Source organism: Aeromonas sp. FDAARGOS 1403, from assembly GCF_019047325.1.
GTDB lineage: Bacteria > Pseudomonadota > Gammaproteobacteria > Enterobacterales > Aeromonadaceae > Aeromonas > Aeromonas dhakensis.
The window spans coordinates 1002501-1050000 of sequence record NZ_CP077249.1; the positions used below are offsets into that span (position 1 = coordinate 1002501).

Here is a 47500-nt window from a genome sequence, read left to right on the forward strand (position 1 = left end):
AACTTCGGGAGAAGGTACGCTCTTGTTGGTGAAGTCCCTTGCGGATGGAGCTGACGGGAGTCGCAGTGACCAGATGGCTGGGACTGTTTATCAAAAACACAGCACTCTGCAAACACGAAAGTGGACGTATAGGGTGTGACACCTGCCCGGTGCCGGAAGGTTAATTGATGGGGTTAGCGCAAGCGAAGCTCTTGATCGAAGCCCCGGTAAACGGCGGCCGTAACTATAACGGTCCTAAGGTAGCGAAATTCCTTGTCGGGTAAGTTCCGACCTGCACGAATGGTGTAACCATGGCCATGCTGTCTCCACCCGAGACTCAGTGAAATCGAATTCGCCGTGAAGATGCGGTGTACCCGCGGCTAGACGGAAAGACCCCGTGAACCTTTACTACAGCTTGGCACTGAACATTGAACCTACATGTGTAGGATAGGTGGGAGGCTTTGAAGGCGTGACGCCAGTTGCGCTGGAGCCGTCCTTGAAATACCACCCTTGTATGTTTGATGTTCTAACGCAGGGCCCTGAATCGGGCTCGCGGACAGTGCCTGGTGGGTAGTTTGACTGGGGCGGTCTCCTCCCAAAGAGTAACGGAGGAGCACGAAGGTTGGCTAATCCTGGTCGGACATCAGGAGGTTAGTGCAATGGCATAAGCCAGCTTAACTGCGAGACGGACAGGTCGAGCAGGTACGAAAGTAGGTCATAGTGATCCGGTGGTTCTGAATGGAAGGGCCATCGCTCAACGGATAAAAGGTACTCCGGGGATAACAGGCTGATACCGCCCAAGAGTTCATATCGACGGCGGTGTTTGGCACCTCGATGTCGGCTCATCACATCCTGGGGCTGAAGTCGGTCCCAAGGGTATGGCTGTTCGCCATTTAAAGTGGTACGCGAGCTGGGTTCAGAACGTCGTGAGACAGTTCGGTCCCTATCTGCCGTGGGCGTTGGATGATTGAAGGGAGTTGCTCCTAGTACGAGAGGACCGGAGTGAACGAACCTCTGGTGTTCGGGTTGTCACGCCAGTGGCACTGCCCGGTAGCTAAGTTCGGAATCGATAACCGCTGAAAGCATCTAAGCGGGAAGCGAGCCCTGAGATGAGTCATCCCTGACCCCTTGAGGGTCCTAAAGGGCCGTTGGAGACCACAACGTTGATAGGTGGGGTGTGTAAGCGCGGCGACGTGTTGAGCTAACCCATACTAATTACCCGTGAGGCTTAACCATACAACACCCAAGAAGTGTTCGAAGACTTGTAGCAGATACCGAGAACGAAGAATTAAATCAGCTTTTTCAGATTGAAGAATTTGCCTGGCGGCAATAGCGCAGTGGAACCACCTGACCCCATGCCGAACTCAGAAGTGAAACGCTGTAGCGCCGATGGTAGTGTGGCATTCGCCATGCGAGAGTAGGACACTGCCAGGCACCCAATTGAAGAAGCCCGCTCATTTGAGCGGGCTTTTTTATTGCCTGAAATTCAGCCATTTCTGCACAGTTTCCCGTGCTATTCCCCCTCTGCTCGCTCCGCACAGGGCAGCTCCATGTTGACTACCCCATCTTCCAGCTGGATATCGATCTTGAAGCCAAGCCGTTTGGCCAGGTTGATCATGCCGCGGTTGCTGGGCATGGTCATGCCCGACAGCTGGCCAATGCCGCGCTCCCTGGCATAACGCACAATCTTCTCCATCATCAGTTTGCCAAGCCCCAACCCTTTCAGGTCGGACCGTACCAGAATGGCAAACTCGGCATCGCTCAGGTCCGGCGTCGAAATGGCGCGAACCACCCCTAAAATCTGATCTTTTCGTTCCCCATCCTGTCCCACGGCGACAAAGGCCATCTCCCGGTCGTAATCGATCTGGGTCATGCGGGCCAGCTCTTCGTGCCCCAGCTCCCCCACATCGGCGAAGAAGCGTTTGTACCTGTCTTCATCCGATACCTTGAGGACAAATTGCTTGTGGGCAGGCTCATCCTCCGGTCGGATGGGGCGCAGCAGCACATGGCTCTGATCCTTGAGCCAGGCCCCCTCTTCCAGCTCGGTGGGATAGGGACGGATAGCCAGCCTGCAGCTGCCTTCTTCATGGGGTTGCAGGGTCAGGCTGGCGTCCAGCACCACCATCTCGGCGCCGCAGGCCTGCAGCGGGTGCAGATCCAGCTGCTGGATCTCGGGGAAGGCGAGCAGCAGCTCCGACAGCTGGCACAGCACCTGGCCGAGGGCATCGATATCGAGTCGTTCCGGACTGGCTTGTTCGCGGATCTTGCGACTCTTGAGCGCCCCTATGATCTGGTAGCGTGCCAGCGCCTGGTTGAGTGGCGGCAGGGCAGCCATCATCTCCTGCGGCTCGGCACCTGATTCCCCGAGCAGGATGACGGGGCCGAACACCGGGTCTTGTTGCAGCCGGATCCGCAGCTCCAGGCCACCGCTGCGCCGTGCCATCCGCTGTACCAGCAGGCCTTCGATGCGGGCACCGGGGTCGTGTTGCCTGACTCGATCCAGAATGGCGTCCGCTGCCTGGGCGACTTCGGCCGAGGTGCGCAGGTTGAGCATGACGCCGTGTACGGCCGACTTGTGGAGTATGTCTGGCGAGCGCAGCTTGACCGCGACTGGATAGCCGATCTGCTCCGCGGTCAGGGTGGCCTCGATGGCATCGGAGACGATCCAGGTCGGCAGGGTGGAGAGCCCAGCTGCCTGCAAAATGGGGTGTGCCAGATGGGTGTCGAGGGTGAGCTGTTTGCGTTCCAGCGCCTGCCGGATCAGCAGTTGGCACTGGTCAACGTCGAGCCTGTCACCCTGCAGCGATGCAGGGGTTTCCATCAGTTGCTTCTGGTTACGGCGATACTCCACCATGTGCATGAAGGCGGCGACCGCGCTCTCCGGGGTGCGGTAGGTGGGGAATCCTGCCTCGCTGAACAGCCTGCGCCCCTCCTGGGCTGAATATTCCCCCGCCCAGTTGGTCAGGATATTGAAGCGTCTGGCCCTGGGATGCTGCTTGACGTAGTCGATCAGGCTGCGGGCCAGTGCGGCACCGCGGGCGGTGAGCGAAGGGGCATGGATGAGCAGGATGGCGTCAGCCTCGTCCCCTTGCAGCAGGTCGTCGAGAGCCTGCTGATAGTCATTGATGTCGGCATCGCTGCCGATGTCGCGGGGCGGCATCGCCAGCTTGCCGCCACGCTCCAGCAACTTGTCGATCGCCATGTTGGCCAGGCCACGGCCGTTGGAGATGATGGCGAGCCGCTCCCCCTTGAGGGTCAGGGAGTGACTCAGGGTCTCGACGGCGGCAAACAGTTCGTGGGTATCCCGTACCCGCAGCATGCCGGCGCGACGGATGGCGGCGTCATAGACGTTGTCGAGCCCGTTGTCCGGTTCATGGCGGCCACTCTTGAGCACCAGGATGGGCTTGTTGCGCGCGGCGGCACGGGCGGCCGAGAGAAAATGGCGGGCATCCTGCAGCTTGTCCATGTAGAGCAGGATGGCGCGGGTCACGCTGTCGCGGGAGAGCTGATCCAGCAGCTGGCCGAAGTTGATATCGCAGTGATCGCCAAGGGAGATGAAGGCCGAGAAGCCGAGCTCATGCTGTTTGGCCCAATCCAGAATGGTGGTGCTGACGGCGGCCGACTGGGAGAGAAAGGCGACCTGACCGGGCTTGGCGGCAATCGGTGAGAAGCTGGCATTGATGCCCTGACCCGGCAACAACATCCCCATGCTGTTGGGGCCGAGCAGGCGGATGTCGTATTGCCGGCTCAGTCGCTGCAGTTGTTCGCGCTCAGGTGGGGTGAAATCGGCCGCCAGTATGATGGCGGCACCCGCTCCTAGCTTGCCGAGCGCCTCGATGAGGGTCAGTACCCGTTCCCGCCGGGTACAGACGATGGCGAGGTCAGGGGCAAGGGGGAGGTTGTCGATGTCGGGATAGGCCAGCACGCCGGCAATGGCTTTGCTGTGCGGGCTGACCGGCAGGATGGGGCCCTTGAACTGGCCGGCGAGCAGGTGCCTTATGACTACGTGACCGGCCTTCTGCGGGTCGGTCGAGGCGCCGATGACGGCGATTGACTGGGGTTTGAAGAGCCGATCCAGGCCGCTTGGTTTCATGGGCACTCCCGTGGGTGGCGGATGGTGCCAGTGTAATATGCATTCAGCGCCGGTTCTGTGACCGGCTGCGGATCACTGCTTGGTGAGGGCGTTGGCGCGGAGGTAAAACCTCAGTTCACCCTGGATCTGGCGTACCGCTGCCAGGTGGTGCTCCTGCAGATAGATGTCCTGTTCCTGATCCAGCAAGGTTGAGGGTACCCCCAGGCTTTGCAGGTACTCGTCGAACAGCAGCGAGCTGTTGATTTCGATCAGATTGGACATCATGGCAGGACTCCCTCTTCCACTCAGGTTGAACGTTCAGTCTAGTCTCTGATCTGCCCCTTGCCGTAGCTACTGTCATATTTGACATCGAGTCGCTCACATATCCGTGCTGCCACGCGCCCGGCGGTAGAGGAGGAGAGGTTATAGTGAGGAAGTGACAAGGGGAGGAGTGCAATGATCAGGAGCTGGCTGTGGTGCGTCATTCTGCTGGCTGGCAGTGTGCAGGCGGCCGAGACCCCCATCAGGGCCTGGAATCTGCTGCTTGATCACCCCAATCCCGCCGTGGCTGGTCTGTTGCGACTCTCCCTCGATCTGACCGTGCCTGAATATGGTCCCTATCGGCTGATTGCCAGCCCGCCGATGGAGCAGGGTCGGGCGGTCAAGGAGTTGCAGGGGGGCGAACTGGTGCAGGTCGGGGTGTTTGCGCCCGATGAGGAGCGCGTGCGCACCCTGCTGGCCATTCATGTTCCGTTGGCAAAAGGGTTGCTGGGCTGGCGGGTGTGCCTCGTTCGGCAGGGGGACGAGGGGCGGTTCGCCAACATACGATCGCTGATCGACTGGCAGCAGGCCGGGCTTCGCATCGGCCAGCACAGATCCTGGCCTGATACTCGTCTGCTCAAGGAGAACGGCCTCGACGTGGTGGTGGGCGGCCTCTATGAGGCCCTGTTCAACATGCTGCGCAAGCGGCGCTTCGACTGCTTTCTGCGCTCGGTCATCGAGATCGAGGATGAGCTCACACAGCATCCTGATCTGGCCATCGAACCCCACCTGGTGTTTCGCTATCCGCTGGCGCTGTTGTTTTTCGTCTCACCCAGGTATCCGGAGCTGGCCAAGCGCATCGAGCTGGGGCTGCAGCGGGCCCGCCAGTCCGGTGACTATGAGCGGATATTCGAGGCGGGTTTTGGCAGCACCATCCGGCGGCTGCAGCTCGATCGGCGGGTGATGCTGGAGCTGAGCAATCCGGATCTGCCGGCCGGCAGCCGCGCCATGATGCAGGATCCCTCGCTCATCTATGCACCTGTGTTGCCCGCCTTGTCAGCGCAGTGATCCCTGTCCCCGCGCCGTATCCCAGAAGGCGCGGATCAGCGGCTCCTCCAGCCGCTTCTTGAGCACCGCGATGCCGACATCGAATGGTTTGAGCGCCGGCTTGGGCTCGACGATGCGTACCTTCTCACCCATGGGGCTGTGGTCGATCACCGCCGCCGGCACCAGCCCCACGCCGAAGCCGAGCGCCACCATGGCGACAATCCCCTCGTTGCCCGCCACCTCCGCATAGATGTTGGGGGCGATCCCCTTGTTGCGCAGCCACTGATCGCAGCGTTTGCGGGCCAGCCCCTGCTCCGAGAGGATAAGCGGCAGCCGCTCCCAGTCAGGTTCGCCCTGGGAGAACCACTGGTTCTGCTGCGGTGCGGTGCGAGGAGCGATGAACACCAGCGGTACCTGCTGCAGGCTGGCAAACTCCAGCTTGGATGAGAGGGCATCGGGGCGGGCGGCGATGGCGAGATCAGCCTCGTCGGCCAGGATCTTGTCTACCGCCAGCGCCGGGTCGCCGGTCTCCAGCTTGATCTCCAGCTGGGGATAGCGGCGGCGAAAGCGCTCCAGCACCTCGGGCAGCAGAAAGTAGCTGGCGGTGACCGAGCAGAACACCCGTAGTCGGCCCTGCAGCGGCTCATCGCTGCGTTTGAGCTCCTGCTTGAGCTGGCGCCACTCCTGCAGCAGCTCTCCACCAAACTCACGCAGCTTCTCGCCGGCCGGGGTGAGCCGTACCGAGCGGTTGTCCCGCTCGAACAGCACACAGCCGGTCTCCTGCTCCAGCCGCTGGATGGCGCGGCTGAGGGTGGAGGGACTGACCGCCATGGCGTCGGCGCTCTTGCCGAAGTGGAGGGAGTCGGCGAGGTGGAGAAACAGTTCGAGATTGCGAAGGTCCATCTTTCAGCTCCTGACGCTGGATGCCTGCCCGATATCCAGCGGTGGGTGGTTAGCCCCGCCATGTGATCATGAAGGGTTAACGTTTCAATTATTGCAACGTACTGTTTCGAATATATCAGTTCAGGCAATAAGTGTCCCGCGCTATAGTGGTTTCGACAACGCCGCCATCCGGCATGGAATCAATCGAACGGAGCAATCACCATGGCTAACTATTTCAACACCTTGAACCTGCGTCAGCAGTTGGCCCAGCTGGGCAAGTGTCGTTTCATGCAGCGCGAAGAGTTCGCGGACGGCTGCAACGTGCTGAAGGGCAAGAAGGTGGTGATTGTGGGCTGTGGTGCCCAGGGCCTGAACCAGGGCCTGAACATGCGTGACTCCGGGCTGGATATCTCCTACGCCCTGCGCAAGGCCGCCATCACCGAGAAGCGCGCCTCCTGGCAGAAGGCCACCGACAACGGCTTCGCGGTCGGCACCTATGAAGAGCTGATCCCGACCGCCGATCTGGTGCTGAACCTGACCCCGGACAAGCAGCACTCCGACGTCGTCAAAACCGTGATGCCGCTGATGAAGCAGGGCGCCGCACTGGGCTACTCCCACGGCTTCAACGTGGTGGAAGAGGGTCAGCAGATCCGCTCCGACATCACGGTCGTGATGGTGGCGCCCAAGTGCCCGGGTACCGAAGTGCGTGAAGAGTACAAACGCGGCTTCGGCGTACCGACCCTGATCGCCGTTCACCCGGAGAACGATCCCAAGGGTGAAGGCATGGCCATCGCCAAGGCGTGGGCCTCCGCCACCGGCGGCGACCGTGCCGGCGTGCTGGAGTCCTCCTTCGTGGCGGAAGTGAAATCCGACCTGATGGGCGAGCAGACCATTCTCTGCGGCATGCTGCAGGCCGGTTCCCTGCTCTGCTACGACAAGCTGGTTGCCGAAGGCACAGACCCGGCCTACGCCGGTAAGCTGATCCAGTTCGGCTGGGAGACCATCACCGAAGCCCTGAAGCAGGGTGGCATCAGCCTGATGATGGACCGCCTGTCCAACCCGGCCAAGCTGCGTGCCTTCGAGCTCTCCGAGCAGCTCAAGACCCTGATGCGCCCGCTGTTCGAGAAGCACATGGACGACATCATCGCCGGTGAATTCTCCCGCGGCATGATGGCCGACTGGGCCGAAGATGATGCCAAGCTGTTCGGCTGGCGTGAAGAGACCGGCAAGTCCGCTTTCGAAAACGCCCCGGCGTTTGCAGGCAAGATTGCCGAGCAGGAGTACTTCGACAATGGCGTGGTGATGGTGGCCATGGTCAAGGCGGGTGTCGAGCTGGCGTTTGAGACCATGGTGGCTTCCGGTATCTACGAGGAGTCTGCCTACTACGAATCCCTGCACGAGCTGCCGCTGATCGCCAACACAGTTGCCCGCAAGCGCCTGTACGAGATGAACGTGGTCATCTCCGACACCGCCGAGTACGGCAACTACCTGTTCGCCAACGCTGCCGTGCCCTTGCTGCGCGAGCACTTCATGCCGACCCTGAAAGCGGGTGATCTGGGTGCCAGCAAGGCGGAAGGGCAGAGCGTCGACAACCTGGCGCTGCTGGCGGCCAACGAGGCGACCCGCAACCACCCCATCGAAGCGATCGGCCAGGTACTGCGCGGTTACATGAAGGACATGAAGCGTATCGCCGTCGGCGGTTAAGCCAGCATCGGGCAGGATGATAAGGAGGCGGGGGTGACGATCCCCGTCGCCGGTCGGGCTGGACACCCGACCGGCCAGCCAGCAAACCAGCCCGACAGCCATAAAAAAGCCCCGCTCATCGAGCGGGGCTTTTGCATTCAGAAAGGCCGGCTAAATCAGGCTTTCCACGCTTTCCAGGTGTTGATCAGGCCGTTGGTGGAGCAGTCGTGGCTGGTGACAGCCTCGGCAGTGTTGAGCTCCGGCAGGATCTTGTTGGCCAGCTGTTTGCCCAGCTCCACGCCCCACTGGTCGAAGCTGAAGATGTTCCAGATTGCGCCCTGTACGAAGATCTTGTGCTCGTACATGGCGATCAGAGCACCCAGGGTTTTCGGGGTCAGGCTCTTGAACAGGATGGAGTTGGTCGGGCGGTTGCCTTCGAACACCTTGAACGGCACCAGATCCTTGACCTGCTCCAGCGTCTTGCCGGCGGCCAGAAACTCGGCTTCGACCTGTTCCTTGCTCTTGCCGAAGGCCAGTGCCTCGGTCTGGGCGAAGAAGTTGGCCAGCAGTTTCGGGTGGTGGTCGCCGATCGGGTTGTGGCTGATGGCCGGTGCCAGGAAGTCACAGGGGATCAGCTTGGTGCCCTGATGGATCAGCTGGTAGAAGGCGTGCTGGCCGTTGGTGCCCGGCTCACCCCAGATGATGGGGCCGGTCTGGTAGTCAACCGGATTGCCGTTGCGATCCACGTACTTGCCGTTGGACTCCATGTTGCCCTGCTGGAAGTAGGCCGGGAAGCGGTGCATGTACTGATCGTACGGCAGAATGGCTTCGGATTCGGCACCATGGAAGTTGTTGTACCACAGGCCGATCAGTGCCAGCAGCACCGGCACGTTCTGTTCATAGGAGGCAGTGGCGAAGTGCATGTCCATCTCGAAGGCGCCTTGCAGCAGGGCTTCGAAGTTCTCGAAACCGACGGACAGGGCGATGGGCATGCCGATGGCTGACCAGGAGGAGTAGCGGCCGCCAACCCAGTCCCAGAACTCGAACATGTTGTTGGTGTCGATACCGAACTCGGCCACGGCCTTGCCGTTGGTGGAGAGCGCAGCGAAGTGCTTGGCAACGTGGGCCTTGTCACCGGCGATCTTGATGAACCAGTCGCGGGCGGTCAGGGCGTTGGTCATGGTCTCCTGAGTGGTGAAGGTCTTGGAGGCCACCAGGAACAGGGTGGTTTCCGCATCAATCTCTTTGAGAGTCTCGGCGATGTGGGTGCCATCGACGTTGGAGACGAAGTGCATCTGCAGGTGGTTTTTGTAGGGACGCAGTGCCTCGGTGATCATCACCGGGCCCAGATCCGAGCCACCGATGCCGATGTTGACCACGTGCTGGATCGCCTTGCCGGTGTAGCCTTTCCATTCGCCGCTGATGATCTTCTCGCAGAAGCCCTTCATCTTGGCCAGTACGGCGTTCACTTCCGGCATCACATCCTTGCCGTCACACTCGATGGGGCGGTCGGAGCGGTTGCGCAGGGCCACGTGCAGTACGGAGCGGCCTTCGGTCATGTTGATCTTGTCGCCATTGAACATGGCATCGATCGCGCTGCGAAGATCGGTCTCTTTGGCCAGATCAATCAGCAACTTGAGGGTTTCTTCGGTGATCAGGTTCTTGGAGTAGTCGACCAGGATGTCGCCGCCGAAGGTGAGGGAGAATTTGTCGAAACGCTGGGGATCCTGGGCGAACAGATCCTTGAGCCGGGTCTCTTTGTTCGCTGCAAAGTGGGCTTCCAGTGCCTGCCAGGCCTGGGTCTGGGTTGGATTGATGTTTTTCATAGGATTATCAGTCTTCCAAGTTGTGTATGAACCTTGCAGGCAAGGCTCCCGCCAAACCTTATTATTTGAGCACTATACCGGGCCCATTATACCGAGCCCATGGTGCGGCCCGTGTAACAGAGCTTTACCAATTGTCTGCCATCGACCGAGTTTACAACCAAAACGCTGCGATTATGAGTCACTCATGGCTGCCGGATCTTGCGTTTGCGCATACTTGGTCGGGCTTGCCGCCGTTGAAAGGGCTTTCAGGGCGAGGCATTGCTGTGGACGGGGTGGCAACCTGGCATGGCAGCCAAAAGAGTATTCGATAGGCGCCTTTTCGCTCATTTCATGCGCAGGCGCAAATTGTCGGTGGCCCAAGATGGCTAGCATGGGTGTCGCATGGACGAGATCTCCCAGGGATGGCTACTGTCTGGAATGAGGAGATCGCTATGAAAGCTGTGTTGTCCCTGTTTGCCCTTAGCCTGATCGCCACCGGCCTCATCGGCCTGCTGACCCTGGTGCTGACCAGTGCAGCCCCTACCTTGCCGCTGCGGGTGCTGGCGGTGATCGGTGCCGTGCTGGGGGGATATGTGCTGGTGCAACCGCTGCTCAACCGGGTGGCTCGTCGGCTGGTGTAAGCCGACGCCCCCGGAATGCTGAAAACAAAGTCCGGCCCATTGTGGCCGGCTTTTTTATGGCCGTGTTCACCCCTGCCGCAGCCAGAGACGACAATGCCAGCCCGAAGGCTGGCATTGTGGGTGGCTGCAAAACCGCATTTACGCCTGCGGCTTTTGCATGTGCATGACCATCTGCGGGAAGGGGATCTCGATGCCTTCGGCATCGAAGGTGAGCTTCACCTTCTCGTGGAAGTCGAACCAGACTCCCCAGTAGTCGCCGGTCTTGACCCAGGGGCGCACGACTATGTTGACCGAGGAGTCGGCCAGCGCGGCGACGGCGATGGTGGTGGCCGGCTCCTTGAGGATGCGCGGCTCTTCGTTCACCAGCCGCTCCAGGATCTGCTTGGCCTTGCGGAGATCCGAGCCGTAGCCGATGCCGAAGGTCATGTCGACGCGGCGGGTATCCATGCGCGAGTAGTTAACGATAGTGCCGTTGAGGATGGCGGAGTTGGGCACCACCACCATCTTGTTGTCACCTGAGGTGAGGGTGGTGGTGAACAGCTGAACGGATTGCACCACGCCATTGGTGCCTGCCACCTCGATGAACTCGCCTGCCTTGATGGGGCGGAAGATGATCAGCAGGAAGCCGGCGGCGAAGTTGGAGAGCGAGCCCTGCAGCGCCAGACCGATGGCCAGACCGGCGGCACCGATAATGGCGACAAAGGAGGCGGTCTGCACCCCGACCCGGCCCAGCGCTGCGATCACCACGAATACCAGGATGGCGTACTTGAGGATGCTGCCGACGAAGTGGGTGACAGTGGTGTCCAGCTTGCGGGACTGCATCACCTTGACCACGGCGCCGCTGATGAGGTTGGCGGCGATGTAGCCGACCAGCAGGGTGAGCAGGGCGGCCGCGATGTTGACGGCATACTCGATCAGCAGGCCCTGGTTGTTGACCAGCCAGGTCTGCGCTTCGGTAATGATTTCGGGTTCCATAGGGTGTCCTGTCAGGCGATAAAAGGTTTATGACGCATGAATCTAACATTGGCATGCGACAGTCCGGGTCGCATCTGGTGCTCACCGCTTCTTTTGTGCCACAAAAAACAAGGGAGGCCAAGGCCTCCCTCTTTACTGCAACTCACCTGGTGCGGCGTTGCCGCGGCTGATTGAGAATGCATTGTCGCCGGGCGTACTGCTCAGCTCTGCAGCAGCTGGCTGCGGATAAACTGCCACTGATCTTCAAACCCGGCGGTGGGCTTGATTTTGAACTCGGAGCGGACGAACTGGCTGATCCGCCCTTCGGTGTAGGCCAGTAACAGGTTGGCCAGCATGGTCTCGTCGAGCTGGAAGCCCTGGCCTTCGCGCAGCCGTTTCTCCCGCAGCACCTGCTTGATCTGGGTCTCCAGCTTGTCGAACAGGATGCTGATGCGATCCCGCAGCCGGTCGTGCTCGCCCAGCAGGGCGTCGCCGTTGAGAATGCGGGTGATACCGGGATTGCGCTCGGCGAACACCAGCAGCAGCTGCAGTATGTGGTGGCAGCGGCTCATGGTGTCCTTCTCTTCGGCCATGATCAGGTTGACCCGTGACAGCAGGGAATCTTCGATAAAGTCGATCAGCCCCTCGAACATCCGCGCCTTGCTGGGAAAATGTCGATAGAGGGCAGCCTCGGAGACCCCCACCTCGGCCGCCAGACGGGCCGTGGTGATGCGCTGGCCTGGGCTGGTCTCCAGCATGTGGGCGAGCGCCTGCAGGATCTGATCGCGCCGACTCTGTTTCTGATTACTGCTTGCCATGGATTCCCCTAAAAAAAACAATGGCCTGATTCTGTTATTAGGCACCGCCGCTCGGGCCGGTGTGGTCTGTTATTGGCGACCAGAAGAACCAAAACCGCCTTCACCCCGTTCGCTCTGATTGAACTCATCGACCAGTTGGAAGCTGGCCTGAACCACCGGCATGATCACCAGCTGGGCGATGCGCTCGCCGGGCTGCATGGTGAACGCCTCTTTGCCGCGGTTCCATACCGAGACCATCAGCTGGCCCTGGTAGTCGGAATCGATGAGGCCGACCAGGTTGCCCAGCACGATGCCGTGTTTATGGCCGAGGCCGGAGCGGGGCAGGATGGTGGCGCACAGACCCGGATCCTGGATGTGAATGGCCAGCCCGGTCGGTACCAGGGTGGTATCACCCGGGGCCAGCGTCAGCGGGGCATCCAGCAGGGCGCGCAGATCCATGCCGGCGGAGCCCGGTGTGGCGTAGGCAGGCAGCGGATAGTCGGTGCCGATGCGGGCATCCAGAATCTTCAGTTCAATTTGTGTTGTCATAAATCGTTTTTATTGGAGTGGAGGTGGTCGATTGACTGGCTCAGCGCCGGTAATGGCGTGCAATCAGGGCAATCAGGTGACGAGCCAGCGTCAGCTTATCGGCCAGGGGCAGAGGGGCTTGACCCCCTTGCCAGAACACGGTGAGGGCGTTGTCATCGGCATTGAAGCCCTGGCCCGCACGGGATACGTCGTTGGCGGCGATCATGTCCAGCCGCTTACGCTGCAGTTTGTCGAGGGCGTATTGTTCCACATCCACGGTTTCTGCGGCAAATCCGACGGTGAAGGGTTTGTCTGACAAGGCCCCCACGGCGGCGATGATGTCGGGGTTTTTGACCAGGGTCAGCTGCATCTGGTCGTTGTCTCCGGTCTTCTTGATCTTCTGCTCGGCCACCTGGGCGGGGCGATAATCGGCGACGGCGGCGCAGCCGATGAAGAGGTCGCTCTCGCCGACCCGGCTCATGACCGCCTGGTGCATCTGCTCGGCGCTCTCGACGTCGACGCGGGTGACGCCGGCCGGGGTGGCCAGTGCCACTGGGCCGCTCACCAGTGTCACCTCGGCACCCGCTTCACGGGCGGCGCGGGCGATGGCATAGCCCATCTTGCCTGAGCTGTGGTTGCTGATGTAGCGCACCGGATCGAGCGCTTCACGGGTCGGCCCGGCGGTCAGCAGCAGTCTGACGCCGGCCAGCAGCGGCTCGGCGGCGAGCTGCTGACAGCAACGCTCTACCAGCTCGAGGGGGTCCAGCATCCGGCCCGGGCCCACGTCACCGCATGCCTGGCTGCCGGAATCCGGCCCCCACAGCAGGATGCCGCGACTGGCGAGGGTCTTGAGGTTGGCCTGAGTGGCGGCGTTGAGATACATCTGCTGGTTCATGGCCGGCGCCAGCGCCACCGGTGCCGGGGTGGCCAGGCAGAGGGTGGTGAGCAGCTCGTCGGCCATGCCGGCGGCCATGCGGGCCATCAGATTGGCGCTGGCGGGGGCGATCAGCACCAGATCGGCCCATTTGGCCAGCTCGATGTGGCCCATGCCCGCCTCGGCAGCGGGATCCAGCAGACTGTCGGCCACCGGGTGGCCGGAGACGGCCTGCAGGGTCAGCGGGGTGATGAACTCCTTGGCGGAGCGGGTCATCACCACCCGTACCTCGGCGCCCTGATCTTTCAGGCGGCGTACCAGCTCGGCACTCTTGTAGGCGGCGATCCCGCCGCTGACACCCAACAGGATGCGTTTATCGGCCAATCTCATCTGCTGTTTCTCTTCCGGCTCACTCTGACTGGTCGGCTAAGATACCACAGGCAGCAGTCGACGACAGAGGCTGACATGGGGGTCTTGTGGCCGGGCTCCCGTGATTTCTTTGCTATGTTTTCTCTCAATAGTACAAAGGAGAGACAAATGAGCATCAAGGAGTGGCCAGAGGATGAACGACCCCGTGAGAAGCTGCTGCGTCACGGCCCGGGCGGCTTGTCCGATGCCGAGCTGCTGGCGATCTTCCTGCGCACCGGGGTCAGTGGCTTGAGTGCAGTCGATCTCTCCCGCAACCTGTTGAATCAGTTCGGATCGCTGCGCAATCTGCTGGGGGCGGACCGGCGTGCCTTCTGCGAGGCGCATGGCCTGGGCCCAGCCAAATATGCTCAGCTGCAAGCGGTGCTGGAGATGGGTAAACGTCATCTGGCGCAGCAGCTGCAACGGGGGGATGCGCTCACCTCGCCCCAGCTGACCCGAGACTATCTGCAGGCCCAGCTGCGGGATCGGCCGCGGGAGGTGTTTGCCCTGCTGCTGCTCGACAATCAGCACAGAGTGATTCAATTCGTTGAACTTTTTTACGGCACCCTCGACTCGGCGAGCGTCTGGCCCAGAGAAATCGTGCAGATCGCACTCAAACATAATGCAGCCGCCGTGATTCTGGCGCATAATCACCCGTCCGGCGTCGCCGAGCCCAGTAGGGCCGACCGCCAGATCACGGATCGGATCACGGCCGCCCTGGCCCTGATCGATATCAGAGTGCTGGATCACTTGGTGATCGGTGATGGCATCACGGTTTCTTTCGCCGAGCGCGGTTGGTTATGACTGTGCTCTGGCGCCGTATTAGTTGATCTTTGATCACGGATGCTGTATAAAATGCCGCCTTCTGTTTGCCCCGCAATCGAAGGCCAGCGGGGCAGATATTTGCTCGAGCAATGAAGTAAGATTTGGAGAGACTGACATGTCTAGAGTATGCCAAGTAACCGGCAAGCGCCCGGCAGTTGGTAACAACCGTTCGCACGCTAACAACGCTACCAAGCGTCGTTTCCTGCCGAACCTGCACACTCACCGTTTCTGGGTTGAGAGTGAAAAACGCTTCGTAAGCCTGCGCGTATCCGCAAAAGGCATGCGTATCATCGACAAGCGTGGCGTTGAAGTGGTTCTGGCTGAACTGCGCGCCAGCGGTGTTAAGGTATAAGGAATTAGATCATGGCTAAAGGTATTCGCGAGAAGATTCGCCTGAACTCCAGCGCCGGTACTGGTCACTTCTATACCACTACCAAAAACAAGCGCACCATGCCCGAAAAAATGGAAATCAAAAAGTTTGATCCCGTTGTTCGTCAGCATGTGATCTACAAGGAAGGCAAAATCAAGTAATTACTTGATGCTGCATTCCCAAAAACCCGGCCCTGTGCCGGGTTTTTTTATGGCCGGAATTCAGTACACTGCCGGTTCGAAGGGAGGCTTGTCATGTTCAAATTGAGCCGCAGAGGCTGGAACAACGTGATCATCGTGGTGGTGTTGATCGTGATCACCCTGTTGCACCGGCTGGAGATCGCCCAGCAGGAAAACAGCGCCAAGCGGGCGCGCCCGCTGTTGCCGGAGAGCGCCGTGGTGCTCACCTGGCAGGGGCCGAGCTGGCAGATAGAGCGCATCGGGCAGGGCTGGCGCAGCGGGCCGGATCTGGGGCTCGACAGTACCCAGCTGGCGGCGCACATCGAGGCCTGGCAGGGCTGGCTGCTGCCACCCGGTGAAGCCGTGCGCGGCAATCCGGTTACCCTCAAAATCTGGGTCGCCGGCCAGAGCGACCCCATCGAGGTGGGGCTCTATCAGGATGACGGCAAGTTTGCCGCCCTGCTGCCCCCCTCGACCTGGCTCAGCCTGAGCCAGGAGCAGTACCGCAGCCTGCTGCGTCCCGCTCCCTAACCCATTTTTCAGCGTCAGCACGAGGATCCCATGCCTGAATTACCGGAAGTCGAAGTCAGCCGCCAGGGCATCTCGCCCTGGCTTACCGGCATCAAGGTCACCCGGGTGGTGGTGCGAGACGGCCGTCTGCGCTGGCCGGTGCCGGGAGAGATCCAAGAGCTGGTGGACCTCACCATCCACCGGGTCAGCCGCCGCGCCAAGTACTTGCTGCTGGAGACCGACTTCGGTACCGCCATCCTCCATCTGGGCATGTCGGGCAGCCTGCGGGTGCTGGACATCGGCACCCCGGCCGAGAAGCACGATCACGTGGATATCGAGCTCGAGAACGGCAAGCTGCTGCGGCTCAACGATCCGCGCCGCTTCGGTGCCCTGCTGTGGACCCGCGAGCCGGCCGAGGCACATGCGCTGCTGGCCAAGCTGGGGCCAGAGCCGCTCACCGACGCCTTCAATGCCGATTACCTGCGTGAGCGCGCCAAGGGGCGCAGCACCGCCATCAAGACCTTCCTGATGGACAACCATGTGGTGGTCGGGGTGGGCAACATCTACGCCAACGAGGCGCTCTATGCCGCCGGCATTCATCCCAAGCGGGCGGCGGGCAACATCAGCGCCGAGCGGCTGGGCACCCTGGTAGGGGAGATAAAGCGGGTGCTGGCCGAGGCGATTCGGCAGGGCGGCACCACCCTCAAGGATTTCACCAGTGCGGATGGCAAACCGGGTTATTTCGTGCAGCAGTTGCAGGTCTATGGGCGGGGCGGCCAGCCCTGCTTCCACTGCCACACCCTGCTCAGCGAAATCCGGCTGGGGCAGCGCACGACCGTGTTCTGCTCCCACTGCCAGCGCTGAATCGCGGTTTTTTCGGCCTGAAACGGCCAAGTTGTAAGAGAGTATTTCCAGTCTGTTGAATATTTGCTCGCCCGTCACTACTATCTCGACCGTTCAGGCGGTTTGAGACAATAAAATGACAGCTAAATCAATAGACTGGGACCATTTGTCCCAGCAGGGGCACTATTGTGCCCAAAAAATGGCGCGCTTCCTCTATCCCGATGACAGCGCCCGCAAGACCTTCAATCGCGCCAAGTTCGTGCTGCGCAGTCTGCTCTATCGGCAACAGCTGAGCCGGGTGTTCGAGCTGTTCCAGGCCGAACCGCTCAAGGCCCTGCCTGCCCATTATCCCGAGCTGCTCGACAAGCCGATGCGACCCTATCGCTTCGCCGGCTCCACCGCGACCGAGCGGGCCGAGATGCTGGAAAACCACTATCGGCTGATGCTGGCTCGCTACCCGGATCTGATCGACCCGCTCTATCTGGGGGATGGCATCGAGCTTGGCCGTTATCCCGAGAGCGGCTGCCGCATCGTGCTGCGCCACGACGGCACCTTCCGCCGCGAGGCGGAGCTGGCCCTCTCCATCGTCGACCCGCAGGGCAAGCGGCTCTACAGCTGCGCCTTCTCGCTGGCAGGCACCCCCAACCGGCTGGCGGTGGTGATCGGTTCGGTACAGGGCCCGGAGCCCTGCATCGAGCAGGCGCAGGACAAGGTGCGTGCGCTGACCAAGGAGGGCCACGGTGTGCGGCCCAAGTCGCTGGTGGTGATGCTGGTGATGCAGCTGGCCGAGGCGATGCAGGCCGAGCATATCTCGGCGGTGCGGATGAAGGCCCACATCTATCAGGCCCGGCGTTACAGCAAGAAGAAGAAAGCCTGCCTGCAGGCGGACTATGACGAGCTGTGGCAGGAGTTTGGCGCCACCGATCTGGACGCCAACTTCGTGCGGTTGCAGCCCGCCCAGCGCAAACCGCTGGAGGAGATCGCCTCCAAGAAGCGGGCCATGTACCGGCGCCGCTACGAGTGGCTCGATCAGCTGACCCTGGCAGGCCAGCAGCTGCTGGGCCCGCGTCTGGCGGGCTGAGCCGCACAGGCCCCCAGCAGCAAACAGGCTACCCTCGGGTAGCCTGTTTCGTTGTTACTTGGTCTGTTTGGCCTTGATGGCGGCTGCCACTATGGGGTCGACGAACTGGCGGATGTCGCCGCCGTGCAGGGCCACCTCCTTCACCAGGGTGGAGGAGATGAAGGAGTTCTCCTCGGCCGGGGTGAGGAACACGCTCTCCAGCTCCGGCATCAGGCGGCGATTCATGTTGGCCAGCTGAAACTCGTATTCGAAGTCGGAGACGGCGCGCAGACCGCGGATCAGCACGTTGGCCTGCTGCTCCTTGGCAAAGTCCACCAGCAGGCCGGAGAAGCCGACCACCTTGACGTTGGGCAGGTGGGCGGTCACCTGGCGGGCCAGCTGAACCCGCTCGTCCAGATCGAACAGCGGCCGCTTGCTCGGGCTGTTGGCCACCCCGACCACCACCTGGTCAAACAGTCTGGCGGCCCGGCCGATGAGATCGGTGTGGCCGTTGGTGACGGGATCGAAGGTGCCGGGATAGATTACCTTGTTGGTCATGCTGCTGATTCCTGCAACCGGGAAATTTGGTCGCATTATAGGGTCTGTTGGGGGATTGGCGCGACCGCCTTGGGGCGAGTTTTGGCGCCCCGATGGTGGCTTTGCCGCGTCAAATCAGCACCGACGGGCGTCTTCGCTTGAGAATAGCGATACATCAGGCAAGAATACCGCATCGCGCATCAAGCCTCCTTGCGTTGGTGACAGGGAGCAAAGGGATTTTTTATGAAACGTATTCTGGTAGTCCGCAATGACAAGATTGGTGACTTCATGCTGGCCTGGCCGAGTTTTGCCATGCTCAAGCGCTCCATGGAGTGTCATGTGACTGCCCTGGTTCCCGCCTACACGGCGCCGCTGGCCCGCCTCTGCCCCTGGATTGACGAGATCATCCTGGATCCGGGCTCACGGGCCGACAAGGAACAGCAACGTGCCTTGCAGGCACGCATCAAGGCGGCCGCCTTCGATGCCTCCATCTGCCTCTTCTCCAACTCCCGCAACGCCATGCTGGTGTGGAAGGCGCACATTCCCTACCGGCTGGCGCCGGCCACCAAGCTGGCCCAGGTGCTCTACAACCAGCGCCTGATCCAGCGCCGCTCCCGCTCCCAGAAGCCGGAGTACGAATACAACCTGGATCTGGTGCGCCGTTTCCTTGCCGACCAGCAGGTGAGCGCGGTGGAGCCGCAGGGCCCCTACCTCAGATTCGATGCGAAGAGCCTGCAACAGGTGCGCGAGCAGGTTGCCGCCCGCCTGCGGCTCGATGCCGGCCGCCCCTGGCTGATGGTGCATGCCGGCAGCGGCGGCTCGGCCAACAACCTCTCCATCGAGCAGTACGCCCGCCTCATCATCAAGCTCAACCAGGCCTGTCCCGAGCTGCAGTGCATCCTGACTGCGGGGCCGGGGGAGGAGAAGATCGCTGAACAGCTGGCGGCCGAGCTGCTGGCCCACGGTGGCAACGGCTGGATCTACCGCTCCGAGGAGGGGCTGCCCAAGTTCTGCCAGGTGATGGCCAACGCCGCCCTGTTCGTGGCAGGCAGCACAGGGCCGCTGCACATCGCCGCGGCGCTGGATGTGCCCACCATCGGCTTCTTCCCGGCGCACCGCTCGGCAACGCCGCTGCGCTGGCGTCCGCTCAACAGCGAGGGGCGCCACCTGGCGTTCAGCCCGCCGGAAGACAGCGATCACCCGGAAGACATGAGTCAGCTCGATCCCAAGACCATGGCGGCGGCGATCGCCCGCTGGGCGCCGCCGTTCTGGCGCAGCGAGCAGTGATCGCGGATAGCGCAAATGCAGACAGGGCCCTTCAAGGGCCCTGTCTCGTATGGGGGGCTCGCTGGCAGCCCCGTCTGCGGCGGCTTACTTGTCCGCCTGTTCCGGTGCCTGCGGCTGCTGGCGGATCCAGAGGTCGGCGTACTTCACGAAGGTGGAGTGGGCCGACAGGATGGCCAGCAAGAGCCCCTGCTTGCCGTCGAGGAAGCCGGCCTTGAGCAGGTACATCTTGAGGAAGCAACCCAGCGCGTGCACCAGCCCCTGGCCGAGGGAGCCCTTCTTGCCGCGGGCGGTGCGCTGATCGGCCCAGGCGCGGGCATAGCCGGCGGATTTGACCAGGTAGTGCTCCAGATCCCGATAGGTGAAGTGGAGCAGGTCGCCGTGCAGGTTGACGATCTTCATGTTGGCGCGCACCTCCACCTTCTCGTGCACCAGCACCTCGTTGTAGCTGGTGAGATCCTTGGGATAGAGGCGCAGCACCCGGTCCGGGTACCAGCCGCTGTGGCGGATGAAGCGGCCGAACACCCAGGAGAGGCGCGGGATCGAGTAGATGGTGTCGCTGGCCGGGTTGGCCATGACGGCGGCGATGGCGGCTTTCAGCTCGGGGGTGAGCCGCTCGTCCGCATCCAGCCACAGCACCCAGTCGGATTGCACGTGGGACTGGGCGAGCCGGCGCTGGCGGCCGAAGCCTGGCCACACCGGGTTGACGAAGAAGCGGGCGCCGAATTCGGCGGCGATGGCCGGGGTCTCGTCCTGGCTGCCGGAGTCCATGATGACGATCTCGTCGACCAGTCCGTCGAGGGAGGCGAGGCAGGGGCGCAGGTTTTCGGCTTCATTCTTGACGATAAGGACAGCCGCCAGAGTCGGTTTGTTCACGGATTAAAGGCTCTTGTTGGCGCCCGACTGGCGGGCCATGCTCAAATTGGCGCCCATTCTAGCCTAAAACGGCAGGCGGAGCATGGTTCCGGCGGCGGGATACGTGTCGGTTTCAAATGGGTTGTTTTTTGGCGCCAGGATGCATGGCAGCGGGATCTTCTGTTATTTCTCGGGCCATTCTTCGGGCATAATCTCGGCCAGCAACGATTAACCGCAGGGCGTGGCCCTGGAGAAGTGCGAGATGAAAATATTGGTGATCGGCCCCTCCTGGGTCGGCGACATGGTGATGTCCCAGAGCCTCTACAAGGCGATCAAGGCCAATCACCCCGACAGCGAGCTGCACGTGATGGCGCCCGCCTGGTGTGGTGCCCTGCTGGAGCGGATGCCGGAGGTGGACAAGGCCATCCCGATGCCGCTCGGTCACGGCGACTTCAAGCTGGGAGCCCGCCGCCGGCTCGGCAAGCAGCTGGCGGCCGAGAAGTACGATCAGGCCATCATCCAGCCCAACTCCATGAAGTCGGCGCTGATCCCCTGGTTTGCCCGCATCCCGGTGCGCACCGGCTGGAAAGGCGAGCACCGCTTCGGCCTGCTCAACGACATGCGCAGCAACAAGTCCGCCTTTCCGCTGATGGTGGAGGCCTACCTGGCACTGGCCTATCCCAAGGCGCAGATGAAGAGCCGGGCCGATATCCCGACCATCCCCCAGCCGGCCCTCAACGTTGATCTCGTCAACCAGGAGAAGGCGCTGGCGCGGCTCGGGCTGGATCGCGCCCGCCCGATGCTGGTGCTCTGCCCGGGGGCCGAGTTCGGCCCGGCCAAGCGCTGGCCGGAGGGCCACTACGCCGTGGTGGCACAAAAGCACCTCGACGAGGGCTGGCAGGTGTGGATCTTCGGCTCCGGCAAGGACGCGGCGGTGGCCAACACCATTCGCGACCGGATCAACCCGCTGTCGCGCCCCAACTGCCACGTGCTGGCGGGCAAGACCAGCCTGTACGAGGCGATCGACCTGATGGCGCTGGCCGGGCGGGTGATCGCCAACGACTCAGGCCTGATGCACGTCGCCGCTGCCCTCAACCGGCCGCTGATCGGGGTCTATGGCTCCACCTCGCCGCTCTACACGCCGCCGCTGGCGGACCGGGTCGAGATCGTCCACACCGACATCGAGTGCCGCCCCTGCTTCAAGCGCACCTGCAAGTTCGGTCACCTCAAGTGCCTGATCGAGCTGATGCCGGAGCAGGTCATTGAGGCCGGCCGCCGGCTGGAGTGCAGCGAGACGCCGGCCCCGCCGCTGGCGCCCGGCGAACCGCCCCGTTTTGTCGCCGAGCCGGGCAAGCGCGGGGAGCCGCACTAGCATGGGCTATCGGCTGCTCTACAACCTGCTGATCCACCTGGGGCTGCCGCTGGCATTGCTGGCGCTCTACAAGCCGAAGAGGGGCAAGCCCGGTTTTGGCAAGCGCTGGGCCGAGCACCTGGGGCTAACGCCCGCCACCGGGCAAGAGGCGCCGCTCTGGATCCATGCGGTGAGCGTGGGGGAGACGCTGGCCATCAGCCCCTTCATCCGCGCCCTCAAGGCCGAGCGGCCCTTCTTGCCGATCCTGCTCACCACCACCACCCGTACCGGCGCCGAGCAGGCCGCCAGGCTGGGGGATCTGGTGGAGCACCGCTACGCTCCGCTCGACTACCCCTGGGCGGTGGCGGCGTTTCTCAAGGCCGTCAAACCGCGCGCGCTCTGGGTGATGGAAACCGAACTGTGGCCGAACTGGCTGGCCGCCTGCGAGGTGCGCCACCTGCCGGTGACCATCATCAATGCCCGCCTCTCGGAGCGATCCTGCCGGCGTTACGCCCGTTTTCAGGGCGCCTTCGATGCCCTCAGCCGGCCGCTGACCCACCTGCTCTGCCAGCACCAGGACGACGCGGATCGCTTCCATCGCCTGGGGATAGACCGCAGCCGGCTGGCGGTGACCGGTTCCATCAAGTTCGACATCCAGCTCGATGAGCAGGTACAGGCCAAGGGCCGTGCCCTACGCCAGCTGCTGGGGGCGGAGCGGCCGGTCTGGATCGCTGCCAGCACCCATCAGGGAGAGGACGAGCAGGTGCTGGCTGCCTTCGACCGGGTGCTCGCGGCGCAGCCGTCGGCCCTGCTGATCCTGGTGCCGCGCCACCCCGAGCGGTTCGAGCGGGTGGCGGCGCTGTGCGCCCCCTACGGCTGCGTGCGGCGCACGGCGGGCAGTGCGGTGGGCGAGCGCGACAAGGTCTACCTGGGGGATACCATGGGCGAGCTGCCGCTGATGCTGGCGGCGGCCGATGTGGCCTTCGTCGGCGGCAGCCTGGTCAAGGTGGGCGGCCACAACCTGCTGGAGCCGGCGGCGCTCGGCAAACCCTGCCTGAGCGGCCCCGCCTACTTCAACTTCAGCGACATCACCCGCCAGCTGGTGGTCCAGGGTGGCGCCGCCGTGGTGGCCGATGCCGCCGAGCTGGGGGAGCAGGTGAGCAGTCTGCTGGCCGACGAGAGCCGGCGCCGGGAGATGGGCGAGCAGGCCCGCGCCGTGGTGCTGCGCAACCAGGGGGCGCTGGCACGTACCCTGTCTCACTGCCTCTCCAGCCTGGAGAACGACTGAATCGGGAGTGGTGGGCATAAAAAAACGGAGCGCATGGCGCTCCGTTTTGCATTTCAGAGACCGGCTCAGCGCATGATAAGGCCAAGCAGGATCCCCACCACGCCGAAATCGGCATCGCTGAAGGTGGTGTTGGCAAAGCCGAGATCCCCCAGCACCGGCAGCAGGAACACCGGCAGGAAGGTGATCAGCAGGCCGTTGGCGAAGGCCCCCAGCATGGCACCGCGACGGCCGCCGGTGGCGTTGCCGAACACCCCGGCCGCCGCGCCGACGAAGAAGTGTGGCACGACACCCGGAATGATGACGGTGAGCCCCAGCAGGTAGAGCAGCACCATACCCACCAGCCCGGCAGCAAAGCTCGACAGGAAGCCGATCAGCACCGCATTGGGGGCGTAGGGGAAGACGATGGGGCAGTCCAGCGCCGGCTTGGCGTTGGGCACCAGCTTGTCGGAGATCCCCTTGAAGGCCGGCACGATTTCGGCGATGACCATCCGTACCCCCTGCAGGATCACGTAGACCCCGGCGGCGAAGGTGATGGACTGCATCAGGGAGAACATGAACCAGTGCTTGCCCTTGGCGACTTCCGAGACGTAATCCGCACCGGCAAACAGAGAGGTGATGAGGAAGATGATGCCCATGGTGAAGGAGATGGCCACCGGGGTATCGCGCAGGAACAGCAGGCTCTTGGGCACCTGCACCTCTTCGCTGCTGTGGGCCTTGTTGCCGAACTTGGCGCCGATCCAGCCGGCCAGCACGTAGGAGCAGGTGGAGAAGTGGCCGAGTGCCACGTCATCGGAGCCGGTGATCTGCTTCATGTAGGGGTGGGCGAGGGCCGGGAACAGCACCATGGTCACGCCGACCACCAGGCTGCCCACCGCGATGAGCGGGATACCGCTCATGCCGCCGGCGGAGAGGATGGCCGCCACCATCATCGACATGAACAGGGTGTGGTGACCGGTCAGGAAGATGAATTTCCACGGGGTGAGCCGGGCGATCAGGATGTTCACCAGCATGGCGAAGAACATGATCATCGCCATCTCCTTGCCGAACGACTGCTGGGCGATGGAGACGATGGCCTCGTTGTTGGGGACGACCCCCTTGATGCCAAAAGCGTGCTGGAAGATGGTGGCGAAGTCGCCCAGCGAGTTCACCACTAGGGTGGCGCCGGCCCCCAGAATGACGAAGCCCATGATGGTCTTGACCGTGCCCTTGATGCACTCGGTCACCGGTTTCTTCTGGGCGATCAGGCCGATGAGGGCGATCAGGCCAACCAGCACGGCCGGCTCCGACAGCACGTCAAACATCAGAAAATTGAAAAATTCCATGGTCAGCTCCAAGCAGATGGAAGCGGCGGCTCACCGGCCGCCCAGACAGTCGCAAAGGGGTTAGAGTGCGCCCAGCTCGCGCAGGGCGATGGCGAGTTTTTCTTTCATGGCGGCCTTGTCGACCATGTTGTCCAGCGATACCAGCCGGCCGTCGACCCCCATGCTGATCAGCTGTTCGGCGATGTCGCGGGTGGCGACAAAGATCTCGGCGCTCTCGCTGCCGGCGGAAGCGAGATCCCGGTGATCCACCTCGGCCGTCACGGCCAGCTCCTTGAGAATGCTCTTGATGCTCATCTCCATCATCAGGCTGGTACCCAGGCCGTGTCCGCATACAACCAGAATCTTCATGTGCTCTTCCTCTATCGGGCGCAGGGCGCCACTCAATAACGCGCCAGGATGCGCAAGATGTCGTCTTTGCTGGTGGCCGCCATGATGGCCGCCACGTCTTCTTCATTCATGAACAGCTCGGCCAGCTGGGCGATGGTCTCCACGTGGGAGTTGCTGTCGCTGGCGGCCAGGGTGATCAGCAGCCGGACCGGGTCGTTGCCCTCGGAGCCGAAGTTGACTCCCTCCTTCAGCACGGTCAGCGCCAGTCCCAGCCGGTTGACGCCGTCTTCCGGGCGGGCGTGAGGCATGGCCAGGCCCGGGCCCAGCACGTAGTAGGGGCCGAGCTCCTCGTGGGAGCGGTAGAGCGCCGCCACATAGGATGGCTCGATGGTGCCGTTGGCCAGCAGGGGGGCGGTGGCCAGCTCGATGGCGTGACGCCAGTCGCGGGCGCCCGCTTCGATGGAAATGACCTCCTCGGTCAGCAATTGGGTCAGCATGGCAGTGTCCGGGCTGGATAAGATGGCGCCAATCTAGCGATCTTGCCAGCTGATAACTGTGAGCCTGATCGCGAAAGTTAGCGCTACCAGATAGCGCTAACATCGAACTGTGATAGCGCTATCATTTCTCTCACAGAAGGGATTCATCCTGCCCCTTGTCGGCCTCAAAGGGGGTAAAATCCGGTTTGAGCAAATAGTCAGTGCCCCACTTTTGCCTTAAAGTGAGTACCCGTATGCCGAGGAAGGGAAAGGATGTCAGAAGCGAAGAAACGCCGTAGCACGGGTCGGGTGACCCTCAACGATGTGGCCCAGCTGGCCGGCGTGGGGGCCATGACGGTGTCGCGCGCCCTGCGCACCCCCGAGCTGGTGTCCGACAAGATGCGCGAGCGCATCGAGGCGGCGGTGGATGAACTCGGCTATATCCCCAACCGGGCGGCGGGGGCGCTGGCATCCGCCACCTCCCAGACCATAGTGGTGATCGTGCCCAGCCTGACCGAGTGCGGCTGCGGCGAGGTGATTGCCGGGCTGCAGCAGAGCCTGCGCCGGGAGGGCTACCAGATCATGCTGGGGGATGCCCAGCACCTGAAACAGCAGGAGGAGAGCCTGCTGACCAGCTTTCTGCAGCACAATCCGGCGGCCGTGGTGCTGTTTGGCAGCGATCCCGGCGAGACCATCCGCCAGCGGCTGAAGGCGGCTCGCCTGCCGGTGGTGGAGGTGGGGGCCATGGCCCGCAGCCCCATCGACATGAACGTCGGGGTCTCCAACTTCGATGCGGGCTATCAGCTGACCCGCCACCTCATCGAGCGCGGCTACCGCAATATCGGTTTTCTCTGCGCCCGCCAGGAGCAGTGGATGCTGCAGCAGCGCATGCAGGGCTGGCAGAAGGCGCTGCTGGACAACTACCTCTCCCCCGACGCCATCATCAACACCTCGGAGCGACCCAGCTTCAGCACCGGGGCGGCCATGCTGGGGGAGTTCCTGCTGCGCTGGCCCGAGCTGGATGCGCTGGTTTGCGTCAACGACGAGCTGGCGGCCGGGGTGCTGTTCGAATGCCAGCGTCGCCACCTGAACGTGCCGGGCAAGCTCGCCATCGCCGGTTTCGACGATCTGGACGTGGCGCGCGCCTGCTACCCGGCCCTCACCTCGGTCCGCATCCCCTATCAGCGGATGGGGCAGGAGGCGGCCGATCTCATCTTGCGTCAGCTGGCCGGTGAACCCGTCATGGGCTCGGCGCTGACCCTCGACTTCCAGCTGCAGAAGCGGCAAAGCAGCTGATCCTTTTCACACTCATCAAAGAGGCAACCATGTTCAAGGCTCTGTTACTGGAAAACCAAGAAGGCAAGACGGTACCGACCCTCACCCGGCTGGGCGAGAGCCAGCTGCCGGAAGGCGAAGTACGGGTGGCGGTGAGTTACAGCTCCATCAACTACAAGGACGGGCTGGCCATCACCGGCAAGGGCAAGATAGTGCGCCAGTGGCCGCTGGTGCCCGGCATCGACTTCGCCGGTACCGTGCTCGAGTCTGCCGACGAGCGTTATCAGCCGGGCGACAAGGTAGTGTTGACCGGCTGGGGTGTGGGGGAAGGGCACTGGGGCGGCATGGCCGAACAGGCGCGGGTCAAGGCCGATTGGCTGGTGCCGCTGCCGGCCGGGCTGGATGAGCGCCAGGCCATGTGCATCGGCACCGCAGGCCTGACCGCCATGCTCTGCGTGCTGGCGCTGGAAGAGGCGGGAGTGACCCCGCAGAGCGGCGAGATCCTGGTGACCGGCGCCGCCGGCGGGGTGGGCTCCACTGCCGTCGCACTGCTGGCCGCGCTGGGTTATCAGGTGGCGGCGCTGACCGGTCGTCCCGAGGAGCAGGGCGAGATGCTGACCGCGCTCGGTGCCAGCCGCATCGTGCCGCGCAGCGAGCTGCTGGAGCCTGCCAAGCCGCTCGAGAAGCAGCTGTGGGCCGGGGCGATCGACAGTGTCGGCAGTCAGGTGCTGGCCAAGCTGCTGGCCCAGATGAACTACGGCGGCGCCGTAGCGGCCTGCGGTCTGGCGGGCGGTTTCGATCTGCCCACCAGCGTGATGCCTTTCATCCTGCGCAACGTGCGGTTGCAAGGTGTCGACTCGGTGATGTGCCCACTGGCACGTCGCCAGCTGGCCTGGCTGCGACTGGCCCGGGATCTGCCCGCCAGCTTCTTCGCGCAGGCGGTGACCGAGATCGGACTGGAGCAGGTGGTGGAGGCCGCCGAGGCCATCACCCAGGGCAAGATTGCTGGCCGCACCCTGGTCAAACTTTGAACTCCCGCTGACTGGCGAGCCCCATTTTTCTGGATAGACTTTGAGTGCGGGTGCACTATCCAAGGAGAATGAGCATGGGTGGACACAAGCCGGATTACGACCTCGACGACGAGTGGGAACCGGAATCCTGGGAGGACGAGCTGGATGAATGGGAAGACGAGAGCTGGCAGGACGATGACCCTCTCGACGACCAGTAATCCGCGTATTGAATACACAGGCGGGCCTCGGGCCCGCCTGTTTTTTTGGGCGGCTCACAGGAATGGGGACGGGCACTTGGAGGCCGGCGGCGGGCTGGCTAGAATGAACTGCCCAAACGACACTCAAGGATGATTATGCGACTCTCGGTGATAGTGTTTGCCGCCCTGCTTGGGGGCTGTGCTTCCCACTCGGATGATCCGTGCGAGAAGGTGTGGAGCGAGGTGGGGGAGGCGGATGGCAAGCTGGGCCTGACCGCCGAGCGGGTCGAGTTCCATCAGGCCCAGTGCGGCGAGAAGGTGGATGCCGAGCTGTGGAAACAGGGACACCAGAAAGGGCTGGCCTGGTACTGCCGGCCGGAACATCTCTATCTGGCAGGCCGTTCCGGCGAGGAGTACCGCGGGGTATGCCCCAACGACGTCCAGGCGCGCCGGTTGTTCGAGCAGGGGCGCCAGGGCTGGACCGATCAATAGCCGGTCAGGCTTCTTTCTCTTTCAACCGCAGCGGCTGACACAGATAGCTCTTGTCGTTGGCGCTGCGGGCACACTTGCCGCAGACGAACTTGGGTTTGCGCACGATTTTGCGCAGGGTCTTGAGATCGGCCGGGATCTCGCTGCGACGCCATTCACACAGGGTCTTGTTGCCCATTCCGACTACCTCGACAACTCAGTGGGCCCTAGTGTAATCAATTTTCATTTCTAAAACAGCGAGCGGGCCCGGATGATCGCATGGCCCGCTCGTGATGAGGGGACCTTACTGATAGAGGAATTTGGTGAAGATGAGCTCGCGTATCGCCTTCTTGCCGCTCTCTTTCACCAGCAGCTCGTTGGCCCGGGTCTCGCACTCCTTGCGCAGGTCTTCACGGCTGACCAGGGACTTGATCTGATCGGCGGTCTTGCTGCCCATCAGGCGGATGATGGCGTCGCGGATCAGGGGGTCATGCTGCTCCAGTAGCTTGAGGTCGGCCTCGTTCTCGGCCATCAGCTCCACCGTCACCCGGACGTAGCCGAGGGTTTTACCGTCGCTCAGGTAGTTGGTGATGATGTCGGGATCCAGCAGGTGGTAGAGGAATCCCGGCTTGGCCGCCGCCGCTTCTCCTTCTGCGGGTGCTTCCCCCCCTTCGGAGGCATAGGCCTGGAGTGCACCGCAGCTCAGCAACAACACCAGCAGAAATTTGAATAGCTTCATATGGATGGCTCATCAGCAAGAGATACCCCATTTTTGATGTTGCCATCGGGGCCGTCAAGCACGGATGTTCTTACAATTCTCGATTGATTTACGGATAATAAACCGGATTTTAACCTGATAACGGAAATCTCCGGATGGTGAAGCTGTGAAGTCCGAGTTGACTGTTCCCCTTGTCCGGCTGGAGCCCTGGCGGACTCCCGCGCAGTGCGAGCCGCCCGAGGCCTTGCTGCCCTGGTTGCTGGAGGCGGACTCCATGACCCGGCGCCTGCGCCGCCACAATCACCACTTTTCGGTGCAACTGCTCGGCAACCGCAGCGTCCCCCTCGATGTCGACGAGCAGCAGCTGGTGGCCGCCGATCATCCGGCTGGCCTGTGCCGCGAGGTGATCCTGCACGGTGATCGGGGGCCGGCCCTGCTGGGCTGGACCCTGTTCGCCGAGGCCGCCTTGCCGGACAGCGGCTTGCGCGAGCTGGGCGAGCAGCCTCTGGGTGAGCGTATCTTCGGTGACGAGCCTGCCCGGCGCGATCACCTGCAACTGGCCTGTTTCGAGATTGCGAGCAATCCCTGGTGCCCGGCCGGCATCGTGTGGGGACGCCGTTCCCGTCTGTTTCTGGGGCAATGGCCACTGCTGGTCCATGAACTCTTCTTGCCCTCTCTGTCATGCAACAAGGAGCTGGAGTGAATCTGTTAACCAAGGAGCGGGGACTGGCCTACGTGCAGTTGGCTCGCATCGACAAGCCCATCGGTACCCTGCTGCTGCTGTGGCCGACCCTGTGGGCGCTCTGGCTGGCGGCCGATGGCCTGCCGGATCTCTGGACCCTGCTGGTGTTCGTGGTGGGGGTGTTTCTGATGCGCTCCGCCGGTTGCGTCATCAATGACTATGCGGATCGCAACTTCGATGGTCACGTCAAGCGTACCGCCGGCCGGCCGCTGCCCATGGGCAAGGTCAAGCCGCGGGAGGTGCTGGCGCTGTTCGCCGTGCTGGCGCTCATCTCGTTCGCCCTGGTGCTGACCATGAACCCGCTCACCATAGGCCTGTCGTTTGCGGCCCTGCTGCTGGCGGTCTGCTACCCCTTCATGAAGCGCTACATCCAGATCCCCCAGCTGGTGCTCGGCATGGCCTTCTCCTGGTCCATTCCCATGGCCTACGCGGCCCAGGCCAACGCCCTGCCGGCCGTGGCCTGGCTGGTGTTTTTCGCCAACCTGCTGTGGACCATCGCCTACGACACCGAGTACGCCATGGTGGACCGGGACGATGACCTCAAGCTCGGTCTCAAGTCGAGTGCCATCCTGTTCGGCCGCCACGACAAGCGGATCATAGGCGCGCTACAGCTATTGACCCTGCTGATCCTGCTGCTGGTGGGTCAGCTGAGCGAGCTGGGATCCAGCTACTACTGGTCGCTGCTGGCGGCGGCGGCGCTGTTTGTCTATCAGCAGCGGCTGATCCGGGAGCGGGCGCGGGAAGCCTGCTTCCAGGCGTTCCTCAACAACAACTACGTAGGGGCGCTGATCTTCGCAGGAGTGGTGATCAACTACCTGTGAACTCGCTTCCCCAATGAAAAAGGCCGCGACATGCGGCCTTTTTCATTGGTGTGTACCGGCTCAGGTCCGGTTGCCCGCCTGAATGGTGCGGCGGATCTTGGTGCTCAGCAGCGGCACTATGTTGTCGGCCAGCGCCTGGAAGCGGCCCAGATCCGGCTTGCAGCCAGGATCCAGATAGCCTTCGCTGCGCAGGGTGTGGATCAGGGTGCTGAACAGCTTCTGGTCGAAGAACTCGGGGGCGTTGATGCCGTGCAGGGTGCCGAGGCGCTCCGCCATCATCAGGCCGTCCGCCTCCAGCTGCTCCGCCTCGATGCGGGGCTGGGCCAGCACCCGGGTCAGCACGATGGCGTAGCGTTGCAGGGTCTCCTGGATGCTCTCGGCCAAGAGCAGCAGGCGGGTCTGGTTGACCGGATTGACCCAGAAGCCGCCATCGCGGGCCTCGATCAGCTGCTGGCGCTGCAGTTCGGCCAGCAGGGCATCGATCAGCTCTGGCAGCTCATCCTCTTCGTAGCGCAGGAACAGCTCGGTCTTGAGCAGCGGGTAGATGTCGATGCAGCGGGCGACGATCTCGCTGCGGGAGATCCCCTCGCAACGCTCGATCAGGGCCGCCACCAGCGAGGGCATGGCGAACAGGTGGAGGATGTTGTTGCGGTAGTAGGTCAGCAGGATTGCCTGATAGCGGTCCAGGCTGATGATCTGCCCCAGTTTGTCCTCGCTCACCTCGAACTTGTTGAGCTCCATCGCCTGATCCAGCAGGGTCTTGGCATCCTCGGCCGGCATGGTGCTGTGCGGGCTGTAGGGCACCTGCTTGAGCAGGTCCAGATAGGTGTTGAGCTGGGCCTGCAGTTCGTCGCGGGTGAGGGCGTGGCGTTCGGCGGCCAGCAGCGCCAGCGCGCTCAGGGTCAGGCCGTTGACGGCGGCGGCGCCGTTGATGCGGGTCATCAGCAGCTCGGCCAGCTGGTTGACGGTGCCTGCCATCCACTCGGGGCGCTCCTCCTCGCCGATGTGCTCCTTCCAGGTCGGCACGTGTTCGTTGAGGTAGCTGTTGAGGGTCAGCGGCTCGCCGAAGTTGACGAAGCCGCGGCCGTAGTTGCGCAGCTTGCGCAGGATGCCGAGCACCTGCAGGAAGCTCTCCTTCTCCTTGCGGCTGCCCTTGAGCTCGTTGTGGTAGGTGTTCACCTCCATCACGTGCTCATAACCCAGGTAGACGGGGACGAAGGTGAGCGGGCGATCCAGCCCGCGCATCATGGCCTGCAGGGTCATCGCCAGCATGCCGGTCTTGGGTGGCAGCAGGCGACCGGTACGGGAGCGACCGCCCTCGGTGAAGAACTCCACCGAGTAGCCTTTGGCAAACAGCAGGTTGAGGTATTCCCGGAATACCGTGCTGTAGAGCGGGTTGCCCTTGAAGGTGCGGCGGATGAAGAAGGCGCCGCCGTGGCGGAAGATCGGGCCCGCCGGCCAGAAGTTGAGGTTGATGCCGGCCGCGATGTGGGGCGGCACCATGCCTTGGTGATAAATGACGTAGGAGAGCAGCAGATAGTCCATATGGCTGCGATGGCAAGGCACATAGACGATCTCGTGACCCTCCTGGGCCAGCTGGCGCACCTTTTCGGCGCCGTTGACCGACAGGCCGCGATAGAGCTTGTTCCACAGCCAGCCGAGGAAGCTCTCGCCGAGCCGGATCAACCGGTAGGAGAAGTTGGAGGCGATCTCGTCCATGTAGCCATGAGCCCGTTTCTGGGCTTTATCGAGGCTGATCCCCTCGCGCTGGGCCTCCTCCTCGATGGCCTGCTGGATCACGCCAGAGTCGAGCAGCTGCTTGAACAGCAGGTTGCGGTTGGGCAGCTTGGGCCCGGTGGCGGCCAGCTGCTGGCGGCTGAAGTGGGTGCGGGCCACCCGCGCCAGCTTGTGGGCGATGGCCTCGTCGGTGCCGTGCTTGTCCGCCATGTAGCGCAGGGAGAGCGGCGGAGAGAAGCGCACCAGGTTCTCGCGTCCTTTCAGGATCACGATCAGCGCCTTCTTGAGGCGGTTCGGTGCCAGGCTGCTGATGATGTTCCAGCCGGAGGCCTCCTCGCCTTCCCGACCCGGGGCACGGCCCCAGAACAGGGTGACTGGCACCACCTGGATGTCCAGCGCCGGATCCTGCTTGTGCCAATCCAGCAACTGGTGGAACTCCTGCAGGAAGGGGAGCGGCTTGCTGCGTTTGCCGAACAGGGGAGGCGGACGATCCAGACAGACATAGCGCGGCAGCAGCTGGCCGTTCAGCTCCAGCGGTGTGAAGGGGCCGGGCAGACCGAGATCCTCGCAGCACTGCTGCAGGGTCATCAGGTCGGTGATCGAGCTGGTCTTCAGGGCATAGACGATGGGTCTGGCCGGATCCAGCTTGAGTTCCGTGATGGGGTTTTCCGGCAGGCTCTTGTGATTGACCAAGCCGCTGACCGGCCATTGCAAGATGGCTCTGGAAATCTTCTGTCCAAGGGACATGTGCGTCTGCTCTCCAAAAAAATGCGGCGTGAGCATAGCAAATCACCGACTGCTTGTCGCCGAGAGGTACGATGAGTCGGCTGCGCGGGATAAAAACCATGGCAAATGAACAGAGGGCCGCGACAAATGTCAGCTGCGGCTTGCCTTGGCCACTGCACTGTATATACTGCCAGTGTGCTGTATAAAAAGACAGGTGCCCATGCTATGAAACCCCTTACTCCCCGCCAGGCCGAAGTGCTGGAGTTGATCAAGGCGAACATGAACGAGACCGGCATGCCGCCGACTCGCGCCGAGATTGCCCAGAAGCTTGGTTTCAAGTCGGCCAACGCGGCCGAGGAACATCTGAAGGCCCTGGCCAAAAAGGGGGTCATCGAGATCATGCCGGGCACGTCCCGCGGCATCCGCCTGCTGCTCGAAGAGGAAGAGCAGCTGGAAGAGAGCGGTCTGCCGCTGATCGGCAAGGTGGCTGCCGGCGAGCCCATCCTGGCCCAGGAACACATCGAGAGCCACTACCAGGTGGATCCCGCCCTGTTCCACCCGCGGGCAGACTTCTTGCTGCGGGTACAGGGCATGAGCATGAAGAACATCGGCATTCTGGATGGCGACCTGCTGGCGGTGCACAAGACCCAGGAGGTACGCAACGGTCAGGTGGTGGTGGCGCGGCTCGACGAAGATGTCACCGTCAAACGCTTCCAGCGCAAGGGCAGCCAGGTGTGGCTGCTGCCGGAGAATGAAGAGCTCTCCCCCATCGAGGTGGATCTCGCCAGCCAGCATCTCACCATCGAGGGGCTGGCGGTCGGCGTCATTCGCAACGCCGACTGGATGTAATCCGTGCCAACAGGGCCTCCCATGGGAGGCCCTGTTGTTTCTGCGCTCCTTTCCCCGTGATTTCAATCAGATCCTGATACCCGGCACTTTTGTCTGCGGGCGCTCGCCGCAGGCGATTCATTTCAGATATATCATTTGGTAAGGCTGGCTCACTGGCGTGAGCCGCCCCCCGATGCTCGGCAAGACGCGCAGCTTCGCGTCGCTGGTGGCAGGAACCCCGAGGGCAGCAGGGAATAACAAGCGCTTCGCGCCCGGTGCAGGCAGCATGTGTGCCTCGCCCGGGGGCAGAGGCGTCAGCGGGATAGAAGGGAGAGTGGCCAGCAGGGCGCCGGCAGTCGGCACAACATCGGCACACTCGTGCAGTCGACACGCGGCAGTCATCGGGTCGCCCCTTGCGGTGGTGGACGGTGCCGGTCGACGTGACCTGTTGATCAAGGAGGACAGGTATGGCTTCAAGCTCGCCATGGGATCCGGGTCTGGCATCGCCCGTTTCTTCCATCACCCGTTTCATCAAGGGTAACCGGATGACCCGTTTCTACGCGCTCTGGGTACACCACAAGGGCGCCTGCTGGACCATCTGGCTGGGGTGCCCGAAGGACAAGATTGTCCGCCTGGTGCGCCTGTTTCACAGCCATCACGAGCAGGGGTTGGCCGATGATCTCTGGACCGCTCCTGTCATCCCGCTGCGCGCCTCGAGCCGCCGCCTGCACGAGCGGCGCCGACAACAACCTTGACCCGTTGCAACAGCCCCACCTCCCGGTGGGGCTGTCGTTTTGGGCGATTCGGCGTCGCTTTGCAGACCCTGGCGTCATCTTCTGACCAAAGTTGGCCAGCGAACGGGCAACCGTGACAAGGGAGTGACCGGCCCGCCACTCACTGGGTTACAATAGCCCTTTCATTCTGGCCCGGCTGGCGGGCATGTCGACGTAAAGGGTTTGTTTTTTATGGTGAAACCACGTTACCCCTTGCTGTTTCTGCTGCTGGTCGGGGGCATGATGGGCGGTTTTTACTGGAGCCAGCCCTCCCTGCCCGAGCATGCCGACTACTACCCGGCGGGGCGGGACATCAATCCGTTTGCCTTCACCGATCAGGATGGCCAGCCCTTCGTGCCGGCCAGCCTGACCGGCCACTGGACCTTCCTGTTCGTCGGCTACACCTTCTGTCCCGACATCTGCCCGACCACCCTGGCGGATCTGCGTTCCGTCTACCCCGAGCTGAAAAAGATCGCTCCGAGCAGCCAGGTGGTGTTCATCTCGGCGGATCCGCAGCGGGACGACGTGGCCCGACTCAAGACCTACACCGCCTTCTTCAACCCGGAGTTCAAGGCGGCGACCGGCCCTCACGACAAGCTGTTTCCCTTCGTGCGCAATCTGGGGCTCATCTACTCCATCGCCGATCAGGGGGAGAAGGATTACCTGATTGACCACTCCGCCTCCATCGTGCTGATCAATCCGGCCGGCAAACTGGAAGCCGTGTTTCGCCCCCGTCTGAGCGAGGACGGGGTGCCCAGGGTGGTGATGGCGAGCATGGTGTCGGACTTTGCCAGGATAGTGCGGCTGGATGGCGAATAGTGATGAGCAACGGACTGCCTCAGGCATGTTGACCCCCGTCTGGTGGCGAGACGGGCGCCGCCATCGCGCCGTGTTTGCCCTCGCCCTGCCCATGGTCTTCTCCAATGTCACCACCCCACTGCTGGGGCTGGTGGACACCTGGGTGATCGGTCATCTCGGCCAGGCCTGGTTCCTCGGTGGCGTGTCGGTTGGAGCCACCCTCATCAACCTGCTGTTCTGGCTGCTCGGCTTTCTGCGGATGTCCACCACCGGCCTGACCGCCCAGGCCCATGGCGCCAGCAGCCCGGCCGGCCAGCTCGACACCCTGGCCAGGGCGCTGGGGCTCGCCATCGCACTGGGGCTGGCGTTGTTGCTGCTGTTGCTGCCGTTGCTCCCCACCCTCATCGCCCTCAGCGGTGGCTCCGCCGAGGTGCAGCACTATGCCGCCGAGTACGTCTCGGTACGGATCTGGAGTGCCCCGGCGGCGCTCTGCAACCTGGTGATCATGGGCTGGTTGCTGGGCATGCAGGATGCGCGCAGCCCCATGCTGCTGCTGATCTTCACCAACCTGGTCAACATGGGGCTCGATGCCTGGTTCGTGCTGGGGCTGGGCTGGCAGGTGAAGGGGGTGGCTGGCGCTTCGCTGCTGGCGGACTACAGCGCGCTCGGGTTGGGACTTTGGCTGGTGAGCCGGCACCTGCGCCGGCTGGCGCCGACGGCGTGGCAGGGGGCCTGGCAGCGCTGGCGCCAGTGGCCCGCGTTGCTGCGACTGTTGGCCCTGAACCGGGACATCTTCATCCGCTCCCTCTGCCTGCAGCTCTGTTTCGCCTTCATGACCCTGCAGGGGGCCAGGTTGGGGGATGTGGCGGTGGCAGCCAATGCGGTGCTGCTCAACTTTTTGATGCTCATCTCCTACGGGCTGGACGGCTTCGCCTATGCGGTGGAGGCCATGGTGGGGCGCGCCATCGGACGTCGGGATCGGCAGGGACTGCGGGAGGCCATCGGCCTCAACCTCGGCTGGGCGCTGCTGATTGCGCTGGGCTTCAGCCTGCTGTTTGCGCTGGGGGGCAGCCGGCTGATTGGGTACATCACGGATCTGCCGGCGGTGATCGCCGCGGCCAATGCGCAGCTGCCCTGGCTCATCGCCATGCCGCTGTTGGCGGTCTGGTGTTTCCTGCTGGACGGGGTCTTCATCGGGGCGACCCGGGCCCGGGAGATGCGCAACAGCATGCTGGTGGCGGCCCTCGGCGGCTTCTTCCCGGTCTGGTGGCTCTGTCAGGGCTGGGGCGTGGCGGCCTTGTGGGCCGCGATGGCGGCCCTGATGACGGGGCGGGGACTGACGTTGGGCTGGCTCTGCTGGCAGCTGGAGCGCGATGGTCGGCTGCTCCACTCACCCCACGGGGCGGGGGAGGCGCAGCAGGCCTCCTCCTGAGCCCGCTATCTAGCCAGGCAGGTCCGGTTCAGACCTGCAGCGAACCGGGGTAGCCCAGCTGGCGCCAGCTTTCGTAGACGAATACCGCTACCGCGTTGGAGAGATTGATGCTGCGGCTCTGGGGCAGCATGGGGATGCGCAGCCGCTGCTCGAACGGTAGGCTCTCGATGATCTCGATGGGCAGGCCGCGGCTCTCGGGCCCGAACAACAGGGCGTCCCCGGCGGCAAACTGCACTGCCGAATGGGCGGTGCGTCCCTTGGTGGTACAGGCAAATACCCGCGTCGGCGCTACCGCCGCCAGGAAGGCCTCGAAGTTCGGCCAGCGCTTCACCTCTGCGAACTCGTGATAGTCGAGCCCCGCCCGTTTCACCCGCTTGTCATCCCACTCGAACCCCAGCGGCTCTATCAGGTGCAGCCGATAGCCGGTGTTGGCACAGAGGCGGATGATGTTGCCGGTGTTGGGCGGAATTTCCGGTTGGTAGAGCACGATGTCGAGCATGACGGCGTCCTGATGGGGCGAAAAGGGCGCCAGCATACCCAGCGCCCGGGCGGATGAAAAGGGCCTGCTCAGCCAATGGGCAGGCGGATGGTGATGGTCAGCCCGGCCGGGTGGTTGCTGCTGGCGCGGATGGTGCCGCCGTGGCGCAGGATGGCCTCCGCGGCGATGGCCAGCCCCAGTCCGGTGCCGCCGGTCTTGGCGTTGCGGGCATCATCCACCCGAAAGAAGGGCAGGAACAGCTGCGGCTGCTGCTCCACCGGTACGCCGGGGCCGTCGTCGCGGATGGTCATCACCCACTCCCGTCCCTCCCGGTACCAGTCCACCTTGATGAACTCGCGGGCATATTTGAGCGCGTTGCGCAGCGGGTTTTCCAGCGCCCGGGCCAGCAGATCGGGCCACATCCGCAGGGAGTCGGTGGGCAGCGGCGGCAACCTGAGCTGCTTGCCGCTCTGGTTTGCCTCGAACATGGCGTCGTCCAGGATGGGCTCCAACAGATCGGCCAGCGGCATCACCACCGGCGCCTCCACATGTTGTTGCACCCGCGACAGGTCGAGCAGGTCGCCGATCAGCTTGTCGAGCCGGCCGATCTCCGATTCGATCCGGGCCAGCTCGTTGCTGTCCCCCTGCTTGCGGCGGATCAGCGCCTGCGCCAGCTGGATGCGGGTGAGCGGGCTGCGCAGCTCGTGGGAGATGTCGGAGAGCAGCTGTTTCTGCTTCTGGATCATGTTCTTGAGGGTATCGACCATGTGGCTGACGTGATCCGCCAGCTGGCCTATCTCGTCCCGTCGCCCCAGGTTGGGGATCTGCGCCTCCAGATTGCCCTCCGCCAGCCGGGAGACCGACTGCTGCAGCTGCAGGATGGGGCGGGTCAGCCGCCAGGCCAGCAGCAGGCAGAGCGGGGTGCTGACCAGCATGGCGATGCCGAGGATCTGGATCGGGTGATCCAGGATCTGGATGAACAGGAACAGATAGGAGTTCTCGACGTTGAGGCCGAAGTAGACGTGGTAGATCTGGCCGCGATGCTCCATCTGGAAGGGGCCGGCGATGGCCCGCTTGTGCTCGCTGCCCAGCATGGGCTTGGCCGGGTTGTCCGAATCGAGCATGAAACGGACCACGAACTTGCTCAGGCGGGTGCTGGACTGCATCTGCCCCTTGGCATCGCGCAGGTAGATGTTGTCCACCGGCAGCAGGCCGGCGGCGTCGATGGCCTGGGCCAGATCGAAATCCTGAGTGGGATCCGCCCCCTTCTGCAGCGCCTTCAGATTGTTGTTGAGGCGGGCGATCTCGTGGGCCGGCAGCGGGATGATGTTGCGGGGATCCAGGGTCGGCAGGATCACCACGGCGGCCACCACCAGCAACAGCATGAACCAGAACCAGAGGAAGATCTGGGTGGAGAGACCGTTGAAGGTGCGGGCCGTTCTCATGCCTGTTCCAGCCACAGGTAGCCACGGCCGCGCACCGTCTTGAAGCGGGGCTGGCCGTCGGTGCGCTCAGGCAGCTTCTTGCGCAGGTTGCTCAGGTGCATGTCGATGGCGCGATCGAAGGGCTCCAGCTTCTTGCCCAGCACCAGCTCGGAGAGCTGGCTCTTGCTGACGATCTGGCCTGGATTGCGCAACAGGCACTCCAGCAGGCCGAATTCGGTGGCGGTCAGCTCCAGCAGATCGCCGTGGCAGCTGGCCTGCTGCAGGCCGGGCTGCAGCACCAGATCCATGAAGCGCACCTCGTCCGAACTGCCGCCGCGCTGGGGCTGGCTGCCCTGGGTGCGGCGCAGGATGGCGCGCACCCGGGCCAGCAGCTCCCTGTCATCGAACGGCTTGGCCAGGTAGTCGTCGGCCCCCGCCTCCAGACCGTTGACTCGATCCTGACTGTCGCCGCGGGCGGTCAGCATCAGCACCGGGGTGTCGTGGGTCTTGCGCAGCCGGGTCAGCATGGCGAAGCCATTGAGCTTGGGCATCATCACGTCCAGCAGGACCAGGTTGAAGTGCTGTTCGGCCAGCCGCTGCAACCCCTCTTCACCATCCTCGGCGACGGTCACCTGGAAGCCTTCCAGGGTCAGAATTTCGGTGAGCAACTGGGTCAGCTCGAGATCGTCATCGACCAGGAGTATTTTGTGCATCTGAAGTCATTCCGCTGATTTTTCGCGCCAGACTGGCGCAGGGGTCAGGGTATAATAGATTTTTAACCGCAAGAGGAAAGCCGGTTTTGAGCCATCAACAATATTCCCGCTGGGTGACGCTGGCCAGCATGGCCGCCGTCACCACCGCTACCCTGCTGATCACCGGCAAGCTGATCGCCTGGCTGATGACCGACTCCTCGAGCCTGCTGGCCTCCCTCACCGACTCCTTCATGGACGTGAGCGCCTCCATCATCAACCTGCTGGCCATTCGCTACGCCCTCTCACCGGCCGACGACGAGCATCGCTTCGGCCATGGCAAGGCGGAGTCGCTGGCCGGGCTGATCCAGTCAGCCTTCATCTCGGGCTCCGCGCTGCTGCTGGTGATGCACGGCATCTCCTCCCTGCTCAAGCAGGCACCGCTGGAGCGGCTCGAGGCGGGTTTGTGGGTCAGCGGCGGCTCCATCGTGCTGACCCTGCTGCTGGTCAGTTTCCAGAGTTTCGTCATCCGCAAGACCAACAGCGTGGCCATCAAGGCCGACATGCTGCACTACCGCTCCGATCTGCTGCTCAACGGCGGTGTGTTGCTGGCACTGGTGCTGGCGGGGCAGGGCTGGTACTGGGCCGACGGCCTGTTTGCCATCCTGATCGGGCTGTTCCTGCTGTGGGGGGCGCTGCACATCGGTTATGAATCGGTACAGGCGCTGCTCGATCGTCAGTTGCCAGCCGAGGAACAAGCGAGAATAATGGCCCTCTGCTGTGCCGTCGAAGGTGTACACGGGGTGCATGATCTGCGCACCCGCCAGTCCGGTCCGACCCGCTTCGTGCAGTTGCATCTGGAACTGGACGATCAGCTCCCTCTGGTCAAGGCCCATCAGATTGCCGATGAAGCCGAACTGGCGGTTCGTCAGACATTCGAGCGCATGGATGTTATCATCCACATGGACCCCATCTCCGTGGTGCACAAGGAACAGCAAGGCACTCCCTCAGAACAACAGTAGGCTGCAACATGGATGATCTGGTTGCCAGAACCTGGCAAAAAATTCAGCAAGAAGCGGCGAGCATGGCGACCGAAGAACCCATGCTGGCCAGCTTCTTCCACTCCACCATTCTCAATCACAAGAACCTGCGTTCGGCCCTCAGCTTCCAGCTGGCCAACAAGCTCGACAGCGCCACCATGCCCGCCATCGCCCTGCGCGAGGTGATCGAGCTGGCTCTGCGCAGCGAGCCCGAGCTGCTGACCATGGTCGCCGCCGACATCTGCGCGGTGCAGGAGCGCGACCCGGCGGTCGATCTCTTCTCCACCCCGCTGCTCTACCTGAAGGGATTCCATGCCCTACAGGGCTATCGGGTCGCCAACTGGCTGTGGCGCCAGGGGCGTCGTTCGCTGGCGCTCTACCTGCAGAACCAGATCTCCGTGGTGTTCGGGGTGGACGTGCACCCGGCCGCCCGCATCGGCAAGGGCATCATGTTTGACCATGCCACCGGTATCGTGGTCGGCGAGACGGCGGTGATCGAGGACGATGTCTCCATCCTGCAGAGCGTCACCCTGGGTGGTACCGGCAAGGAGAGCGGCGATCGCCACCCCAAGATCCGGGAAGGGGTGATGATAGGGGCGGGCGCCAAGGTGCTCGGCAACATCGAAGTGGGCATGGGCGCCAAGATCGGCGCCGGCAGCGTGGTGATCAACCCGGTGCCGCCGCACACCACAGTGGCGGGCGTGCCCGCCAAGATCGTGGGCCGTCCGGAGTGCGAGAAGCCGTCGCTGGACATGGATCAGTGTCTCTGATCCCCTGACCGAGGCGAGTCGATGGCCAAGCGCTGGTCGGGTTATCTGATCCTGGGGATGTGGCTGCTCAACCTGCTGCACCTCTATCTGGGGTTCTCCCCCTGGCCGGCGGCCATCGCCGCCTGGGGAGCCTCCCTGCTCACCTGGCCCTGGCTGGTTGGGGCGGCGCGCCGTCAGGCGCTGGCCCTGTACGGGGCGGCACTGGCCCTGCTGATCTTCTCCTGCTGGCAAGGCGCTAGCCTCCAGCCGGCGGACTGGCTGCTGCCCAACATCAACATGCTCACCATGTTTGCGGCGGTGAGCACCCTCAATCTCGCCACCTCGGGCCTGCTGACCGGCACCACCTCATGGCAAGGGCGCAAGGGGCTGTGGAGCACCATGGCCAGCCTCAACCTGCTGGGGGCCGTCATCAACCTCTCGGTGCTCTTCATCATCGGCGATCGGCTGGAACGGGGCGGCACCCTGGAGCGGCGTCAGGTACTGGTGCTGAGCCGGATCTTCTGTGCGGCGGCCTTCTGGTCACCCTTCTTCGTCGCCATGGCGGTGGCGCTCACCTATGCCCCCGGTCTGCAGCTGTCGCAGATCCTGCCGTTCGGGCTGGTGGCAACCCTGCTGGCGATGGGGTTGACCGCCTGGCAGGTGGAGCGGCTGGGGGTAGCGGACTTTGCCGGCTACCCGCTGCGGCTGCAGACCCTGGGGCTGCCGGTCGCCCTGGCCGGGCTGGTGCTGCTGATCAAGCAGATTTGGCCGGATCTCGGCATCCTGGCGGTGATCGCCCTGGTGGCGCCGCTGCTGGCGTTTGCCTTTATGCCGAGCGCGGGGCGAGGCCCTGCCCTCAAGCGGCAGGTGGTGGAGCGCTTTCCCGCCATCGGCGGTCAGATTGTGCTGTTTCTGGGGGCCGGTCTGCTGGCTGCCGGCATCAACAGCGCCTTGTCGGTGCTCGAGCTGGGCGGTGGCCACGGCTTGCCCTTCTTCCATCACTTCGGCTGGCTGGAGGCCTCGCTCACCCTGCTGCTGATCCTGCTGGTGGCCATCGTCGGGGTGCACCCGCTCATCAGCATCTCCGGGCTGGCGCCGCTGCTGTGGCCACTGGCGCCGGATCCCAGCCTGCTTGGCATGACCTTTTTGCTGGGGTGGGGGCTGGCCACCGGCACCAGCCCGCTCTCCGGCTCCAACCTGGCGCTGGCCTCCCGTTACAACCTGAGTGCCGGGGCCATTTTGCGCGGCAACCTGCTCTACGGCCTGCTGATGTACGGGGTCGCCTGTCTGCTGCTGGGGGCCTATATCGCCCTGCACAGCTGAGGTGTCCGTTTGATGTGAATAGGGGAGCAGATCGGATGCAATGGCGGCTTGTGCGGGCCCTGCCGTGGCCTCGGCGCAGGATGCGAGAAAAATAGACGCATATTTAGTCAATACATCCATGGAAGGCGCATTTTACAGCGCACCGGCTTGTTTGTGCCGATGCCATCAGGGTATGCTGGCTTCACGCGCTTGAATCGCCCTCTGTGGGGCATCGCAATTGAACATACAGGTATGCATATGTCACTAGAAGTCCTTGAGCAACTCGAATCCAAAGTACAATCCGCCGTCGACAACATCTCCCTGCTGAAGATGGAGCTGGACGAGCTGAAAGAGCAGAACAGCAAGCTGCAAGACGAAAACCACCAACTGCGCAACGAGCACGTTGCCTGGCAAGAGCGTCTGCGTGCCCTGCTGGGCAAGATGGACCAGATGGGCGATGCCATCTGATCCCGTCTAGATTGACCGGAATGAAAGCGGGCCGCTCTTTGAGCGGCCCGCTTGTTTTGGTTTGCCGGGCAATCAGAGTGCCAGCAGCTGTTTGACGGTCTTCTCGATGCCGTCCGCCGCCTCCACAATATTGTTGGCCAGCATGTAAGCAGGGGTGGAGATGACCTTGCGCTCCTGATCCACCACGAATTCGCGCACCGGGCAGTCGAGATGACTGCCACCCATGGCTTCGATGGCGTTGGCGGCGCCCTCGTCGTTGCCAATGGTGGCCAGGGTGCCTGCCCCATAGATGAGCGGGATCATGGCCGGTGCGATGCAGATGTAGGCGGCCGGTTTGCCTGCTCTGGCAAAGCTCTGGCAGGCCTTCAGCACATCCGGCTGGATGCGGCACTCTGCGCCCTTGATGGCGAAGTCACACAGGTTCTTGGCGGCGCCGAAGCCGCCCGGCACCAGCAGGGCGTCGAAGTCGGCTGCATCCAGTTCAGCCACATCCCTGATCTGGCCGCGGCAGATGCGGGCCGCCTCGACCAGCACGTTGCGGCTCTCTCCCTCGCTGACCTCGCCGGTCAGGTGATTGATGACATGAAGCTGAGGGACATTGGGGGCGAAGCATTGAACGGATGCCCCCTGACGGGCCAGCGCCAGCAGGCTGATGACGGCCTCGTGGATTTCGGCGCCGTCAAACACGCCACAACCACTCAAGATCACGGCCACTTTTTTCATGACAGACTCCTCGTTGTTGAAAATGTGAGCCAGGGTAGATTGTTGTACTTTTGTATGGTTATCGTTCGACCTCCGCTGGTCAAGTCATCTCCCTGTGCTAGGATTGTTTCGTTTTGGATCCTGCCTCAGTACCCCCCTTGAATTTTTTTCCACATTGATCGAGATCATGATGAGTGTGTCATGTTGAGTTTTCATGATCTCAACGTAATGTTTTAAAAGATATTTTTTGTTTTAATCCACAGCTTTGTCACGGCCGTGATGCAATGGTGCCATTTTTGAGCACAGAGTTATCCACAGCAATGTGCCCCATCGGTGCGCCGGGGTGATGGTGGGAGTCCCCTTGGTGTGGTGCGGGCCCTGTGGCATCCTAGCGGCTGTTTATTCTTGGCAGGACGATTTTCATGGCCTCTAGCAATCCTCTTATTCTGGTCGACGGCTCTTCATATCTTTACCGCGCCTTCTTTGCCTCGCAGCAGGCCGATCTGCGCACCTCGACCGGCTTGCCTAGCGGCGCCGTCCGTGTCATGGCCAACATGATGCGCAGCCTTCGCAAGCAGTACCCCGACTGCCACGTGGCCGTGGTGTTCGACGCCAAGGGCAAGACCTTCCGTGACGACATCTATCCCGAATACAAGGCAACACGCGCCAGCATGCCGGACGATCTGCGCAGCCAGGTCGCTCCTATCCACCAGATGATCAAGGCAATGGGTTTCCCCTTCCTGATGGTCGAAGGGGTGGAGGCCGACGACGTGATCGGCACCCTGGCCCGTCAGGCGACCGAGAAACAGCTGCCTGTGCTCATCAGCACCGGCGACAAGGACATGGCGCAGCTGGTCTCCGACCATGTCACCCTGATCGACACCATGAAGGATGTGAAGACCGATCGGGAAGGGGTGATCGAGAAGTTCGGCGTACCGCCCGAGCTCATCATCGATTACCTGGCGCTGATGGGGGACAAGGTGGACAACATTCCCGGCATGACCGGTGTCGGCGAGAAGACCGCACTGGCCCTGTTGCAGGGGATAGGCAGCATCGACGAGATTGCCGCCAACCTCGACAAGGTGGCGGCGCTCGGCTTCCGCGGCTCCAAGGCGTTTGCCGACAAGTTCCGCGAGCAGGAAGAGCAGGTGCGCCTTTCCTATGTGCTGGCCACCATCAAGACCGACGTGGTGCTGGAGCAGAGTCTGGAAGAGTTGCAGCTTGGCCCCATCGACAAAGAGGCTCTACTGGCGGTCTACCGCGAGTACGAGCTGCGCAACCTGATCAAAGAACTGGAGTCTGGTGGCGAGGAGAGCGAAGCCGCAGGTGATGAGGAAGGCGCCGCCCCGGTAGCCGCCATCGAAACCGACTATCGCTGCATCCTGGATGAGGCCGAATTCGACGAGTGGCTGGCACGGTTGCAGGCGGCGCCGCTGTTTGCCTTCGACACCGAGACCACCAGTCTCGACTATATGGAAGCGCGCGTCGTTGGCGTCTCCTTTGCCATCGAACCGGGCAAGGCGGCCTATGTGCCCTTCGGCCACGATTATCTGGGGGCGCCGGTACAGCTGACCGAGGCCGTGGTGCTCGGCAAGCTCAAACCGCTGCTGGAAGATCCGGCCCACCTCAAGGTGGGGCAGAACCTCAAATACGATCGCAACGTGCTGCTCAATCACGGCATCGAGCTGCAGGGTATCGCCTACGACACCATGCTCGAGTCCTATGTGCTCAACTCCACCGCTAGTCGTCACGACATGGACTCGCTGGCCCGCAGGTATCTGAACGCCGAAACTATCTCGTTCGAGGATATCGCCGGCAAGGGGGTCAAGCAGCTCACCTTCAACCAGATTGAGCTGGAGCAGGCGGCCCCCTACGCGGCGGAAGATGCCGATATCACCCTGCGCCTGCATCAGGCGCTGTGGGGCAAGCTCTCTGCCGAGCCGGGTCTAGCCAAAGTATTTAGCGAGATCGAACTGCCGCTGCTGCCGGTGCTGGCACGGATGGAGCGGCTCGGCACCACCATCGAGCCCAAGCTGCTGCATCAGCAGAGTCAGGAGATCGAAGTGCGGCTGGCAGAGCTGGAGAAACAGGCCCACGAGCTGGCCGGGCAGGAGTTCAACCTCTCCTCGCCCAAGCAGCTGGGGGAGATCCTCTTCACCAAGCTGGGGCTGCCGATCATCAAAAAGACCCCCAAGGGAGCCCCATCCACCGCGGAAGAGGTGCTGGCCGAGCTGGCGGAGACCTATGAGCTGCCGCAACTGCTGATGAAGCACCGTGGCCTGGCCAAGCTCAAGTCCACCTACACCGACAAGCTGCCGCTGATGATCAAGCCGCAGACCGGGCGGGTGCACACCTCCTATCATCAGGCGGTGGCGGCGACCGGGCGGCTCTCGTCTACCGATCCCAACCTGCAGAACATCCCGGTGCGCAACGAACAGGGGCGTCGCATTCGGCAGGCCTTCATCCCGTGCGCCGGTTACAAGCTGGTGGCGGCGGACTACTCCCAGATCGAGCTGCGCATCATGGCCCACCTCTCCGGTGACAAGGGGTTGCTGACCGCCTTCGCCGAGGGCAAGGACATCCACAAGGCGACCGCTGCCGAGGTATTCGGGGTTGAACTTGATGCGGTGACCAGCGACATGCGTCGCAGCGCCAAGGCGATCAACTTCGGCCTCATCTACGGCATGAGTGCCTTCGGTCTGGCCAAGCAGCTGGGGATCGGTCGCGCCGAAGCGCAGAAGTACATGGATCTCTACTTCGAACGCTACCCGGGTGTGCTGGAGTACATGGAGCGCACCCGCCAGCAGGCGGATGCCCAGGGCTATGTCGAGACTCTGTTCGGTCGCCGTCTCTATCTGCCGGACATCAAGTCGCGCAACGCCGGTCTGCGCAAGGCCGCGGAACGGGCCGCCATCAACGCCCCCATGCAGGGTACGGCCGCCGACATCATCAAGCGTGCCATGATCAACGTTGATGGCTGGATCCGGGGCATTGAAGACCAGTCGATCCGCATGTTGATGCAGGTGCACGATGAACTGGTGTTCGAGATCCGCGAAGAGAAGCTGGAGGAATACATCGGCATCATCAAGGAGAAGATGTCAGCCGCTGCCGAATTGCATGTGCCGCTGGTGGTCGAAGCGGGCACCGGTGACAACTGGGATCAGGCCCACTGATCGCTGGCAGTCGTCATCGACACCTATATAGCTATATAAGACGCGAAGCCCGGCATCATGCCGGGCTTCCTGTTTGTGGCTATCTGGATTCAGACCTCTTGCAGGTATTCGTCCTTGAGCAGGACATAGTTGTCGGCCGAGGTCTTGAGGAAGGCGATCTCGGCCGGCTTGAGAGGGCGTGCCTGCTTGATGGGATTACCCATATAAAGAAAGCCGGCCTCGAGTCGCTTGCCCGGTGGCACCAGACTGCCGGCACCGATCATCACATCATCTTCGACCACGGCCCCGTCCAGCAGGATGGCACCCATGCCGACCAGCACCCGGTTGCCAATGGTGCAGCCATGCAGCATCGCCTTGTGGCCGACCGTGACATCTTCCCCGATCAACAACGGATAGCCGGCCGGGTTGCTGGCACTCTTGCGGGTCAGGTGCAGCACTGTGCCGTCCTGAATGTTGCTGCGGGCACCGATGCGGATATGGTTGACGTCCCCTCTGGCGGCCACCATGGGCCAGATGCTGGCATCGTCACCCAGCTGGATATCGCCCACCAGGGTGGCGCAGGGGTCTACATATACCCGTTTGCCCAGTTGCGGGCGTTTTCCCTTGTAAGGTCTCAGTCGCAAGTCCATCTTGGCCTCCTTGTTTTCGGCCATTCTAGCAATTCGGCACCGGTTTCTGTGGATAAGTTTGTATAAAAGCTGTGCTTGGATATGAATAACTAAAAAAGTGCAGTTTTTTACAATTTTATTGCAGGGGAGGGGTTGCCAGAACGAATTCACTCCCTATAATGCG

Annotated in this window: 48 protein-coding genes and 2 rRNA genes (1 of these 50 running past the window's edge); 29 read left to right on the top strand and 21 right to left on the bottom strand. The window is 62.8% G+C overall.

Features of this window, described 5'->3' with window-relative positions; translation table 11 throughout:
- Positions 1 to 1215, top strand: a 23S ribosomal RNA gene (locus I6L33_RS04815); it begins 1674 nt to the left of the window's first position.
- An 83-nt stretch (positions 1216 to 1298) separates the two neighbouring features.
- Positions 1299 to 1413 (top strand): 5S ribosomal RNA (rrf, locus tag I6L33_RS04820).
- A 79-nt stretch (positions 1414 to 1492) separates the two neighbouring features.
- Here the strand turns inward: rrf and I6L33_RS04825 are convergent.
- Entirely contained in the window at positions 1493 to 4072 is a 2580-nt protein-coding gene (locus I6L33_RS04825) for a bifunctional acetate--CoA ligase family protein/GNAT family N-acetyltransferase (RefSeq protein ID WP_216973642.1), read from the bottom strand.
- A gap of 72 nt (positions 4073 to 4144) precedes the next feature.
- Positions 4145 to 4336: a hypothetical protein gene (locus I6L33_RS04830; RefSeq protein WP_005307455.1), complete on the bottom strand. Its 192-nt coding sequence runs from the start codon at positions 4334 to 4336 to the stop codon at positions 4145 to 4147.
- Between the two features lie 171 nt (positions 4337 to 4507).
- Between I6L33_RS04830 and I6L33_RS04835 the strand changes: the two genes are divergently transcribed.
- Positions 4508 to 5380, top strand: a complete 873-nt coding sequence (locus I6L33_RS04835; protein WP_216973643.1) for a transporter substrate-binding domain-containing protein — start codon at positions 4508 to 4510, stop codon at positions 5378 to 5380.
- Here the strand turns inward: I6L33_RS04835 and ilvY are convergent.
- Entirely contained in the window at positions 5369 to 6262 is an 894-nt protein-coding gene (gene ilvY / locus I6L33_RS04840) for an HTH-type transcriptional activator IlvY (RefSeq protein WP_042049777.1), read from the bottom strand. The genes I6L33_RS04835 and ilvY overlap by 12 nt on opposite strands.
- Positions 6263 to 6463: 201 nt before the next feature.
- Between ilvY and ilvC the strand changes: the two genes are divergently transcribed.
- A complete protein-coding gene (gene ilvC / locus I6L33_RS04845) occupies positions 6464 to 7945 on the top strand; it encodes a ketol-acid reductoisomerase (RefSeq protein WP_019840082.1) in 1482 nt (493 codons plus the stop codon).
- Between the two features lie 155 nt (positions 7946 to 8100).
- Here ilvC and pgi read toward each other — a convergent pair whose 3' ends face one another.
- Complete coding sequence (gene pgi / locus I6L33_RS04850; protein WP_139433049.1) at positions 8101 to 9750, bottom strand: glucose-6-phosphate isomerase; 1650 nt, start codon at positions 9748 to 9750, stop codon at positions 8101 to 8103.
- 431 nt (positions 9751 to 10181) lie between these two features.
- Between pgi and I6L33_RS04855 the strand changes: the two genes are divergently transcribed.
- On the top strand, positions 10182 to 10370 hold the full coding sequence (locus tag I6L33_RS04855) for a holin (protein ID WP_005307469.1): 189 nt from the start codon (positions 10182 to 10184) through the stop codon (positions 10368 to 10370).
- A gap of 138 nt (positions 10371 to 10508) precedes the next feature.
- Here the strand turns inward: I6L33_RS04855 and I6L33_RS04860 are convergent, their stop codons facing one another.
- The 4 genes from I6L33_RS04860 to coaBC form a co-directional block, all read right to left on the bottom strand.
- Positions 10509 to 11345, bottom strand: coding sequence for a mechanosensitive ion channel domain-containing protein (locus I6L33_RS04860; RefSeq protein ID WP_005307473.1), 837 nt, complete (start codon positions 11343 to 11345; stop codon positions 10509 to 10511).
- A 200-nt stretch (positions 11346 to 11545) separates the two neighbouring features.
- On the bottom strand, positions 11546 to 12142 hold the full coding sequence (gene slmA / locus I6L33_RS04865; protein WP_005307475.1) for a nucleoid occlusion factor SlmA: 597 nt from the start codon (positions 12140 to 12142) through the stop codon (positions 11546 to 11548).
- A 69-nt stretch (positions 12143 to 12211) separates the two neighbouring features.
- Complete coding sequence (gene dut / locus I6L33_RS04870; RefSeq protein WP_005307478.1) at positions 12212 to 12670, bottom strand: dUTP diphosphatase; 459 nt, start codon at positions 12668 to 12670, stop codon at positions 12212 to 12214.
- A gap of 40 nt (positions 12671 to 12710) precedes the next feature.
- Positions 12711 to 13913 carry a bifunctional phosphopantothenoylcysteine decarboxylase/phosphopantothenate--cysteine ligase CoaBC gene (gene coaBC, locus I6L33_RS04875; RefSeq protein ID WP_010635526.1) on the bottom strand — a complete coding sequence of 401 codons (1203 nt, stop codon included), beginning with the start codon at positions 13911 to 13913 and terminating at the stop codon, positions 12711 to 12713.
- A 147-nt stretch (positions 13914 to 14060) separates the two neighbouring features.
- Here coaBC and radC point away from each other — a divergent pair, with 147 nt between their 5' ends.
- From radC to I6L33_RS04905, 6 genes are all read left to right on the top strand, one after another.
- Complete coding sequence (gene radC, locus I6L33_RS04880) at positions 14061 to 14735, top strand: DNA repair protein RadC (RefSeq protein WP_005307485.1); 675 nt, start codon at positions 14061 to 14063, stop codon at positions 14733 to 14735.
- A gap of 136 nt (positions 14736 to 14871) precedes the next feature.
- Positions 14872 to 15108: a 50S ribosomal protein L28 gene (gene rpmB / locus I6L33_RS04885; protein ID WP_005307492.1), complete on the top strand. Its 237-nt coding sequence runs from the start codon at positions 14872 to 14874 to the stop codon at positions 15106 to 15108.
- A gap of 11 nt (positions 15109 to 15119) precedes the next feature.
- Entirely contained in the window at positions 15120 to 15287 is a 168-nt protein-coding gene (gene rpmG, locus I6L33_RS04890; protein WP_005307500.1) for a 50S ribosomal protein L33, read from the top strand.
- A 93-nt stretch (positions 15288 to 15380) separates the two neighbouring features.
- Complete coding sequence (locus tag I6L33_RS04895) at positions 15381 to 15836, top strand: hypothetical protein (RefSeq protein WP_005307503.1); 456 nt, start codon at positions 15381 to 15383, stop codon at positions 15834 to 15836.
- A gap of 30 nt (positions 15837 to 15866) precedes the next feature.
- Positions 15867 to 16679: a bifunctional DNA-formamidopyrimidine glycosylase/DNA-(apurinic or apyrimidinic site) lyase gene (gene mutM, locus I6L33_RS04900; protein ID WP_123245690.1), complete on the top strand. Its 813-nt coding sequence runs from the start codon at positions 15867 to 15869 to the stop codon at positions 16677 to 16679.
- 178 nt (positions 16680 to 16857) lie between these two features.
- Positions 16858 to 17739 carry a VirK/YbjX family protein gene (locus I6L33_RS04905; protein ID WP_017780815.1) on the top strand — a complete coding sequence of 294 codons (882 nt, stop codon included), beginning with the start codon at positions 16858 to 16860 and terminating at the stop codon, positions 17737 to 17739.
- 54 nt (positions 17740 to 17793) lie between these two features.
- Here I6L33_RS04905 and coaD read toward each other — a convergent pair whose 3' ends face one another.
- The gene (gene coaD, locus I6L33_RS04910; RefSeq protein WP_017783649.1) at positions 17794 to 18276 is read right to left on the bottom strand and encodes a pantetheine-phosphate adenylyltransferase; all 483 of its coding nucleotides are present in this window, start codon (positions 18274 to 18276) and stop codon (positions 17794 to 17796) included.
- A gap of 222 nt (positions 18277 to 18498) precedes the next feature.
- Here coaD and I6L33_RS04915 point away from each other — a divergent pair, with 222 nt between their 5' ends.
- On the top strand, positions 18499 to 19542 hold the full coding sequence (locus I6L33_RS04915; protein WP_201882707.1) for a glycosyltransferase family 9 protein: 1044 nt from the start codon (positions 18499 to 18501) through the stop codon (positions 19540 to 19542).
- Positions 19543 to 19626: 84 nt separating this feature from the next.
- Here I6L33_RS04915 and I6L33_RS04920 read toward each other — a convergent pair whose 3' ends face one another.
- Entirely contained in the window at positions 19627 to 20415 is a 789-nt protein-coding gene (locus I6L33_RS04920) for a glycosyltransferase family 2 protein (protein WP_017766505.1), read from the bottom strand.
- 241 nt (positions 20416 to 20656) lie between these two features.
- Between I6L33_RS04920 and waaF the strand changes: the two genes are divergently transcribed.
- Positions 20657 to 21766 carry a lipopolysaccharide heptosyltransferase II gene (gene waaF / locus I6L33_RS04925; RefSeq protein ID WP_216973644.1) on the top strand — a complete coding sequence of 370 codons (1110 nt, stop codon included), beginning with the start codon at positions 20657 to 20659 and terminating at the stop codon, positions 21764 to 21766.
- A gap of 1 nt (position 21767) precedes the next feature.
- The gene (gene waaA / locus I6L33_RS04930) at positions 21768 to 23033 is read left to right on the top strand and encodes a lipid IV(A) 3-deoxy-D-manno-octulosonic acid transferase (protein WP_216973645.1); all 1266 of its coding nucleotides are present in this window, start codon (positions 21768 to 21770) and stop codon (positions 23031 to 23033) included.
- Positions 23034 to 23098: 65 nt separating this feature from the next.
- Here the strand turns inward: waaA and I6L33_RS04935 are convergent, their stop codons facing one another.
- From I6L33_RS04935 to I6L33_RS04945, 3 genes are read right to left on the bottom strand one after another with little or no spacing between them, the layout of a single operon-like run.
- The gene (locus tag I6L33_RS04935; RefSeq protein WP_005307528.1) at positions 23099 to 24355 is read right to left on the bottom strand and encodes a PTS ascorbate transporter subunit IIC; all 1257 of its coding nucleotides are present in this window, start codon (positions 24353 to 24355) and stop codon (positions 23099 to 23101) included.
- A 60-nt stretch (positions 24356 to 24415) separates the two neighbouring features.
- Positions 24416 to 24703, bottom strand: coding sequence for a PTS sugar transporter subunit IIB (locus I6L33_RS04940; protein ID WP_005307531.1), 288 nt, complete (start codon positions 24701 to 24703; stop codon positions 24416 to 24418).
- 32 nt (positions 24704 to 24735) lie between these two features.
- Positions 24736 to 25179: a PTS sugar transporter subunit IIA gene (locus I6L33_RS04945; protein ID WP_017766510.1), complete on the bottom strand. Its 444-nt coding sequence runs from the start codon at positions 25177 to 25179 to the stop codon at positions 24736 to 24738.
- Positions 25180 to 25431: 252 nt separating this feature from the next.
- Here I6L33_RS04945 and I6L33_RS04950 point away from each other — a divergent pair, with 252 nt between their 5' ends.
- The 4 genes from I6L33_RS04950 (at position 25432) to I6L33_RS04960 (ending at position 28132) form a co-directional block, all read left to right on the top strand.
- On the top strand, positions 25432 to 26454 hold the full coding sequence (locus I6L33_RS04950) for a LacI family DNA-binding transcriptional regulator (RefSeq protein ID WP_005307537.1): 1023 nt from the start codon (positions 25432 to 25434) through the stop codon (positions 26452 to 26454).
- A gap of 29 nt (positions 26455 to 26483) precedes the next feature.
- Complete coding sequence (locus tag I6L33_RS04955; RefSeq protein WP_099359909.1) at positions 26484 to 27464, top strand: MDR family oxidoreductase; 981 nt, start codon at positions 26484 to 26486, stop codon at positions 27462 to 27464.
- Positions 27465 to 27538: 74 nt separating this feature from the next.
- Positions 27539 to 27661: a hypothetical protein gene (locus I6L33_RS22125; RefSeq protein WP_005307545.1), complete on the top strand. Its 123-nt coding sequence runs from the start codon at positions 27539 to 27541 to the stop codon at positions 27659 to 27661.
- Between the two features lie 135 nt (positions 27662 to 27796).
- Complete coding sequence (locus I6L33_RS04960; protein WP_010635514.1) at positions 27797 to 28132, top strand: DUF2799 domain-containing protein; 336 nt, start codon at positions 27797 to 27799, stop codon at positions 28130 to 28132.
- 4 nt (positions 28133 to 28136) lie between these two features.
- On the opposite strand, the gene I6L33_RS04965 is transcribed toward I6L33_RS04960, so the two are convergent.
- Together I6L33_RS04965 and I6L33_RS04970 are read right to left on the bottom strand one after the other, a co-directional pair.
- Positions 28137 to 28307, bottom strand: a complete 171-nt coding sequence (locus tag I6L33_RS04965; RefSeq protein ID WP_005307551.1) for a hypothetical protein — start codon at positions 28305 to 28307, stop codon at positions 28137 to 28139.
- Positions 28308 to 28412: 105 nt separating this feature from the next.
- Positions 28413 to 28847 (bottom strand): flagellar basal body-associated FliL family protein, encoded by a 435-nt coding sequence (locus tag I6L33_RS04970; RefSeq protein ID WP_005307553.1) that lies wholly within the window; start codon positions 28845 to 28847, stop codon positions 28413 to 28415.
- A gap of 145 nt (positions 28848 to 28992) precedes the next feature.
- Here I6L33_RS04970 and I6L33_RS04975 point away from each other — a divergent pair, with 145 nt between their 5' ends.
- Positions 28993 to 29529 carry a chorismate lyase gene (locus I6L33_RS04975; RefSeq protein ID WP_201972089.1) on the top strand — a complete coding sequence of 179 codons (537 nt, stop codon included), beginning with the start codon at positions 28993 to 28995 and terminating at the stop codon, positions 29527 to 29529.
- The gene (gene ubiA / locus I6L33_RS04980; RefSeq protein ID WP_216973646.1) at positions 29526 to 30389 is read left to right on the top strand and encodes a 4-hydroxybenzoate octaprenyltransferase; all 864 of its coding nucleotides are present in this window, start codon (positions 29526 to 29528) and stop codon (positions 30387 to 30389) included. The genes I6L33_RS04975 and ubiA overlap by 4 nt, the downstream gene beginning before the upstream one ends.
- Positions 30390 to 30449: 60 nt before the next feature.
- Here the strand turns inward: ubiA and plsB are convergent, their stop codons facing one another.
- The gene (gene plsB, locus I6L33_RS04985) at positions 30450 to 32873 is read right to left on the bottom strand and encodes a glycerol-3-phosphate 1-O-acyltransferase PlsB (protein ID WP_216973647.1); all 2424 of its coding nucleotides are present in this window, start codon (positions 32871 to 32873) and stop codon (positions 30450 to 30452) included.
- A gap of 204 nt (positions 32874 to 33077) precedes the next feature.
- Here plsB and lexA point away from each other — a divergent pair, with 204 nt between their 5' ends.
- From lexA to I6L33_RS05005, 4 genes are all read left to right on the top strand, one after another.
- Positions 33078 to 33701, top strand: a complete 624-nt coding sequence (gene lexA, locus I6L33_RS04990) for a transcriptional repressor LexA (RefSeq protein WP_005307564.1) — start codon at positions 33078 to 33080, stop codon at positions 33699 to 33701.
- A gap of 446 nt (positions 33702 to 34147) precedes the next feature.
- On the top strand, positions 34148 to 34435 hold the full coding sequence (locus I6L33_RS04995; protein ID WP_005307567.1) for a hypothetical protein: 288 nt from the start codon (positions 34148 to 34150) through the stop codon (positions 34433 to 34435).
- A gap of 210 nt (positions 34436 to 34645) precedes the next feature.
- Entirely contained in the window at positions 34646 to 35272 is a 627-nt protein-coding gene (locus I6L33_RS05000; RefSeq protein ID WP_005307570.1) for an SCO family protein, read from the top strand.
- Positions 35262 to 36683: an MATE family efflux transporter gene (locus I6L33_RS05005; protein ID WP_216973648.1), complete on the top strand. Its 1422-nt coding sequence runs from the start codon at positions 35262 to 35264 to the stop codon at positions 36681 to 36683. Before I6L33_RS05000 ends, I6L33_RS05005 begins: the two co-directional genes overlap by 11 nt.
- 28 nt (positions 36684 to 36711) lie before the next feature.
- Here the strand turns inward: I6L33_RS05005 and trmL are convergent, their stop codons facing one another.
- The 3 genes from trmL to I6L33_RS05020 all read right to left on the bottom strand — a co-directional run bounded on the left by trmL (position 36712) and on the right by I6L33_RS05020 (position 39298).
- A complete protein-coding gene (trmL, locus tag I6L33_RS05010; protein WP_005307574.1) occupies positions 36712 to 37182 on the bottom strand; it encodes a tRNA (uridine(34)/cytosine(34)/5-carboxymethylaminomethyluridine(34)-2'-O)-methyltransferase TrmL in 471 nt (156 codons plus the stop codon).
- A gap of 68 nt (positions 37183 to 37250) precedes the next feature.
- The gene (locus tag I6L33_RS05015) at positions 37251 to 38606 is read right to left on the bottom strand and encodes an ATP-binding protein (RefSeq protein ID WP_010635507.1); all 1356 of its coding nucleotides are present in this window, start codon (positions 38604 to 38606) and stop codon (positions 37251 to 37253) included.
- Entirely contained in the window at positions 38603 to 39298 is a 696-nt protein-coding gene (locus tag I6L33_RS05020) for a response regulator (RefSeq protein ID WP_010635506.1), read from the bottom strand. Before I6L33_RS05020 ends, I6L33_RS05015 begins: the two co-directional genes overlap by 4 nt.
- A gap of 86 nt (positions 39299 to 39384) precedes the next feature.
- Between I6L33_RS05020 and I6L33_RS05025 the strand changes: the two genes are divergently transcribed.
- From I6L33_RS05025 to I6L33_RS05040, 4 genes are all read left to right on the top strand, one after another.
- Positions 39385 to 40296, top strand: a complete 912-nt coding sequence (locus I6L33_RS05025; RefSeq protein ID WP_123245696.1) for a cation diffusion facilitator family transporter — start codon at positions 39385 to 39387, stop codon at positions 40294 to 40296.
- An 8-nt stretch (positions 40297 to 40304) separates the two neighbouring features.
- A complete protein-coding gene (gene cysE, locus I6L33_RS05030) occupies positions 40305 to 41084 on the top strand; it encodes a serine O-acetyltransferase (RefSeq protein WP_005307587.1) in 780 nt (259 codons plus the stop codon).
- A 21-nt stretch (positions 41085 to 41105) separates the two neighbouring features.
- Positions 41106 to 42386, top strand: coding sequence for a hypothetical protein (locus tag I6L33_RS05035; protein ID WP_123245697.1), 1281 nt, complete (start codon positions 41106 to 41108; stop codon positions 42384 to 42386).
- A 237-nt stretch (positions 42387 to 42623) separates the two neighbouring features.
- Entirely contained in the window at positions 42624 to 42833 is a 210-nt protein-coding gene (locus I6L33_RS05040) for a cell division protein ZapB (protein WP_010672454.1), read from the top strand.
- Positions 42834 to 42905: 72 nt separating this feature from the next.
- Here the strand turns inward: I6L33_RS05040 and elbB are convergent, their stop codons facing one another.
- Positions 42906 to 43556: an isoprenoid biosynthesis glyoxalase ElbB gene (gene elbB / locus I6L33_RS05045; protein WP_039041149.1), complete on the bottom strand. Its 651-nt coding sequence runs from the start codon at positions 43554 to 43556 to the stop codon at positions 42906 to 42908.
- Between the two features lie 401 nt (positions 43557 to 43957).
- On the opposite strand from elbB, the gene polA reads away from it, so the two are divergent.
- A complete protein-coding gene (gene polA / locus I6L33_RS05050; protein WP_216973649.1) occupies positions 43958 to 46708 on the top strand; it encodes a DNA polymerase I in 2751 nt (916 codons plus the stop codon).
- 89 nt (positions 46709 to 46797) lie between these two features.
- Here polA and I6L33_RS05055 read toward each other — a convergent pair whose 3' ends face one another.
- On the bottom strand, positions 46798 to 47337 hold the full coding sequence (locus I6L33_RS05055) for a gamma carbonic anhydrase family protein (protein ID WP_010635500.1): 540 nt from the start codon (positions 47335 to 47337) through the stop codon (positions 46798 to 46800).
- Between the last annotated feature and the right edge of the window lie 163 nt (positions 47338 to 47500).

Excerpts from the sequence above, each read along its gene's own strand:
- I6L33_RS04960 (WP_010635514.1), top strand. The coding sequence starts at position 27,797 with ATGCGACTCTCGGTGATAGTGTTTGCCGCCCTGCTTGGGGGCTGTGCT.
- I6L33_RS04835 (WP_216973643.1), top strand. The coding sequence starts at position 4,508 with ATGATCAGGAGCTGGCTGTGGTGCGTCATTCTGCTGGCTGGCAGTGTG.
- I6L33_RS05020 (WP_010635506.1), bottom strand. The coding sequence starts at position 39,298 with ATGCACAAAATACTCCTGGTCGATGACGATCTCGAGCTGACCCAGTTG.
- radC (WP_005307485.1), top strand. The coding sequence starts at position 14,061 with ATGAGCATCAAGGAGTGGCCAGAGGATGAACGACCCCGTGAGAAGCTG.
- I6L33_RS05035 (WP_123245697.1), top strand. The coding sequence starts at position 41,106 with ATGGCCAAGCGCTGGTCGGGTTATCTGATCCTGGGGATGTGGCTGCTC.
- elbB (WP_039041149.1), bottom strand. The coding sequence starts at position 43,556 with ATGAAAAAAGTGGCCGTGATCTTGAGTGGTTGTGGCGTGTTTGACGGC.
- pgi (WP_139433049.1), bottom strand. The coding sequence starts at position 9,750 with ATGAAAAACATCAATCCAACCCAGACCCAGGCCTGGCAGGCACTGGAA.
- plsB (WP_216973647.1), bottom strand. The coding sequence starts at position 32,873 with ATGTCCCTTGGACAGAAGATTTCCAGAGCCATCTTGCAATGGCCGGTC.
- ilvY (WP_042049777.1), bottom strand. The coding sequence starts at position 6,262 with ATGGACCTTCGCAATCTCGAACTGTTTCTCCACCTCGCCGACTCCCTC.
- I6L33_RS05005 (WP_216973648.1), top strand. The coding sequence starts at position 35,262 with ATGGCGAATAGTGATGAGCAACGGACTGCCTCAGGCATGTTGACCCCC.
- I6L33_RS04965 (WP_005307551.1), bottom strand. The coding sequence starts at position 28,307 with ATGGGCAACAAGACCCTGTGTGAATGGCGTCGCAGCGAGATCCCGGCC.
- I6L33_RS05000 (WP_005307570.1), top strand. The coding sequence starts at position 34,646 with ATGGTGAAACCACGTTACCCCTTGCTGTTTCTGCTGCTGGTCGGGGGC.
- I6L33_RS04945 (WP_017766510.1), bottom strand. The coding sequence starts at position 25,179 with ATGCTGACCCAATTGCTGACCGAGGAGGTCATTTCCATCGAAGCGGGC.
- I6L33_RS04935 (WP_005307528.1), bottom strand. The coding sequence starts at position 24,355 with ATGGAATTTTTCAATTTTCTGATGTTTGACGTGCTGTCGGAGCCGGCC.
- coaD (WP_017783649.1), bottom strand. The coding sequence starts at position 18,276 with ATGACCAACAAGGTAATCTATCCCGGCACCTTCGATCCCGTCACCAAC.
- mutM (WP_123245690.1), top strand. The coding sequence starts at position 15,867 with ATGCCTGAATTACCGGAAGTCGAAGTCAGCCGCCAGGGCATCTCGCCC.
- I6L33_RS04955 (WP_099359909.1), top strand. The coding sequence starts at position 26,484 with ATGTTCAAGGCTCTGTTACTGGAAAACCAAGAAGGCAAGACGGTACCG.
- coaBC (WP_010635526.1), bottom strand. The coding sequence starts at position 13,913 with ATGAGATTGGCCGATAAACGCATCCTGTTGGGTGTCAGCGGCGGGATC.
- I6L33_RS04940 (WP_005307531.1), bottom strand. The coding sequence starts at position 24,703 with ATGAAGATTCTGGTTGTATGCGGACACGGCCTGGGTACCAGCCTGATG.
- waaA (WP_216973645.1), top strand. The coding sequence starts at position 21,768 with ATGGGCTATCGGCTGCTCTACAACCTGCTGATCCACCTGGGGCTGCCG.
- I6L33_RS04855 (WP_005307469.1), top strand. The coding sequence starts at position 10,182 with ATGAAAGCTGTGTTGTCCCTGTTTGCCCTTAGCCTGATCGCCACCGGC.
- I6L33_RS04950 (WP_005307537.1), top strand. The coding sequence starts at position 25,432 with ATGTCAGAAGCGAAGAAACGCCGTAGCACGGGTCGGGTGACCCTCAAC.
- rpmG (WP_005307500.1), top strand. The coding sequence starts at position 15,120 with ATGGCTAAAGGTATTCGCGAGAAGATTCGCCTGAACTCCAGCGCCGGT.
- I6L33_RS04895 (WP_005307503.1), top strand. The coding sequence starts at position 15,381 with ATGTTCAAATTGAGCCGCAGAGGCTGGAACAACGTGATCATCGTGGTG.
- trmL (WP_005307574.1), bottom strand. The coding sequence starts at position 37,182 with ATGCTCGACATCGTGCTCTACCAACCGGAAATTCCGCCCAACACCGGC.
- I6L33_RS04860 (WP_005307473.1), bottom strand. The coding sequence starts at position 11,345 with ATGGAACCCGAAATCATTACCGAAGCGCAGACCTGGCTGGTCAACAAC.
- I6L33_RS04825 (WP_216973642.1), bottom strand. The coding sequence starts at position 4,072 with ATGAAACCAAGCGGCCTGGATCGGCTCTTCAAACCCCAGTCAATCGCC.
- I6L33_RS04830 (WP_005307455.1), bottom strand. The coding sequence starts at position 4,336 with ATGATGTCCAATCTGATCGAAATCAACAGCTCGCTGCTGTTCGACGAG.
- I6L33_RS04905 (WP_017780815.1), top strand. The coding sequence starts at position 16,858 with ATGGCGCGCTTCCTCTATCCCGATGACAGCGCCCGCAAGACCTTCAAT.
- I6L33_RS04970 (WP_005307553.1), bottom strand. The coding sequence starts at position 28,847 with ATGAAGCTATTCAAATTTCTGCTGGTGTTGTTGCTGAGCTGCGGTGCA.
- dut (WP_005307478.1), bottom strand. The coding sequence starts at position 12,670 with ATGACAACACAAATTGAACTGAAGATTCTGGATGCCCGCATCGGCACC.
- ilvC (WP_019840082.1), top strand. The coding sequence starts at position 6,464 with ATGGCTAACTATTTCAACACCTTGAACCTGCGTCAGCAGTTGGCCCAG.
- I6L33_RS04995 (WP_005307567.1), top strand. The coding sequence starts at position 34,148 with ATGGCTTCAAGCTCGCCATGGGATCCGGGTCTGGCATCGCCCGTTTCT.
- I6L33_RS05015 (WP_010635507.1), bottom strand. The coding sequence starts at position 38,606 with ATGAGAACGGCCCGCACCTTCAACGGTCTCTCCACCCAGATCTTCCTC.
- I6L33_RS05040 (WP_010672454.1), top strand. The coding sequence starts at position 42,624 with ATGTCACTAGAAGTCCTTGAGCAACTCGAATCCAAAGTACAATCCGCC.
- lexA (WP_005307564.1), top strand. The coding sequence starts at position 33,078 with ATGAAACCCCTTACTCCCCGCCAGGCCGAAGTGCTGGAGTTGATCAAG.
- cysE (WP_005307587.1), top strand. The coding sequence starts at position 40,305 with ATGGATGATCTGGTTGCCAGAACCTGGCAAAAAATTCAGCAAGAAGCG.
- waaF (WP_216973644.1), top strand. The coding sequence starts at position 20,657 with ATGAAAATATTGGTGATCGGCCCCTCCTGGGTCGGCGACATGGTGATG.
- I6L33_RS22125 (WP_005307545.1), top strand. The coding sequence starts at position 27,539 with ATGGGTGGACACAAGCCGGATTACGACCTCGACGACGAGTGGGAACCG.
- slmA (WP_005307475.1), bottom strand. The coding sequence starts at position 12,142 with ATGGCAAGCAGTAATCAGAAACAGAGTCGGCGCGATCAGATCCTGCAG.
- I6L33_RS04915 (WP_201882707.1), top strand. The coding sequence starts at position 18,499 with ATGAAACGTATTCTGGTAGTCCGCAATGACAAGATTGGTGACTTCATG.
- I6L33_RS05055 (WP_010635500.1), bottom strand. The coding sequence starts at position 47,337 with ATGGACTTGCGACTGAGACCTTACAAGGGAAAACGCCCGCAACTGGGC.
- polA (WP_216973649.1), top strand. The coding sequence starts at position 43,958 with ATGGCCTCTAGCAATCCTCTTATTCTGGTCGACGGCTCTTCATATCTT.
- rpmB (WP_005307492.1), top strand. The coding sequence starts at position 14,872 with ATGTCTAGAGTATGCCAAGTAACCGGCAAGCGCCCGGCAGTTGGTAAC.